This window comes from Ensifer sp. 22521 (genome assembly GCF_052044795.1).
GTDB lineage: Bacteria > Pseudomonadota > Alphaproteobacteria > Rhizobiales > Rhizobiaceae > Ensifer.
On the sequence record NZ_JBQENM010000032.1, the window covers coordinates 1 to 57,164 of the forward strand.

Annotated in this window: 53 protein-coding genes and 1 pseudogene (1 of these 54 running past the window's edge); 10 read left to right on the forward strand and 44 right to left on the reverse strand. The window is 59.3% G+C overall.

The genetic code is table 11. The features are described from left to right. Positions 1-21 precede the first annotated feature (21 nt). Positions 22-855: an IS5 family transposase gene (locus ACTJKE_RS31360; RefSeq protein ID WP_058326576.1), complete on the reverse strand. Its 834-nt coding sequence runs from the start codon at positions 853-855 to the stop codon at positions 22-24. 404 nt (positions 856-1,259) lie between these two features. Here ACTJKE_RS31360 and ACTJKE_RS31365 point away from each other — a divergent pair, with 404 nt between their 5' ends. After that, on the forward strand, positions 1,260-2,021 hold the full coding sequence (locus ACTJKE_RS31365) for a DUF1194 domain-containing protein (protein ID WP_058328438.1): 762 nt from the start codon (positions 1,260-1,262) through the stop codon (positions 2,019-2,021). 140 nt (positions 2,022-2,161) lie between these two features. Here ACTJKE_RS31365 and trxC read toward each other — a convergent pair whose 3' ends face one another. From trxC to ACTJKE_RS31400, 7 genes are all read right to left on the reverse strand, one after another. Continuing rightward, positions 2,162-2,623 (reverse strand): thioredoxin TrxC, encoded by a 462-nt coding sequence (trxC, locus tag ACTJKE_RS31370; protein ID WP_058328439.1) that lies wholly within the window; start codon positions 2,621-2,623, stop codon positions 2,162-2,164. Further along, the gene (locus tag ACTJKE_RS31375) at positions 2,620-3,090 is read right to left on the reverse strand and encodes an EF-hand domain-containing protein (RefSeq protein ID WP_058328440.1); all 471 of its coding nucleotides are present in this window, start codon (positions 3,088-3,090) and stop codon (positions 2,620-2,622) included. The genes trxC and ACTJKE_RS31375 overlap by 4 nt, the downstream gene beginning before the upstream one ends. 148 nt (positions 3,091-3,238) lie before the next feature. Continuing rightward, entirely contained in the window at positions 3,239-3,556 is a 318-nt protein-coding gene (locus ACTJKE_RS31380; RefSeq protein ID WP_245296184.1) for a DUF302 domain-containing protein, read from the reverse strand. A gap of 107 nt (positions 3,557-3,663) precedes the next feature. Next, a complete protein-coding gene (locus tag ACTJKE_RS31385; protein WP_058328441.1) occupies positions 3,664-4,455 on the reverse strand; it encodes a sulfite exporter TauE/SafE family protein in 792 nt (263 codons plus the stop codon). Positions 4,456-4,470: 15 nt separating this feature from the next. After that, positions 4,471-4,923, reverse strand: a complete 453-nt coding sequence (locus tag ACTJKE_RS31390) for a DUF6691 family protein (protein ID WP_058324811.1) — start codon at positions 4,921-4,923, stop codon at positions 4,471-4,473. Continuing rightward, positions 4,920-5,351 (reverse strand): YeeE/YedE family protein, encoded by a 432-nt coding sequence (locus ACTJKE_RS31395; RefSeq protein ID WP_058328442.1) that lies wholly within the window; start codon positions 5,349-5,351, stop codon positions 4,920-4,922. Before ACTJKE_RS31395 ends, ACTJKE_RS31390 begins: the two co-directional genes overlap by 4 nt. A gap of 5 nt (positions 5,352-5,356) precedes the next feature. Beyond that, the gene (locus ACTJKE_RS31400) at positions 5,357-6,283 is read right to left on the reverse strand and encodes an MBL fold metallo-hydrolase (protein ID WP_113514774.1); all 927 of its coding nucleotides are present in this window, start codon (positions 6,281-6,283) and stop codon (positions 5,357-5,359) included. 120 nt (positions 6,284-6,403) lie between these two features. Between ACTJKE_RS31400 and ACTJKE_RS31405 the strand changes: the two genes are divergently transcribed. Together ACTJKE_RS31405 and ACTJKE_RS31410 are read left to right on the forward strand one after the other, a co-directional pair. After that, positions 6,404-7,048, forward strand: coding sequence for a peroxiredoxin (locus ACTJKE_RS31405; protein ID WP_113514775.1), 645 nt, complete (start codon positions 6,404-6,406; stop codon positions 7,046-7,048). After that, on the forward strand, positions 7,045-7,467 hold the full coding sequence (locus tag ACTJKE_RS31410) for a metalloregulator ArsR/SmtB family transcription factor (protein WP_113514776.1): 423 nt from the start codon (positions 7,045-7,047) through the stop codon (positions 7,465-7,467). The genes ACTJKE_RS31405 and ACTJKE_RS31410 overlap by 4 nt, the downstream gene beginning before the upstream one ends. A gap of 563 nt (positions 7,468-8,030) precedes the next feature. Here ACTJKE_RS31410 and ACTJKE_RS31415 read toward each other — a convergent pair. The 15 genes and pseudogenes from ACTJKE_RS31415 to ACTJKE_RS31485 all read right to left on the reverse strand — a co-directional run bounded on the left by ACTJKE_RS31415 (position 8,031) and on the right by ACTJKE_RS31485 (position 22,816). After that, positions 8,031-8,462 (reverse strand): hypothetical protein, encoded by a 432-nt coding sequence (locus ACTJKE_RS31415; RefSeq protein ID WP_058328838.1) that lies wholly within the window; start codon positions 8,460-8,462, stop codon positions 8,031-8,033. Then, a complete protein-coding gene (locus tag ACTJKE_RS31420; protein ID WP_058328843.1) occupies positions 8,449-8,727 on the reverse strand; it encodes a type II toxin-antitoxin system Phd/YefM family antitoxin in 279 nt (92 codons plus the stop codon). The genes ACTJKE_RS31415 and ACTJKE_RS31420 overlap by 14 nt, the downstream gene beginning before the upstream one ends. Before the next feature lie 607 nt (positions 8,728-9,334). Beyond that, positions 9,335-9,463: an ATP-binding cassette domain-containing protein gene (locus tag ACTJKE_RS31425; protein ID WP_245296219.1), complete on the reverse strand. Its 129-nt coding sequence runs from the start codon at positions 9,461-9,463 to the stop codon at positions 9,335-9,337. A 93-nt stretch (positions 9,464-9,556) separates the two neighbouring features. Continuing rightward, positions 9,557-11,409 (reverse strand): annotated as a pseudogene (locus ACTJKE_RS31430) (ABC transporter ATP-binding protein). Positions 11,410-11,769: 360 nt separating this feature from the next. Beyond that, positions 11,770-12,798: a trans-3-hydroxy-L-proline dehydratase gene (locus ACTJKE_RS31435; RefSeq protein ID WP_440638938.1), complete on the reverse strand. Its 1,029-nt coding sequence runs from the start codon at positions 12,796-12,798 to the stop codon at positions 11,770-11,772. 45 nt (positions 12,799-12,843) lie between these two features. Beyond that, entirely contained in the window at positions 12,844-13,566 is a 723-nt protein-coding gene (locus ACTJKE_RS31440) for an amino acid ABC transporter ATP-binding protein (RefSeq protein WP_440638940.1), read from the reverse strand. Then, on the reverse strand, positions 13,563-14,216 hold the full coding sequence (locus ACTJKE_RS31445) for an amino acid ABC transporter permease (protein WP_113188143.1): 654 nt from the start codon (positions 14,214-14,216) through the stop codon (positions 13,563-13,565). Before ACTJKE_RS31445 ends, ACTJKE_RS31440 begins: the two co-directional genes overlap by 4 nt. A gap of 9 nt (positions 14,217-14,225) precedes the next feature. After that, complete coding sequence (locus ACTJKE_RS31450) at positions 14,226-14,888, reverse strand: amino acid ABC transporter permease (RefSeq protein ID WP_327494399.1); 663 nt, start codon at positions 14,886-14,888, stop codon at positions 14,226-14,228. Positions 14,889-15,005: 117 nt separating this feature from the next. Next, positions 15,006-15,827, reverse strand: coding sequence for a transporter substrate-binding domain-containing protein (locus tag ACTJKE_RS31455; RefSeq protein WP_440638944.1), 822 nt, complete (start codon positions 15,825-15,827; stop codon positions 15,006-15,008). Between the two features lie 131 nt (positions 15,828-15,958). Next, the gene (gene lhpI / locus ACTJKE_RS31460; RefSeq protein WP_440638946.1) at positions 15,959-16,876 is read right to left on the reverse strand and encodes a bifunctional Delta(1)-pyrroline-2-carboxylate/Delta(1)-piperideine-2-carboxylate reductase; all 918 of its coding nucleotides are present in this window, start codon (positions 16,874-16,876) and stop codon (positions 15,959-15,961) included. Between the two features lie 2 nt (positions 16,877-16,878). Next, on the reverse strand, positions 16,879-17,886 hold the full coding sequence (gene lhpH / locus ACTJKE_RS31465) for a trans-3-hydroxy-L-proline dehydratase (protein ID WP_440638948.1): 1,008 nt from the start codon (positions 17,884-17,886) through the stop codon (positions 16,879-16,881). Between the two features lie 110 nt (positions 17,887-17,996). Next, positions 17,997-19,151: an N-methyl-L-tryptophan oxidase gene (solA, locus tag ACTJKE_RS31470; protein WP_440638950.1), complete on the reverse strand. Its 1,155-nt coding sequence runs from the start codon at positions 19,149-19,151 to the stop codon at positions 17,997-17,999. A gap of 8 nt (positions 19,152-19,159) precedes the next feature. Then, positions 19,160-19,585: a GNAT family N-acetyltransferase gene (locus tag ACTJKE_RS31475; RefSeq protein WP_440638952.1), complete on the reverse strand. Its 426-nt coding sequence runs from the start codon at positions 19,583-19,585 to the stop codon at positions 19,160-19,162. 11 nt (positions 19,586-19,596) lie between these two features. Further along, positions 19,597-20,640 (reverse strand): Ldh family oxidoreductase, encoded by a 1,044-nt coding sequence (locus tag ACTJKE_RS31480; protein ID WP_440638954.1) that lies wholly within the window; start codon positions 20,638-20,640, stop codon positions 19,597-19,599. Continuing rightward, positions 20,633-22,816, reverse strand: coding sequence for a N,N-dimethylformamidase beta subunit family domain-containing protein (locus ACTJKE_RS31485; protein ID WP_440638956.1), 2,184 nt, complete (start codon positions 22,814-22,816; stop codon positions 20,633-20,635). The genes ACTJKE_RS31480 and ACTJKE_RS31485 overlap by 8 nt, the downstream gene beginning before the upstream one ends. A gap of 138 nt (positions 22,817-22,954) precedes the next feature. Here ACTJKE_RS31485 and ACTJKE_RS31490 point away from each other — a divergent pair, with 138 nt between their 5' ends. After that, complete coding sequence (locus ACTJKE_RS31490) at positions 22,955-23,641, forward strand: GntR family transcriptional regulator (RefSeq protein ID WP_440638958.1); 687 nt, start codon at positions 22,955-22,957, stop codon at positions 23,639-23,641. 51 nt (positions 23,642-23,692) lie between these two features. Here ACTJKE_RS31490 and ACTJKE_RS31495 read toward each other — a convergent pair whose 3' ends face one another. The 11 genes from ACTJKE_RS31495 to ACTJKE_RS31545 all read right to left on the reverse strand — a co-directional run bounded on the left by ACTJKE_RS31495 (position 23,693) and on the right by ACTJKE_RS31545 (position 35,333). Further along, positions 23,693-23,986, reverse strand: a complete 294-nt coding sequence (locus tag ACTJKE_RS31495) for a type II toxin-antitoxin system RelE/ParE family toxin (protein WP_440638959.1) — start codon at positions 23,984-23,986, stop codon at positions 23,693-23,695. Then, positions 23,983-24,291: a type II toxin-antitoxin system RelB/DinJ family antitoxin gene (locus ACTJKE_RS31500; RefSeq protein ID WP_440638961.1), complete on the reverse strand. Its 309-nt coding sequence runs from the start codon at positions 24,289-24,291 to the stop codon at positions 23,983-23,985. Before ACTJKE_RS31500 ends, ACTJKE_RS31495 begins: the two co-directional genes overlap by 4 nt. 806 nt (positions 24,292-25,097) lie before the next feature. After that, positions 25,098-26,537: an aspartate ammonia-lyase gene (locus tag ACTJKE_RS31505; protein ID WP_058328996.1), complete on the reverse strand. Its 1,440-nt coding sequence runs from the start codon at positions 26,535-26,537 to the stop codon at positions 25,098-25,100. Between the two features lie 753 nt (positions 26,538-27,290). Beyond that, a complete protein-coding gene (locus ACTJKE_RS31510; protein ID WP_058328997.1) occupies positions 27,291-28,295 on the reverse strand; it encodes a glycoside hydrolase family 3 N-terminal domain-containing protein in 1,005 nt (334 codons plus the stop codon). 20 nt (positions 28,296-28,315) lie between these two features. After that, positions 28,316-29,098 (reverse strand): DeoR/GlpR family DNA-binding transcription regulator, encoded by a 783-nt coding sequence (locus ACTJKE_RS31515; RefSeq protein WP_058328998.1) that lies wholly within the window; start codon positions 29,096-29,098, stop codon positions 28,316-28,318. Continuing rightward, entirely contained in the window at positions 29,095-29,724 is a 630-nt protein-coding gene (locus ACTJKE_RS31520) for an HAD family hydrolase (protein ID WP_058328999.1), read from the reverse strand. Before ACTJKE_RS31520 ends, ACTJKE_RS31515 begins: the two co-directional genes overlap by 4 nt. Positions 29,725-29,900: 176 nt before the next feature. Then, a complete protein-coding gene (locus ACTJKE_RS31525; protein ID WP_058329000.1) occupies positions 29,901-31,421 on the reverse strand; it encodes an efflux transporter outer membrane subunit in 1,521 nt (506 codons plus the stop codon). A 487-nt stretch (positions 31,422-31,908) separates the two neighbouring features. Beyond that, the gene (locus ACTJKE_RS31530) at positions 31,909-32,268 is read right to left on the reverse strand and encodes a hypothetical protein (RefSeq protein ID WP_440693451.1); all 360 of its coding nucleotides are present in this window, start codon (positions 32,266-32,268) and stop codon (positions 31,909-31,911) included. Positions 32,269-32,287: 19 nt separating this feature from the next. Continuing rightward, positions 32,288-33,211, reverse strand: coding sequence for a DUF3313 domain-containing protein (locus tag ACTJKE_RS31535; RefSeq protein WP_440693453.1), 924 nt, complete (start codon positions 33,209-33,211; stop codon positions 32,288-32,290). Positions 33,212-33,338: 127 nt separating this feature from the next. Beyond that, positions 33,339-34,643: a HAMP domain-containing sensor histidine kinase gene (locus ACTJKE_RS31540; protein WP_058329002.1), complete on the reverse strand. Its 1,305-nt coding sequence runs from the start codon at positions 34,641-34,643 to the stop codon at positions 33,339-33,341. 3 nt (positions 34,644-34,646) lie between these two features. Continuing rightward, positions 34,647-35,333 (reverse strand): response regulator, encoded by a 687-nt coding sequence (locus ACTJKE_RS31545; RefSeq protein WP_058329003.1) that lies wholly within the window; start codon positions 35,331-35,333, stop codon positions 34,647-34,649. A 158-nt stretch (positions 35,334-35,491) separates the two neighbouring features. On the opposite strand from ACTJKE_RS31545, the gene ACTJKE_RS31550 reads away from it, so the two are divergent. From ACTJKE_RS31550 to ACTJKE_RS31560, 3 genes are all read left to right on the forward strand, one after another. Next, positions 35,492-36,592, forward strand: a complete 1,101-nt coding sequence (locus ACTJKE_RS31550; protein ID WP_058329017.1) for an efflux RND transporter periplasmic adaptor subunit — start codon at positions 35,492-35,494, stop codon at positions 36,590-36,592. Beyond that, entirely contained in the window at positions 36,592-39,744 is a 3,153-nt protein-coding gene (locus ACTJKE_RS31555) for an efflux RND transporter permease subunit (protein WP_440638966.1), read from the forward strand. The genes ACTJKE_RS31550 and ACTJKE_RS31555 overlap by 1 nt, the downstream gene beginning before the upstream one ends. A 68-nt stretch (positions 39,745-39,812) precedes the next feature. Then, positions 39,813-40,982 carry a patatin-like phospholipase family protein gene (locus tag ACTJKE_RS31560; RefSeq protein ID WP_058329018.1) on the forward strand — a complete coding sequence of 390 codons (1,170 nt, stop codon included), beginning with the start codon at positions 39,813-39,815 and terminating at the stop codon, positions 40,980-40,982. Positions 40,983-41,188: 206 nt separating this feature from the next. Here the strand turns inward: ACTJKE_RS31560 and ACTJKE_RS31565 are convergent, their stop codons facing one another. The 8 genes from ACTJKE_RS31565 to ACTJKE_RS31600 all read right to left on the reverse strand — a co-directional run bounded on the left by ACTJKE_RS31565 (position 41,189) and on the right by ACTJKE_RS31600 (position 51,816). After that, positions 41,189-42,835, reverse strand: coding sequence for a GMC family oxidoreductase (locus ACTJKE_RS31565; RefSeq protein WP_082663688.1), 1,647 nt, complete (start codon positions 42,833-42,835; stop codon positions 41,189-41,191). A 5-nt stretch (positions 42,836-42,840) separates the two neighbouring features. Continuing rightward, entirely contained in the window at positions 42,841-44,337 is a 1,497-nt protein-coding gene (locus ACTJKE_RS31570; RefSeq protein ID WP_058329005.1) for a GMC oxidoreductase, read from the reverse strand. Between the two features lie 9 nt (positions 44,338-44,346). Continuing rightward, positions 44,347-45,447 (reverse strand): ABC transporter ATP-binding protein, encoded by a 1,101-nt coding sequence (locus ACTJKE_RS31575; RefSeq protein ID WP_058329006.1) that lies wholly within the window; start codon positions 45,445-45,447, stop codon positions 44,347-44,349. Positions 45,448-45,451: 4 nt separating this feature from the next. After that, entirely contained in the window at positions 45,452-46,327 is an 876-nt protein-coding gene (locus tag ACTJKE_RS31580) for a carbohydrate ABC transporter permease (protein ID WP_058329007.1), read from the reverse strand. Beyond that, positions 46,320-47,213, reverse strand: a complete 894-nt coding sequence (locus ACTJKE_RS31585; protein ID WP_058329008.1) for a carbohydrate ABC transporter permease — start codon at positions 47,211-47,213, stop codon at positions 46,320-46,322. The genes ACTJKE_RS31580 and ACTJKE_RS31585 overlap by 8 nt, the downstream gene beginning before the upstream one ends. A gap of 76 nt (positions 47,214-47,289) precedes the next feature. Then, on the reverse strand, positions 47,290-48,537 hold the full coding sequence (locus tag ACTJKE_RS31590; RefSeq protein ID WP_058329009.1) for an ABC transporter substrate-binding protein: 1,248 nt from the start codon (positions 48,535-48,537) through the stop codon (positions 47,290-47,292). A gap of 62 nt (positions 48,538-48,599) precedes the next feature. Continuing rightward, positions 48,600-49,910 carry a histidinol dehydrogenase gene (hisD, locus tag ACTJKE_RS31595; protein ID WP_058329010.1) on the reverse strand — a complete coding sequence of 437 codons (1,311 nt, stop codon included), beginning with the start codon at positions 49,908-49,910 and terminating at the stop codon, positions 48,600-48,602. Between the two features lie 103 nt (positions 49,911-50,013). After that, positions 50,014-51,816 carry a thiamine pyrophosphate-binding protein gene (locus ACTJKE_RS31600; protein ID WP_058329011.1) on the reverse strand — a complete coding sequence of 601 codons (1,803 nt, stop codon included), beginning with the start codon at positions 51,814-51,816 and terminating at the stop codon, positions 50,014-50,016. A 398-nt stretch (positions 51,817-52,214) separates the two neighbouring features. Here ACTJKE_RS31600 and ACTJKE_RS31605 point away from each other — a divergent pair, with 398 nt between their 5' ends. Beyond that, positions 52,215-52,904 carry a hypothetical protein gene (locus ACTJKE_RS31605; RefSeq protein ID WP_156437030.1) on the forward strand — a complete coding sequence of 230 codons (690 nt, stop codon included), beginning with the start codon at positions 52,215-52,217 and terminating at the stop codon, positions 52,902-52,904. Between the two features lie 43 nt (positions 52,905-52,947). On the opposite strand, the gene ACTJKE_RS31610 is transcribed toward ACTJKE_RS31605, so the two are convergent. Then, the gene (locus ACTJKE_RS31610; RefSeq protein WP_058329013.1) at positions 52,948-53,772 is read right to left on the reverse strand and encodes a helix-turn-helix domain-containing protein; all 825 of its coding nucleotides are present in this window, start codon (positions 53,770-53,772) and stop codon (positions 52,948-52,950) included. A 134-nt stretch (positions 53,773-53,906) separates the two neighbouring features. On the opposite strand from ACTJKE_RS31610, the gene ACTJKE_RS31615 reads away from it, so the two are divergent. Beyond that, complete coding sequence (locus ACTJKE_RS31615) at positions 53,907-54,905, forward strand: Gfo/Idh/MocA family protein (RefSeq protein WP_245296240.1); 999 nt, start codon at positions 53,907-53,909, stop codon at positions 54,903-54,905. Between the two features lie 31 nt (positions 54,906-54,936). Further along, positions 54,937-55,818: a sugar phosphate isomerase/epimerase family protein gene (locus ACTJKE_RS31620; RefSeq protein WP_058329015.1), complete on the forward strand. Its 882-nt coding sequence runs from the start codon at positions 54,937-54,939 to the stop codon at positions 55,816-55,818. A gap of 213 nt (positions 55,819-56,031) precedes the next feature. On the opposite strand, the gene ACTJKE_RS31625 is transcribed toward ACTJKE_RS31620, so the two are convergent. Beyond that, positions 56,032-57,164: the 3' portion of an MFS transporter gene (locus ACTJKE_RS31625; protein ID WP_440693455.1), read on the reverse strand. The gene runs 100 nt beyond the window's last position; only the last 1,133 of its 1,233 coding nucleotides appear in the window; its start codon lies beyond the right edge, outside the window; it ends in the stop codon at positions 56,032-56,034.

Sequence of the window (57,164 nt, forward strand, 5' to 3'; positions counted from 1 at the left end):
AGAGGCTGACTCAAAAAGACCTCAGCAATATCTGTATCTTGCGAGCCGCCGCGTGAGGATGCGGATGTGGGCGATTGTGATCCATGCCTCGGCGGAGGCGATCGTTTTCTCCCAATCTTTGGCCAGTCTACGGCAACGACCGAGCCAGGCGAAGGTCCGTTCCACCACCCAGCGACGCGGCAGCACGGTGAAGCCCTTGCCCTTGTCGGAACGCTTGACGATTTCCATCGTCCACTGGCCGAACTTCGCCAATCTCCCCTTCAGCTTGTCGCCCGCATAGCCGCCATCGGCGAAGACATGTCGGAGCCAGGGCCAGCGGTGGCGGATTGATTTCAGGAGGCCGGATGCCCCATCACGGTCCTGAATGTCCGCGCCATGCACCACCAGGCCGACCATCAGCCCCAGCGTGTCGACAATGATGTGGCGCTTGCGCCCCTTGATCTTCTTGCCGGCGTCATAGCCCGAAATCCCGCCGCTTTCCGTGGTTTTCACGCTCTGGCTGTCGATCACGCCAGCAGACGGCGAGGCTTGCCGACCTTCCAACTCGCGCGTCTCCATCACAAGACGATGGTTGATCCCGCTCCATAAACCCGTCGCCCGCCATTCGTAGAAATAGGCCTGAACTGTCGTAAACGGCGGAAAGTCCTTTGGCAGCATTCGCCACTGACAACCCGTCGAAGCAATATAAAGCAGCGCATTCACGACCTCGCGAAGATCGGTACGACGTGGCCTGCCCAAACGCCTTGGCCCAGGTAGATAAGGCGAGATCAATCCCCATTCCCGGTCCGTCAGATCACTTGCATAACGACTCGCGCGTCGGGCATATTGCCGACGGGTGAAATCAGTCCAACCCATTGTGGTCTCCGTTCGTCCTAAGCAAACAAACAGAATCACAAATGACTGATTTCACTCAACTCTTTTTCGGTCAGGCTCTTAGGGATAACATTCCAGTCGATACATTATGCGATCCCAGACGCACAAATCGGAAACAAACACGGCACAGCGGCACACCATCTGCTTTTAGAGAATCAGCCCTTCAGTTCCGAATCTGACTGGCAGTCATGACTAATCACATTGTTTGTCACTCCCCTTGCGAATCCAGCGGCCAGCGATCTCGCAAAATCTGCGTCGCGCCGCGCGACCGACGACGTACACGATATGAAATAGTCTACCGTCTTGCCGCTTTGCGGTCAGAACGCGGGCCGATACAATAGTTCGAGCAAATGGCACCGCGTCTTCCAAGGGGGCGAGTCAAGACGATGCTCAAAGTTCTATCAGTGATCCTGGCGTTCAGCGGATTCTCGCTTCAAACAATGGCTGCCGAACCAGTTGATGTCGAACTCATGCTTGCGGTCGATGTATCAGGCTCGATGGACCTGGAAGAAGCGCATGTGCAGCGGGCCGGGTATGTTGAGGCACTGAGGCACCCGGATTTTGTGGACGCAGTTAAGGGCGGTTACCTTGGACGCATTGCCCTAGGCTATTTCGAATGGGCGGGGTTGGTAAACGAGAAATCGGTCATCGCGTGGCAGGTAATTGATGATGCGGCGGATGCCAAAGCCTTCGCGGCCAAACTCGAGGCCCGGCCAATTGGAACACGGCGGGCGACTTCCGTCTCCAACGCAATCTCCTTTGCTACGTCTCTAATCGACGGGAATGAATTTTCTGGTACGCGACGAATCTTAGATATTTCAGGCGATGGACCGAACAACACCGGACCTCCAGTGATTTCCACACGCGCTGATACTCTGGCCCGCGGCATTATCATCAACGGACTTGCCATCATGATTCGGCCCTCTGTCTCTTTCGGTCCTCTGGACCGGTACTATCGAGACTGCGTCATCGGCGGCCCCGGTTCGTTCGTGCTTGCCGTGCACGAGCCAGAGGACTTTGCCGTCGCTATCCGTCAAAAGCTAGTTATGGAAGTGAGCGGACGTTCGCCCGCTGATCGTTTTCAGCTCGCATCAGGCGAAGCGGCTACAGACTGTACGATTGGGGAAAAACTCTTACTGGCTCCCTAAAGGCACGCGTGTCAGATCCTTTGCGTTGATCAGCGTACTGGTGCAGTTTTTTGCTCCTGAACTGATGACAGAGATCACGTCCGGCACGCGCCGTCAGGCGTAGGCTGCCTTTCGATCTGTAGACCACGTGAACGCTTTTGCTAAGCGAGCGGTTGTCGCTGCTGACCATTTAAGTGGGCGCCGGTCCAGTCAACAATTTGGCGCGTGTTCATGGCGCCGGAAGTCCTGGCGAGTTCCCGCCCGCCTTGGAAAAGCAATAACGTCGGAATGCTTTGAATGCCGAGCTGGGCGGCGACCTTTTGATGCTCCTCGGAGTTGAGCTTCACCACGCGGATGCCCGGCTCCAGTATTTTCGCAGCCTCCGCAAAAGCAGGGGCCATCATCCGGCAGGGACCGCACCAGGGTGCCCAGACATCTACAAGCACGGGGATATCGCTGCGACTGATCTGATCTGTGAGCATTTCTGCGTTTGCGTCCACTGGACGTCCGACGAACAGCCCTTGCTTGCAGACACCGCACTTAGCCGACCCCGCGTCACGGTTTGCCGTTAGCCGGTTCACCGCGGCGCAATGGGGACATACAACATGCCTGCTCGCACTCACATCAAATTCCTGTGCTGAGCGCGAAATTCCCAGGGCGTGACCCTTCCATCCTTGTCGGTATCGGCCGCTTCAAAGCGAGCCTTGCCGGCCGCCATGAACTCCGCCTTGCTGACCTTGCCGTTCTTGTCGTGGTCCATTTGAGCGAACCGGGTCTTCTTTCGTTCCTGCATGACCTTCTGCCGCGCTTCGTTAAAGCCTCGTCCAGGGCCCATACGCACACTCAAATATTCGTCCTCGGTCAACTCACCGTCGTCACCGTCCATCGCGGCGAACACCAATTCCACCTGGGCGGCCGCTTCGTCATCGCTGATCATACCGTCGTCATTGGTATCGATAGCACCGAGACGCTGCATCATTCCAGGACCAAGCCCCTGTCCCAAACCCCATCGCGGCCCGGCGTCGTCGGCGAGCGCTTGCCCTGACCACATCCCAACGGTCATCAGTACAATCATGGAGGCCTTGAACATCGCTGTGCTCCTGCTGAGTGAGCATCAATGATAAGTCGCTGGCCAACATTGGGTCATTGATCGGCATCAAATGCGCGAGCCGACGTCTCTGGCCGACACCTAGTGGCTCTGATTTTCTTTGCGTCATGATTGTGAGCGAGACGACCGGTCAAAGTCCCTCGACGACGCTCTCCAGCATCGACCGCACTCGCTTGGCGGTCTCCAAAAGCGATGGATTGCCGATCGCTTGCATCGAGGCGACAGGATCAATGGCGGCGACCTCGATCTTGCGGTCTCCAGCATCCTGTATAATGACGTTGCACGGCAACATCGTACCGACCTTCTCCTCGATGTTGAGCGCCTCATACGCCATGCGCGGGTTGCAGGCGCCGAGGATCCGGTAAGCACGGAAGTCCACGTCGATCTTCTTCTTCAGCGTCTCCTTGACGTCGATTTCGGTGATGATGCCAAAACCGACAGCCTTCAAGGCGCCTGTCGTTCGCTGTACCGCTTTGTCAAAGCCGCATGCCAACGTTCGGTTTTCGTTGGAGCGTTTCAGCCTGCTTCGAAATGATCTCCTCGGTCGGCGTGGGATCAAGACGCCGTAATCTGGCCCACGCCCCTGTAGATCATGTAGCCAGCGACTACGAAGATCAGTGAAGCGAACAATCTATTGAGCACGCCTTTCCTGGCCGAAAGATGTGCCGCGACGAATGCGCCAAGGGTCCCGCCTGCGACACCGCCGAGGATGAAGACCGCTGCCAGCGCCCGGTCGACATAGCCGGAAAAGGCGTAGTTCAGGGCCGTCGTCAGCCCAAGTGCGGTGACGGCGACGAGGGAGGAGCCGATGGCATTGATGATCGGCATGCCTGTTGCCGCAATGAGCCCGGGGACGATGAGGAACCCCCCGCCAATCCCGAAGAAACCTGATAGAATGCCGGTCATGCCGCCAAAACCCAAGACTTTAGAGGCATTCTCGGGATTGCATTGGGCTCCCGGATTGCCTTCGGCATCCCCTCGTTTGAACATTAGGGCGCCGATGACCAGCATCAGGAGGGCGAACAGTATCAGCAAGTGCTGGCCGCTGACCATCTTGCCGAGCGTTGAACCGAGGAACGCTCCGGCGATTCCGGCGGCACTGTAGACGGCGGCACAACGCCATTTGACGTTGCCGAGGCGCGCGTGAGCGACAAGGTTCGTGAAGGCATTGGCGGCAACCGCGAGCGCGCTGGTACCGATCGCCAGATGCGCGCTCGGTACGCCGACCAGATAGACCATCAGCGGGACGGCGAGTATCGAACCGCCGCCGCCAAACAGGCCGAGAGTGAAGCCAACCAGGACACCGGACAGCCCGCCGAGAAAATATTGTAGAGGATCGAGATACATGGATGTTCCGTCGAGCTAGGCTTTAGTGCTGGCTGAAGAGCTGGTTTTCAACATGCCGCCGAGCGAAACGCGATAGGCCGCCATGCCGAGCAACATCGCCGCAACGAACACCGCGGCCTCCCATCGGCCGGTCGACAATGCGGCGATCGCCGGACCGGGGCAGAGCCCCACCAATCCCCAACCGAGCCCGAAAAGGGCCGCGCCAGTCGCCAGCTTCCAGTCGATCGAGGCATTTTCTGGTACATGGAAGCGGCTGTCGAGCAGTGGTGCCGCGCGGCGACCGCGGATGATGTAGGCGGCGGCGGAGGGGATGAGGGCACCCCCCATTACAAACGCCAGCGATGGATCCCAGTTGCCGGCGACATCGAGGAAGGCCAGCACACGTGCGGGGTTGATCATGTCGGAGATCACCAGCCCCGCCCCAAAGATGAGGCCGCAGAGGATGGATGCCAGGACACGAGCGATCATAATTGACCTCCCAGATGATGGCGGGTCACGAAGACGGTAATGCCTGCTACGGCCATGAAGATTGCTGTTGCAGCGAGCGAACGTCGCGAAAGACGTGCGATCCCGCAAACGCCGTGACCGCTCGTGCATCCGGATCCGAGCCGTGTGCCGTAACCGACGATCAGTCCTGCAGCGATCAGCAACGGGGGCGAGGAGGTGATGGCGATGTGGGGTTCTCGAACAAGGAGGGACGTGAACCAGGCGCCGGCGACGATGCCTGCGAGAAAGCCCAGTCCCAACTTGTTGATCCCGCCACCTGTCAGGCCCGCCGCCGCGGCCGTAAGACCGGAAACTCCGGCGATCCGTCCGTTTAGCAGAAGGTAAAGGCCCGCCGACAGGCCGATTAGAAGGCCGCCGGCTAATGGCCAATGATAGTTGATCTCACTCATCGCTGTCACAACCTGTTCACGGGGATTTTAAGATAGTGCACGCCATTGTCTTCTGCGGGTGGCAACCGGCCGCCGCGCATGTTGATCTGCACTGAAGGTAAGATCAGGTTCGGCATCGAAAGCGTCGCGTCCCGCTCGGTCCGCATCTTGACGAACGCATCTTCGCCAATGCCGTCGTGCACATGAACGTTTCCGGTCCGTTCTGCACTCACGGTGGTCTCCCAAGCAAATTCCTCGCGGCCTGGCGCCTTGTAGTCGTGACACATGAACATGCGGGTTTCGCCCGGCAGGCGCATCAGTCTCTGGATCGACCGATAGAGTTGACGAGCATCGCCGCCCGGAAAGTCGCAGCGTGCCGTGCCATAGTCGGGCATGAACAGCGTGTCGCCAGGGAATATGGCGTCGCCGATGATGTAGGCGAGGCAGGCGGGGGTGTGTCCCGGTACGTGCAAGACCGTTGCCTCGAGATCGCCAATCTTGAACCGGTCACCATCTTGGAAGAGCTGATCGAATTGGCTGCCGTCCCGCTGGAACTCCGAGCCGGCATTGAAGATCTTGCCGAAGACCTCCTGCACCCGGATAATCTCGCGGCCAATCGCGAGCGCGCCCCCGAGCTCGGCCTGCAGTAGCGGAGCTGCCGACAGGTGATCTGCATGGGCATGCGTCTCCAGAAGCCACTGTACCTCAAGACTTTCGGATTTTACGTAATTAATGAGCACCCGTGCTGAGTCATTCATTGTCCGCCCGGAGGCGGGATCGTAATCGAGCACACTGTCGATAATGGCACAGGCGTTCGATCCCGGATCGCGAACGACGTGGCTGACGGTGAACGTTGCGGGGTCGAAGAATGACTTTATTACCGGCCTCTTCATGGGTTCGTCTTGGGCGGCGAGGATAGTTTCGCGCGCGTGAGTGAATGCGGTATCCGTCATGACTGATCTCCTGGTTGATCATTTAGGTATATATTTACATTAAATATGCAAGTGTGTATATCGTGGAATTGCGATGGCTTCTGAGCTATAGGCGGACAGGTACCGGTCAGGAGATTTGGAATGAACGACACCGATTCAGGAACTGAGGCGCGCACTCTCAGGATCAACGATCACGCGCCCGGCTTCTCGGCTCGATCGACGGCGGGAGAGGTGTCGCTTGCCAGTTATCGAGGCCGCTGGGTTTTGTTCTTTTCGCATCCGGCCGATTTCACTCCGGTTTGCACGAGTGAATTCATCGCCTTTGCGCGTGCAAAGGAACATTTTGCCGCATGCGGATGCGACCTCTTGGGTCTATCGGTCGACGGCCTCTATTCGCATCTTGCCTGGTTGCGCGATATCGAGCGGAGCTTCGGCGTCAAGGTGGACTTCCCGCTTATCGAGGATCCGTCGATGGCGATTGCGCAAGCCTATGGCATGCTCGACAGTGCGGCGCCGAGCAGCGCAACCGTCAGGGCCACCTATGTCATCGATCCTGAAGGCGTTATCCGCGCTATCGTCTGGTATCCCACGAATATAGGTCGATCCGTGGACGAACTTTTGCGCCTTGTCGAAGCCTTGCAGGTATCTCAGCGCGAAGGCGCCTCCACGCCAGAGGGTTGGTGTTCCGGCGACCCACTGTTATTGCAGCCGGCAACGACCCTGGAGGAGGCGGAAGCGGCCAATGGGTCGACGGGCGCTTGGTATTATAGGGAGCGGATCGCATGAGCGGGAAAGACATTCCCATCGAAACGCTGCAGAACAAGGCCACCGAGGCCGCCGAATTCATGCGGTTGTTCAGCGCGCCAAGCCGGCTGATGCTGCTTTGCCACATCGCTCAGCAGGAGCGGTCGGTCGGCGACATCCAGAACGACCTTGGGCTGAAGCAGCCGGCACTCTCGCAACAACTTGCGGAGCTGCGCCAGGCGGGCCTGGTCAAGACGCGTCGGGAGTCGCGCACGATCTTCTACTCCGTCGCCGATGAAAGGGTCGAAGCGGTCATGGACCTGCTGTTGAGTCTCTTCTGCGGCGCTGACCGCCATATAAAATCGCGAGACGGCCAACATGCGCCTGCTTTATCGTCGTCCAGCGCCCTCAAGTCAAATATCGGGGAAGCGGCGCACTTCGCACGATTGGATCCGGTTTGATAGACCCTCAACGGCGTCGAAGAGGCCGTCACCCCGCAACTCCAATGACCGCACCTAGCAAGCAGAGTCATGCAAATTCGCACGACACAACGCCGCCAAGCGATCGCCGTCGCAGTCGGAAGCCGGGCTTGCCTCTTTGGACCTCTCAGACGACAGCAGCGAGGCCGAGGATAATACCGCCTGAAATTCGCGGGAACCAGGCTCCCGCCCAAAGGCTGGTTCAGCCTCTCGAAGCTCGAACGCTCCGCCAACGCAGCCAATGGCATGACGAAACAAGAAATCGAGCTCTGTGTGATACAGGCAGAGGCGATTGTCGCCGCCAAAAACCACGCCTAGCCTTTGCCGTCCAGGGCATTCCACTCGATACATTATGCGATCTGCTTGGCCCAGACCGTGAACATACGCGCAACGAGCCTTTGCCAGGTTTGATCTGCCCTTCGGCTTGACGGTTGCTTTACGGGAGTTCGGCGCAAGATGCTGGCGAACCGCATGATTGCCGTCCCGTCTTTTCGGGACCGTCATGCGATGCGCCATTTTGCAGAAATTGCCGGAACAAATCGCTTTTAGGAACTACGCGGGGTCGCCTGATGTCTTTGGCTGCGCGCCAGCCCGACAAAACGACGCTTCACCTCTTCGAACAGGGCCGGAGGCAACGGGCCGTGGTAGCCGCTTTCCGTGTCGAGCGGTCGGACGTCCGGCCCTGGCCAGGCAAAGCGGTTGCTCTCCGTCAAAACAATCCAGGAGCGTTCGTCATCCAACCCCAATCGACGCTTTGTCGCCGGCGGAATCTCGACGGCATCGGCCGGGTCGGAGGGTAGCGTATGCGTGATCGGAAGGACCCGGACCACCGGCGTTCCATCTTCCAAGGTGGCAACGATGGCAAGAACGAGCGCCGGGCGATCCTTGTCCCCCTCTTCTCGTCCTTCCAAATGCTGCCAGTGCCAGAGATAGGAATAGCGGAAGACCCAGCCGACTTTCGGCTCAGCTGGCAGCATTCTTGTCCTTCGTCAATTCGGCGTTGAGATGGTCAAGTCCGGGATCCATCGTGGATTTTTCGACTGCGGCGAGTTCGTCGGCATCCAACGCGCTCGTCAGCTCGACGTGGCGCTCGCGCCGCGTCAATCGAAGATAGTCCTCATAGGCGATCAAAACCGTGCGCGGTCGGCCGTTCTTAGTGATAATTAACGGCTCGCGCACGGCCGCGTCCTGATAGGCTCCAAAATTCTTGGAGACCGCAGCGGCGGTTACGGTGGATGTCATCATGCACCTCCATTTTTCCGTAAAATACGTACTTTACGGAATATTACAAGATGCCAACGTCACCAAGAGCTTGAATCGGGCCGTAAGAAAGAAGCGCGGTCGGCCCGATTGGGTGCGGGTTCGAGTCTGCCGGGCCCACCATATCAGCATGCTGGTCGCCAAACGGCCGTTGCTTGACGCAGCACCTGGATAACGAATGTTCAATGCAGCCAAAAGAAGCTTTCAGTTATAGCGGCTCCCCCAAGCCTCGCTTCACGACGTAGGAGACCGCCTCGTTCAGCGATAACTCTGACGTGTCTAGGACTTGACAGTCCCTGCCCAAAGCTTCCCGTCGCAGGTATTCCGCCCACCTTATCGTGTTGGCGCTTGCGAGTTCAGGTTGCTGCCGGTCAACCGTTAGCCGCCTGATTCGCGTTGCATCATCGCAGTCCACGAGAATCGGCAAATAATCATCCCGCGGCCGAGGCGCCTTCCTCAAGGAATGAAAGGCGAGTTTGGCCTTCGAGGATAACCATTCGTCGCGTGTCCGCAATTTGAGCGAGGCGGATCATCCATTCGATGGTCTTGGCGCGTTGCCAACCTTCGACTGATCCATGGTCGACGACCATTACGGCACTTGGTACTCCAATGCTGTCAAAAACAGCACGTCGACAGCATCTTGAAAGCGCTCCGCGATTGCCTTGGCAATCGTGGTCTTTCCGGAACCGGATGCACCTACCAACACAACAACTGGCATGCTTCCCCCTGCCGCTTAGCGACGTTCTAGAAAGTGATTGCATCCCTCACCGTGAACGGAACCAAGCCAGGGGTGCTGTGCCCAGAATGGCACCTACTCCAGTTCTTCTGGTATGAAGCCACCTGTCTGCCGCTTCCAAAGACGGGCATAGAGCCCGTCTCGCTCCAGAAGCGCATCCGGCGTGCCTTCCTCAATGATCTGACCACGATCCAGGACGATGATCCTGTCCATCCTTGCGATTGTCGACAGGCGGTGGGCGATCGCAATCACAGTCTTACCCTCCATCAGCAGATTGAGCTTTTCCTGGATCGCTGCCTCGGCCTCGCTATCGAGGGCGGACGTTGCCTCGTCGAGAATCAGAATTGGCGCATTCTTCAGCAGCACCCGCGCGATCGAAACACGCTGCCGCTGACCTCCCGAAAGCTTGATGCCACGATCGCCGGCGAACGCCTCATAAGCTTTTCGCCCCTCGCCATCGGTCAGTTCGGCGATGAAGGCATCGGCTTGCGCCGCCCTTGCGGCCTGCTCAATCTCTGTCTGGCTTGCTTCGGGGCGGCCATACCGGATGTTGTCGCCGACCGACCGGTGCAAGAGCGCGACATCCTGGGCGATGACCCCAATGTTTCGCCGCAGACTGGCCTGACTCACGGCGCGAATGTCTTGACCGTCGATCTCGATGCTGCCCTCCTGGATGTCGTAGAAACGTAGCAGCAGACTGACGAGCGTCGTCTTTCCGGCGCCGGAAAGGCCTATCAACCCCACCTTTTCACCCGGGTGGACCGTCAGCGACAAGCCATCGATAACCGGCCGGTTCGACTTATAAGCAAAGCGGACGTTCTCGAAACGAATTTCGCCGTGCTGGACAACAAGCTTCGTCGCACCCTGCCGATCGGTCACGGTCGGCGGCGTGGTCATCACAGGCATCGCATCTTTGATCGTGCCCAGCGCCTTGAAGACCTGCTGCCCCATCTGCAGGAAGGTGAAGGAATTCGCCGAAAGCCTCTGGAGAATATAGACGGTCGCGACGAAATCACCGACAGTCAAAGAGCTGTCGAAAGGCCCCCAAAAGCCGATCCCCAGCATGGCGAGCCAGAGCAGCATATTGAGGCTGATGACGACGAGTTCCGTGGTCCTGTAGATGCGCTGCTCGTGGTGAAGCGTAGCGACGGCCTTCGACATGATCTTGCGGAGTGCACCTGCCTCGCTATCTTCGGCCGCGAACTGTTGACCATCTGGATGTTGCCATAGATGTCGGTCATCGCGCCGGACACCAGACTGTTCTGCTTCGCCGAGCGGCGCGCGCGCTCTGTGAAGTCGGGTACGACCTTCATCGTGAAGAGCACGTTTACGACTACCCAGATGACCACTGGTACCGCCAACTGCCACGAGAGGGTAAACAGGAGCAGGACCGAGCCGACGATCTGAAGCAGGAAGCGAGGCGCTGTCTGAAAGGCGATCAGGATCTGCTGCTGAACGGCATTGGCGACCTGGTTGAGATGCGATGCCACCTGCCCGGCAAACAAGTCGTGGAAGAACGCGAGGTCCTGCCCTTCGATGGCCTTATGTCCCTGCCACTGTATGGCGATTGGCAGACTGATGCCGATCGTATGCGAGTTCAGAATGTTGGTGATGTAGAAAAAGACCGGCATCACCGGAAAGATCAAAAAGGCCAAGAACGCCAAAAGCCAGAAACGGTTCTCAACGAAGTGTTCGACGCCCTCTGTCGCCACGCCGTCAACGATCACCGACAGCCCCCAGATGATCGTCAGATTGATGGCTTCCACCGCCATCGACGTCAACGCCATCGCAACCACGACGCCACGAAACATCCGGATGAAATGCAGAAGCACCGCACCTGGCCCGTTGGTCGGCAGTGGCTGATAGGGGATATCCAGCGGTCGGATCAGCGTTTCGAAAGGGCGGTAGATCGCATCTGAAATCGACATGAGAAGCTCGGTTTGATTGTCAAAGGACGGCACACCATTACTTGCCGCGCATAACAACATCTTCCGGTTGCAATCTCAACCAATCCCTTTGACTGGCATGCCCTCCACGTGTTTCGAGGTGATTGCCTCGGGAAGCCAAGCACCTTCCTCCTTAAGACCGCCCGCCTTGTCCATGACGGGAATCGCAGCTCGACAACCACGGCGCCAGTCGCACCCTTCCAGACGATACATTATGCGATCCTAAACGCACAAAACCGGAACGTATGGAGATCGTAGGCTGAGATCCGTAGGAACCCTGGCCAGCGCGCCTGATTGGCCGCGGCGGGACGATGTCGGTTGGCCGCAATCTGCGCAAGGATATCAGCCATCCATGGGCCAGGTATCGGAGACCCGATAGCCTCCCTGGAACGGATCGGTGGGATCGACCATCAGCTGCTTCGTGCCGACGATCCAGGCGCGGCCCGAAAGGGTCGGGCGAATTGCTGGCATACCGTTGAGCTCAACCGTCTCGTCGATGCTGCAATGGAACTCGCTGTCGAGCAGCGAGATACCGACGAACCTGTCGCCGGCCTTCATCAACCCCTTGGCATGGAGAACGGCCATACGGGCGGAGCAGCCCGTGCCGCAAGGCGAACGGTCGACCTTACCTGGACGAATCGAAACGGCGTTCTTGCCATGCAGGACGCCGTCCTTGACAAACACCGGATCGGTCATCTGACAGAAAGAGATCCCACTCCAGCCGTTTGTCGGATGCTTGAAACCGATCTGCTCGTCGGCAGCCTCCGTGATTTTCACGCCCAACCGTGCAATGTCGCGCGCCTGATCGGGGCGGAGTTTCAAACCGAGCGCCGCGGCGTCGACAATGACGAAGCTGTCGCCGCCATAGGCAGTGTCGACGGTGACCGTTCCGATCCCCTCCACCTCGAGCTTCACGTCAAGCTTGTCGGCAAACGAAGGTACGTTGCGCACGCGGATGCGCTCTGCCTTGCCGTTTCGGCATTCCGCCTCGACATCGATCAGGCCGCCAGGGGCTTCCAGGGTGAGATGCGTGAGCGGCTCCTGCATTGGGATGATACCGGTGTCGAGCAGGACCGTTGAGACGCACATCGAATTTGAACCGGACATGGGCGGCGTGTCAGCGGGCTCCATGATGATCCAGCCCATCTGCGCCTTCGGGTCCTTGGGCGGCACCAGCAGGTTGACGTGGCGGAAGACGCCGCCGCGCGGCTCGTTGAGGACGAAATTGCGCAGGGTTTCATCCTCGGCGATCCAGCGCGCTTGATCCCAGATGGTCTCCCCCGGCGGCGGTGCTACGCCGCCGACGATGACGTCACCGACTTCTCCCTCGGCGTGGCAGCTGACGACATGGACGATTTTGGATGAGCGCAATTTCAAATTCCTCGATTGCTTGAGTGTCCGGTTTGTCAGCGGTTTTCACGTGGACGACTTCAGAAATGCCGCCGTTTCCGGCTTCTCTGGGCTCTCGAAGATCTGTTCCGGCGTCCCTATCTCGTGAATGCGCCCCTCGCGGAAGAACGCAACGCGATCCGACACTTCGCGGGCAAAGCGCATCTCGTGGGTGACGACGATCATCGTCATGCCCTCCTTCGAAAGCATGCGCATCGTGTCAAGCACCTCACCGACAAGCTGCGGATCAAGCGCCGAGGTAACCTCGTCGAACAGCATGTAGTCCGGCGACATCGCAAGTGCCCTTGCGATCGCCATACGCTGCTGCTGGCCGCCGGAAAGCCGGGAGGGAAACACGCCGATCTTTTCCTTCAAGCCGACATGCGAGAGCTGCTCGATCGCGATCGCTTCCGCCTCCTCCCGGGACTTGCCGAGGACCTTTCTCGGAGCAAGCGTCACGTTTTCCAGCACCGTCAGGTGCGGAAAGGCGTTCCACTGCTGAAAGACGATGCCGATGCGACGGCGAAGCTTGTTGAGGTCGGTCGCCTTGGCGTGAACCTCGACGCCATCAACCGTGATCCGGCCCTGCTGAATGCCCTCAAGGCCGTTGATGCACATCAGCATGGTCGACTTGCCGGAACCGGAACCGCCGATCATCGACAGGACTTCTCCCTTTTGGACCGACAGATCGACGCCTTTCAGCACATGCAGCGCGCCGAATTGTTTGTGAACGTTCTCAATGGCAATCATTGCGTGCCCCATTTCTTCTCAAGTTGATTGCCGAGCCTGGCGATTGGAAAGCTCATCACGAAGTAGATCAGCCCGGTAATGCCGAGAATCAGCAGCGGCTCCTGAACCCGCGACGTGACGATCTGTGAACTGCGCAGGAGCTCGACGATGCCGATCCACAGCACGAGCGCCGTGTCTTTCATCACGCCGAGCGTGAGCCCGATCCAGCTTGGAAAGACGACACGGGTGGCGATCGGCAGCGTGATCGACGTCAATTCCTGTCGCCAGCTGAGGCCGAGAGACCGGGCCGCCCGGCGCGTCGTCTGCGGGACAGCGCCGACACCGCTTCTGACGATCTCGGTGCAGAAGGCGGACGCGTAGATCCCCAGGCATATGCACCCGACGGTGAAGGTCGGCCAGTTCAACTTCAGCATGCTGTTGAACGAATTGAACAGCACGAGCTGGATAAGCAGCGGTACCGACCGGAAAACGTCGAGGACGGCGCCGAGCGAATTGCCGATCCACCCGGGCGCGCTGGCCCGGACAAGACCGAAGAGAACGCCAAGAACCGTGCCGATGACGACGGCGACAAGGGTGATTGAAAGCGTGGTCACGGCCCCTGACAACAAGAACAGGAAGTCGCCCCACGAAAATGATCCACCGAAATACATCGTGGCCTCCTAGTATCGGAACAGGCGCCAGGCCACGACGCGCGCCGACAGCGTGAAGGCCTTGGAAATGAGGTAGTAAAGGCATGCGGCGACGAAGAAATACTCGAAGGTCCGGTAGGTCACGACGTTGAGTTCCTGCGTGACGCCAGTGAGGTCGGTGGTCAGGCCGACAATGACGCCAAGCGAGCTCATCAGGACGGACCACACCATCTGGTTGGTCATGGCGTGGAAAACCGCGCGCAGCATCTGCGGGATGACGATATGCCACTGGGTCTGCACTGCCCCCATGCCAAGGGAGCGTGCCGCTCGCGTTTGCGTCTCGGGAACGGCTGCGAAGCCGCCACGGAACGTCTCGGCGAGATAACCGGCATTGTTGAACGTTATGCCCAGCAACAGCGCGGCATAGGATCCGACTTGCAGGCCGAGCGAGCCCAGGCCAAAAAAGAGCATGTAGATCTGGAAGAGCGCCGGTGTGTTTCTGGCGGTCTCGATCCACATGTCAGCCGGCAAGGACAGGTACGTTTTACCGGATCGTTTGGCGAGAGCGAGGAAGATTGCGAGGATTGTTCCGAGCAGCATGGCGAGGCCCGCGATCTCGATCGTCTGCAGAGCGCCCCACAGCATCTCGGGAAGCGAGCGCAGGACCGGCCTCCACTGAAATTGATAGTCCATTTGCGACCTCATTCTCTGCAAGCGCCAGCCGGTTGCAGCCATGCGCACAAAGAGGAATTCACGGAGGCACCCGATCGATCGTGATCGGGCGCCATCGTCAGATGAAACAGATCGTCGTTAGCGATAGGCGCCTGGAACGGTGAGATCGGGCGCTGCGCCGACGTCATCTCCGATCCACTTCTTGTAAAGTTCGGCGTAACGGCCAGAGCGTACCTGGCGGTTCAGGAACAGGTTGACGTAGTTGAGCCAGCCCTGTTCCTGGCGCTTGACGATCAGCGCGCAGTAGTCGGCATCAACAGGCGCAGGACCGACGACCTTCAAGCCCGGATACTTGCCGGATTCGATGATCGCCGCTGCAATCGTGGAGGTCGTGTAGGTCGCGTCGATACGCTTCTGACCGAGCGCCAGAAACGTGTCCGACTGGGTCTGGAACGTCAGCATCTTCGACGCGGGGTCGTTCTTCTTCTCGACTTCCTTGGCGAGCGCGAGCGTCTCATAGGCGCCGGCCGGACCGCCGACCGTGTGCCCCTTGATGTCGTCAGGCGCCTTGATGCCCGAATCCTCGCGCGCCAGGACGATGGTCTCGAACACGAAATAGGGGATCGAGAAGCCAACGGTCTTTGCGCGCTCCAGCGTATCGGAGGCAACGGCGACCGCGACGTCGGCGCGCCCCGACAGGATCGCCGGGATGCGGTCGTTTTCCGGCGTATCGACGATCTCGACCTCAACGCCGAGCGCTTTGCCGAGGTCATTGCAATAGTCGACGTCGAAGCCGATCGGATTGTTGTCAGCGTCGCGCGAACCGTTCGGCGGGAAGTCGAGCTGCACCGCGCAGCGAAGCTTGCCGGCGCTGATGATGTCGTCGAGCTGGTCTGCCCGGGCAGTTGTACCGCAGATCGCTGCAGCGGCGAAAGCCATGAGCGGGATGAGTTTCTTCATTTCCAGTTCCTCTCTTTGTTGTGATTTTCGAATATCGGCTATCGTATACGATTTTTGCGATGGACTCTTTGGCCGCAAAAAAGAGCCGGGCTCGACCGCATCAGGATATCGTATACGATAGTCTATCGGAGTCAACGTGGCTCAGTCGCGCCTGCATCAATCGCGTTGCGGGCCACGCGACACGCCGCGAGGTCCCACGCAGCACAACCGACGCTCTTGAAGAAAACCGGCCCGTCAAGGCTTACCCTCCCCTGCAGCACATCGCCGAGCGAGATCACGCGGGACCAGTCGACGCCGGCCTGAATGAGGTCGCCGGCTTCGTGGCGTGCTCCAGCCGGGTCATCGACAATGGCAGTGCTCGCCAGCACGGTCTCGCGGCCGACCTCGGCGGCCTCAGGCGTGAACGCGCCCACACCGACAACGAGCCGATCCTTGGTCGCCGCCTCCGCGTAGACGGGCACCTTGCTCGTGGTCAGCGTGACGACAACGTCGACGCCGGACCAATTGCGATCCGTGAACGGTTGCACACCGGAGGCAGAGTGCCTGGCGCAAAACCGCGCTTCCTCCTCTCGGGATATTCCCGCGACGACGAGCTCGGCCGCTGGAAAATACGCCGAAAATGCTTGCGCATGGGTCGACGCCTGTTTTCCCGTACCGACGATGGCGATACGTTTGGGCGGCGCTGCCCGAAGCCGGCTGATCGCAAACAGCGTTATCGCCGCCGTCCTTCGACCGGTCACCGTCGGACCGTCGAGGGCAAACAGGGAAACCCCGGTCACCGCGTCATAGGCAACGACTTCGCCGTTGATCGTCGGCAGATCCAGGGAAAAATTCCCGGGGCATACGTTGACCAGCTTGTGGCTAGCGATGTCCTCCGAGCTCGCCGGCATGGAAAGCATCACGCCGCCGTCCGCCAGGGGAATGACCAGCCGCTCCGGGCTTGCGATCTTTCCTGCCGTATACTCCGCCACGGTTCTTTCCAGCTCTCCCACGAGCAAGTCGAAGGAAAGCAAGGATTCCGTGGCCTCTGGGTCGAACCTCTTGATCATGGTCAGGCCACCAGAAAGCCGAACTTCAGCGGGTCGGCTTCGTCGATCACCCAGTTGGCGAACCCGCAGATATGCGCGTTCCCCTCCACTTCCGGGATGATCGCGTCGAAGTCTCCGACCTTCGCTTCAGAAAGCACGCGCCCTCTAAAGATCGTGCCGATGATCGATTCATTGACCAGGGTGTCCGAGGTGCTCATCTCGCCGCGTAGGTAGAGCTGCGCCACACGGCCGGCCGTACCGGATCCGGTCGGCGAACGATCGACAGCGCGATCGGCATAAACACAGCAGTTCGCCTGCGTGGACCCCTCGTGACGCGGATCGCCATAGACCATGACGCCGTAGACATTGTTGAACTCGGGGATTTCGGGATGCACGAACGGCATCTTGGCGTTTACCGCGGCCTTGATCTCGTATCCGAGCTGCATGACGCGCTGCGCACCGTGCTCGCGGATCTCCACACCGTGCTTGCGGCCATCGACGTAGAAATAGGTCGCACCGCCGTAGGCGACATCGCCGGTCACTTCACCGAAGGTCGGCGTTTCAACCGTTACGTCGCGACTGAAGATGAACGACGGCACATTGACGAAACGAACCGCGCCCGTGCGTTCGCCATCCCATTGGACATAGGCTTCAATGAAACCGCAGGGCGCGTCGATGCCGATCTTGGTCTCCGGCGCCTTCCGCTCGATCCAGCCAAGCTCGACTGCGGCGGTTGCCAGGGCAATGACGCCGTGGCCGCAATGAGGGCTGTAGCCGATGTTGTTGAGGAAGATCACACCGAAATCAGCCTCGGGACTGACCGGCTCGGTCAGATAGCCCCCGTAGAGGTCCTTGTGGCCGCGGGGCTCCAGCAGCACGGCGCGGCGATAGTGATCCGCATTCCGCTCGAGCCAGGTGATGCGCTCGACGATGGTCTTTCCCGGTATCTTGGGCAGTCCTTGGGTGACCAGGCGAAAGGTCTCGCCGCAGGTGTGCAGCTCGACTGTGGTCAGGAACCGATCGTACTTCATGTTTCTCCCTCATGCAGACGGCAAATGCCGTTCCATTACTATTTTCAGATATCGTATACGATCTACGATATGAGCCAAGCCGCTTTTTTGCCGATGTACGCGTTGGTTGATTACTGGGTCAGCGCGTTGGCGGCGAACCGGGTCAGGCTGAAGGCAGACAGGTCGATGACCGGACGATCCATGAACAGCCCCGCCACCGCCTCGCCAATCCCTAGGGCATGCTTGAAACCATGGCCCGAACACGCGGATACCAGGAACAAGCCGGGGATTTGCGGATGCCAGTCGAGCAGAAATCCGTGATCCGGCGTCGACGTGTAGAAGCAGGTCTCCGAGCCATACAGTTGCGCGGAGACGCCTCCGAAAAACGGCTGGACGTGACGGCGGTGAAATTCGTCGGCAGACAGGCCACCGGGCCCATCAGCCTCCGTATCGGCCACGAAGAACTTCACCGCCTCTTCCGTTCCTTCGAGCGGGAAGACCGTTGCGCATTCGCCGCCAACGCTCTCGCGAAACCACATCAGGGTTGGAAAATTGCCGCGTCGGTAGGCAGTCGTGTCGGACGCTTTGAAGCTGAAGGTCCTTTGCCGTGTCACGGACAAGAGATTATCGACCTGACCACCGAGAAGGCTGCCCAGCCATCTGCCGGCAGCGACGGCGACCTTTCGCGCGCGAATGCGCACGCCGCCGGTCTCCACCTCCACGCCGCCCTCGACCGGAGAGATCCGGTTGACCGCGGCATTCTCGAAGATCTTGGCGCCCGCTTCTCTCGCAAGCGCGATCTGCAAGCTCAGCACGGGCTCTGGGCGGATGAAGCCGGCGGCCGGTTCAAAATACCCCGCATCGTTCTTGGCCAGGCCGACAAGTTGCGGATAGACCTGCTTCAAATCCGTGGAGGACAAGAGCCGATGCTCGATGCCGTTGGCTTTGGCGATCTCGACGGTATCGCGCAAAAAACCGGCAGCGTCCGACCCGACGATCAATGTACCGGTACGCCCGACAAGATCGACCCCGTCCTGCCGCTCAAGATCGCTCAAGAGCACATTCGACCGGCGGACGAAGTGAAGGTAGGCGGGCCCTTCGGCGACAGCCTCTCTCGTCACTCTGTAGCCGCCATGGCTCGCACCAAAGGTATGTGGGGGGCTATACTGGTCAATGCCGACGACTTTCGCCCCGGATCGGGCGAGGAAGTAGAGCGTCGACGTCCCCATCGCCCCAAGGCCAATCACGACATAGTCGACATCAAGGACAGTCCGGTCGGTGCTCATGGCACGGCTCAGGACGACTGGCGCATGAAGTAGAGGCCAGGCAGATGGCTCGTGAAACCCCATTTTTCGTAGAAGGGTACCATCTCCTCGAGGCAGTAGAGTTCGCGATGCCTGACGCCGGCAAGAACGGGATCTGTCATCACCGTGTCCATCAAGAGCCGGCCAAGCCCGGTGTTCCGCCACGTGTCCTTGACGATGATGTCGAAGATCATCGCCTTGTAGACGCCATCGGTCATCGCGCGGGCAAATGCGACGAGTTCATCGTTCAACGGATCGACGAACGCGAAAACCGGCCCGGCGTGCCGCATCAGCCGTTCGACATCTGCCTTTTGCCGTCCCTTGGTCCACCACTCCTGTTGAAAGAGGTCGACCAGCTGGTCCACCTGCCTCGCCGTCAGCTCTCGCCGCAATTCCAGTCTGTTCTTATCGAGCATCGTCTGCACCTTCACGTTAGAGTATTCTGGTCGCCCGCCATCAGTCGCAGCCGCCGAAGATCATTCGCCTTGACCGGAATGCCCGAGCGCCCGGATGCGGCGCGGTTCGCAAATCGGCGCGCGCCCGGCAGGCGGTCCTGGCCAGCGTCGAATAACTGGCGGCAGAGGAGCGCCATGCGGGATGTGAAATTTGCGGAGCCACCCCAGTTCGGGTCGATGACGATCAGGAGCTGACCCGCCTTCGGTGTCTGCGCGCCCGGAAACCCGGTGAAATCGTTCTCGAACGAAAACTGTCCACCCGTGACGGCGCCGGCGAGGATTTCGACGAACAGAGCGATCGACGAGCCCTTGTAGCCACCGAAGGTGTTCAAGGCGCCACCTGCCAGGATCGCATGGGGATCGGTCGTGGGCCTCCCGTCACGGTCAACGCCCGTGCCGCTTGGCACCGCCTTGCCGGCCAGCGCATGCAGGCGGACTTCACCGTTCGCCATCACGCTCGTCGCCTGGTCAACGACCAGAGGCTCGGAACCTTCAACGGGAACAGCGAAAGCGATGGGATTGGTTCCGTAGACGGCCTGCCTGCCGCCGTGCGGAACGACGTTTGCAAGTCCGTTCACCATCGTCATGGCGAGATAGCCGTCAACGGCGAAGGGCTCGACGTCCGGCCACAACGCGCTGAAATGATGTGAATTGCGAATGGCCGCGCTTGCGATGCCGGTTTCGCGAACGGTACGCCGGATCAGTGGATCGGCAGACGCGAGTGCCCTCTGCGCAAAGCCGTTCCTCGCATCGATCCGAATGAACGACGGTCCAAAACGCTCGACGTCTGGAAGCGCCTGCCCGCTCACCCACCCGGATCCAAGCGAATCCACATAGCCGGGCATTCGGAATATGCCATGGCTGAGCGCGCCATCCCGCTCGCAACCGGCACAGTTTTCGGCGAGAATCTCGGCGGTTTCGTCGGACGTTCGGTTGTTGACAAAGATCGCGCGCAGAAGCGACTTCAGGTCTTCGAAGGTGATGCGGACGTCCTGGCGATCATCGGTCTCAGTCATCGAGGAAACTCCTCAGGCAATTCTCAAGAAGCCGCGAGACATTGTTGTCGTAGTTGTTGTGCGAAAGGCTCCCGCAAAACGTGATCGAGCCGACGGCAAAGAGGCCGCCGGCCGTCTCAGACCGGCCGTAGACGATGTTGGCGCTGATCCCGCCCTGGTCACGCGGGAGCCCATCGAACACTCCGGGAAGCAGAAGCTCTTCGAAGGTCGTGTGGAATGACGGGCCGTGCCCTTCAGAGAAAGCGACAACCGTAGCGAAATCGGGCGTGCCAAGATCTGTCGCCGCCTGGTCGATCTCGAAACCGGCAGCACCTCCACCTGACAATCCGAAGTCTCCGATGCGCTCGTCGGGCGAAATGCCCTTAAACAGAAACGCAAGGTCGTCACGGTATGAGGCGGGGGTTCGGAGATAGTAGGAGCCTTCGAACGCGCCCTCGGCCGTGAAGCCGACGCCGGCGACCTTCTGCGGAGGAATGCCATTGCGGCGCCACAGGCCGCCATACTCCCCGTCGAGCTGGTGATAGTATTCTCCAGGCGCACTCGCCCACACCCGCATGCCGCCTTCGGCCCGTCGCACTTCGATCAGGTGGGGCATGTCGTCGTTTCGACCGATCTTCCAGTAGAAGCCGTTGCCGCCGAGATACATGAGGTTGCCGCCGGCTTCCCGATAGGCGATCAGCGCCTCGATCGTGCGTCGCGTTTGGTACTCGGGATGCGTTCCCGTCAGCACCACGTCATAGGGCGACAACGCGGCTAGGCCATCCCGATCGAGATCCTCGTCAGTGATGACATCGAAGGCGAACCCCTTCTCCTCAAGCCAGTCGGTCAGATGCGAATCTGCCGGGAAATGGCGCAGGCCCGACCCCTTCGCATCAAAGTAGATCAGATTTTGCGGGCGCATCGTCAGAATGGGCCGAAGGCGCGACGAAAGCGTGATGCCGGTTCCATCAGGATGCCGACTGTAGGTCGAGTACCCGTAGGCCCCGACCTCGTCCGGATTGTGCGGATAGGCGTTCCACGCTGTCACGCGTTCCGAAAGTTCGCCGGCAAAGTTGCCGCGGGCGAAGTTGGCGTAGGCCATGTAGGTGAAGGTCGGGGCGAGGAAGACAATCCTTTGCCGTGGTGTTCCCTCCCCCGGGGTCACGTAAAACGGGATTGTATCCGTGCCGACGCCGTTGTCGATTTCCAGCCCATAGACCCCGGAGCGCATGTGAGCGGGCACTTGAATCTGAATCATGGTCTGCCAGCCGCAATCACTGAGATCGTCGGAATGAAAGGCGATGGCCGCATACTCCTCCGGAACCTGTTTCCAATCCATGTTGCGGCCGGACCAGGCCGACGACCGGACGGCGCGGTTCGGCATGTTGATGAGTGACAGCTCTCGCCCCGCAGCTTGTTCGTCCGGCACAAAGGTCTGACGGGCGTCACCGCCGAAGTTCCAGCTGCTAAGAACATCCCAGGCCGCACCCTGCCCGGTTCCTTGCATGCCTTCGGCCAAGAGGCTGATCGATGGATTTTCGATCAAACCGTTGAAGGTATAATGAGGTTGCCCGTGCCACAGAGCGGCGAGGCAGATATGGTCGGCGCCGGCGAGCACCGCACAGGTCACGTCCGCGATCGTTGCATACGCAGCCTCCGCGGCCGCTTTCCTCAGGACCGGCGACACGGCGACCGAAACGCCCTTCTCGTCGAAGACAACTTCGAGGCTGGACCAGCGCCCCGTTGGCAAGTCCACATCCATCAGATGCTCAAGGTCCTGATCCAGGCGCCGAAGGAAGACTCCGCCGTCACGTATGGCCACCGTCACCCCGGCCGTGCCATCGGCATTCTGCAAAGCAAAAAGGGTCTGAAGGGTACTGGACTGCAGGGTCGGCATCACCTTCAGGGCTACTTTGACGCCCTCATGATCGCCCGATAGCGCAACGGCACCAAACCCGCACGATCCGAGAAACGCTGGCTGTGCGGTACAGGCGTACTCTTTCGCGAGACCAAAGTCGGCGGCCTCTGCCTTGATGCCCGGCCCTTTCGGGTTCGGATCACAGCACATCAGGCGAAATGCGCGTGCAGAGACTGGGCGATCTCCTTGAGACGAGATCTTGAACTCCAACGTCCCACCTGGCGCCGCACTGAGCGGTGTCACATACCCAATCAGGTCAGGAATTTTTTGTCCGCTCATCGCTCGCAATCCGGCTTGTCTTTATTATATTGAATATCGTATACGATTACGAGTCAAGACATTGAGTGCGCGATCGTATATATCCTACGTTATTCGATGTGTTTGACGCGTCGGCGACGGCCGATCATGGAGTGAACATTGCCGCTCAAAGCCCTGAACCTGCCATCGCTCGGCAATACGCCACCGACTTCGGACATCATCGCGAAGTATATTCGCGAAGCGATCGTCGCCGGCATGCTCGATGAAGACGAGCCTATCCGGCAGGATGACATCGCCAAGCTCTTCGACGTCAGCAAGATACCGGTTCGCGAAGCGCTAAAGCGCCTCGAAGCCGAGGGGCTTGTCGAGTTTCACCGAAACCGCGGCGCTGTGGTCACCAGCATCACCGAACCCGAGATCGCAGAGATCTTCGAAGTCCGGGCCATGCTGGAAGCCAACGCCCTGAAGCTGTCGATGCCGCGAATGACCGAGCGCACCTTTCGAAGAGCAGAAGAATATTGCGATGAGTTTGCGCGCGAAACCGACGTCGCGCGCTGGGCGGAGTTGAACTGGCAATTCCACTCATGCCTCTACGAGGATGCAGACAAGCCATTCCTGATGAACCTGATCCGGTCTGTGAACGACCGCATTGAACGCTACCTGCGCATTCAATTGACCCTGTCGGGCGGCACGGGGGTCGATGACCGGGAGCATCGCGAGATCCTCGCCGCCTGCCGGAAAAGAGACGTGGAGCTGGCTTCGGAACTGTTGGTTACGCACATCACCAAGGCATGCGCATCGCTTTTGAGCAACTTGCCAAAAGTCCGAGATCGCAAGGCTGGCTGACCGCCTTGAAAAGAATCGAACCGCCGACTGCCAAAAGAAGTGGCTTTGTAATCACTCGTCACCGAACTCAAACGGCCATATCTGAGCACCGTGCAAGATGCGCAGAATGCGAACACGGTCCGGTGTCACCATGTAGGCGGCAATATACGGTGTCCGCGGAACTACCAATTCCCGCGTTCCCTCGACCCGACCGGGACGGCCGCTTTCGGGAAAGTCGAGGAGACGCTGAACTGCACGCGCAATCTCCTCGTCGACGTGCACCGCCGCTCTCGGATTTTCACTTTCAATGTAGCTGAAGATAGCGTCGCGATCGTCAAGCGCATACTGCGCCCAGACAAGCCTCATCGGTCGCCGGCCCCTGCCTTACGCAGAGCCGACGCCCGGCGCTCGCGAAAGCGAGCCTCAGCATCAGCGTCCTCGTAATCAGGTCGCGTGTCCTCAAGTGCCTGCAACACCTTGGCGCGGAACCAGGCATCATGGGCGTCACTACTACCGACCATCTCCAGCGGAAGTGAGCCTTCGTTCGCCGTTCGCGTTAGAAGGATACGAACGGCATCCGAGACCGTCAGCCCCATGTTCTGCAGGACAGCCGTGGCGCGGTCCTTAATGTCGGCATCAATCCGCGTCTGGACCAGTGCATTTGCAACCATTATAAATCTCCTTCATGGGACGAATGTAGTGCAATTGCATGACATAATCCAGTATCGTGCGCATAGTAACTTCGGAGCCTCGGCGTTCCGCGTTCCTGACGATACATTATGCGATCCCAAAAGCACAAAACTAGAACATATGTGTACAGAGGTCGTAACGTCTCGCGACGACATGATCGCTGTCACCGATCTCTGGCTCGCCCGAGGAAATGAGGGACTTCTGCGCTTCAAGGGAAGGCGGCCAGCTGTGTTGTTTGGTCGCAACTAAAATCAACGCAAGCCGCCGTTGGGTCTATCTTGACCCCACGCAACACCGATTCCGATCTGCAGGTCGAAACCGCGCACGTGCCGCCGTCGCCCACCATTAGCGTGCGTCAACTTGCGTCACTTAGATGAAGAGTGAGAAGGGGACAACAAAAGCAGTTTCAATGACACTCAAATCTACAGAGGAACCTGGAGGAAAAAGTGGTGTTTATCCGATATGCCAAAACCGCCAATCTTCATCTCGCCGTTGCTGCGGTCCTGATCGGCCTTCTCTTCCTTTCGTCAGGCCCTATCTGGTCGTTCTTGGAAAAAGCTGGCGAAGCTCGCGAGGGCGCTGCGTTAGTTCAACGCGACTCGTTGGTGGCCCTAGTTTCTGCGTTCTAGGCAGGCGGGCCAGCTCGAATACTCAAAGCGCGTTAAAAGAGCTTGCCCGTCCCGCGACGTGCTTGAACCAGTGCGCTTCCCGGCTCTGCGCAGTGCAAGCCTGCGAAGGCGAGCTCCACGCTTACCATTCCTGACCTGCGTGGGTCGCCCTTCGCACGTTAGCAGTTCGGTGTCCGAAGTCTCGACGGCTTCGTGAGATGGAGAGGATTTAGCAGGTCGTTCTTGACGCTCGCCGGCAGCGCCAGCGTCGTCTCAAGTACCTCGCTTATAGTACGGCCGGTTTCCAGAACCTCCTTCGCGATTTGCGCGGATCGCTCATACCCGAGAAGTGATACAAGTGCAGTCGCCAGTGCAGTGCCAGCTTCAAGGTTCTGCCGGCAACGCTCGATGTTGGCGGTGATGCCGACAATGCATTTGGCGGTGAGCGTCTCGCTCGCATTCGTCAACAGCTTCATCGACTGCAACAGGTTGAAAACAATCACCGGCTCCATCGCGTTCAATTGCAACTGTCCGGCTTCAGCTGCCAACGTTACAACAAGGTCTGCTCCGATGACCTGGAATGCAACCTGGTTCACAACCTCCGGAATGACAGGGTTCACTTTTCCGGGCATGATTGACGAGCCTGGTTGCATCGGAGGGAGATTAATCTCGCCAAAGCCGCCGCGCGGGCCGCTGGAAAGCAGCCGTAGATCGTTCGAGATCTTGGACAGTTTTACCGCTGTCCTTTTCAAGGTTCCGGAAAAGTGCACGAAGGCGCCGGTATCCCAACAGGCCTCGACAAGGTCCGATGCCGGTCGTAGCTCGATCCCGGTAATCCTACAGAGCTCTTGTGTTGCGATCGTCGTGTAGGCGGGATCAGCCGTGATACCTGTTCCAATCGCGGTACCACCAAGATTTATCTCTTCAAGGAGTCGAGCCGCCTCCTCTAGTCGGAGGACATCCTCTCGCAGGGTCACGGCAAAGGCCATGAACTCCTGTCCGAGCGTCATCGGGACAGCGTCCTGGAGTTGGGTTCTTCCAAGTTTGACGATGTCTCCGAATTCTCCAGCCTTTGCTTCGAATGCGGAGGCCAGTCGTTCAATCGCGGTCGATAGCTCCCGGTAGCTGAAGAGCAACGCCAATCTTATTGCCGTTGGATAGACGTCATTTGTCGATTGCGCGAGATTCACATCATTGTTGGGATGAATGACGTCGAAGCGCCCCCGAGGGAGGCCAAGATGCTCGAGTGCCCGATTTGCAATAACCTCGTTAACGTTCATGTTTGTTGAGGTTCCGGCACCACCCTGGAAGACGTCGACCGCAAACTGGTCCAGCAACTGGCCATTTGCCACATCGTCGCAGGCCATCGCTATCGCCCGCTTCTTCTCGGACGTAAGGTCGCCGATTTGGTGATTGGCGAGAGCTGCCGCCTTTTTCGTCAATGCAAGAGCCCGGATGAACAGCGGGTAGTGACTGATCGGGATCCCGGAGATTTGAAAATTCCCGATCGCGCGGGCGGTTTGCGCGCCATAGTAGGCGTCCGCCGGTACTTCGACTTCGCCAAGTGAATCTCGTTCGCTGCGCATCGTGCAAGTGGAGGGGGACTGAGTATCTGGCATGCGAATCCTTCTATGCGCGTTGCGCTTTGCGGGCGCGGCTGAGGTGCCACCGTGACGGAACGTAAGCCGCGTGCCCCGTGGCGTGCGTCGTCACTGCGACGGCGGAGAGCTGTGGTGAACGCGCACCATATCGGATCGCAACAGCCACGGAAATTGACCGGCTTGTCGTCGAGAACGATCTGGATCCCGACCGGGCGGAAGCACTTGCCAATGCTAGTTTCGTGTCGAAGTAAGTGAGTTCGGCGAGCCACGCACCTGCGCGGGCGGTTTCATAGTTCGGGGTGAATTCTTGCACGACAAGCGCGAAAACTGGCGATGGATTCCGGCTTTCGGGAGAAAGGCGGGTGCCGACGCGCGAGATGAGGTGAGTGAGAGGCGAGCGCACCCACTCCAAACCGGGTGGAGCGCCGGTGTGTTTGTCGACTGCTCGCGATCCGGCGTCGTCAGCCAATGAAGGAGCGGCAGAGCGACACCGGATGCTAGGCTTGCCTTTAGGCGTTCCCATCCGACCCCCGGTGTATCGATCAATGAACCGCAGGGTATCCGTTGGGATTAGGACTTTCGATTTCGCTACGTCAAAACAGGTGATGCAAGATGACGCGAATTGCGCGTCGTGTGCATTCTTGCCGCGTCGCGATCACAGCATATGTTTCGGAGCGCTGTATCCCGCTCCTTTCTCGGGCCTTCGTCTTGATCCAACCCGTAGAACCGGAGGTTAGGCGCTTGTGGAGAGCACCCGTATTCCGATGGGAGTTAGGTCAACGCAGCATGCCGTCTCACCCTGCTCGCGGCGTCCGACAAACGTTCGGCCAAGACCTCGCCGGTCCGTGCGGCGGCCGCGATGCCTTCAGACAAATCGCAGAGGTGCGGCCCACCGCCAACGAGCAGTAGATCCGCCCCAGCATTGATCGATGCGACCGCGGTCTGCAAAAGCGACCTACCTCGCATGGTGGCGGGCGCATCGAGATCATCACTAACGACCAGACCTTGGAACCCGAATTGCTGCCGTAACCAACCAACGACGGCAGGCGACGTGCTCGCGGCATTTTCCGCATCGATCGCGGCAACTGGTGCGGGCCCAGTCATAATCGCTCTGGTTCCTGCCTCGATGGCTGCCCTAAACGGCAGCGCATTCTGCAGTATGCGTTCAAGTGTCGTGTGTAACGAAACATCAACGAGGGCCGGGTCACCGGTCAGGTGATCGAATCCTGGAAAGTGCTTGGTAACGGCAGAAACCCCGGCCTTCTGAACGCCCGTGACGAATGCCTTGACAAGCTTCGCTACGGTCGCGGCGTCGGTCCCCATCTGCCGATTGCACAGCCAGGGATTTTGCGCGCCCGCGACATCGGCAATCGGTGCGAGGAACATGGTCACACCAAGCTCGCGTGCGCCACTGGCTGTTCGGAAACAGCAGTCAGCCACGGCTTGATCAGTGAGCGAACTGGCCTCACGCAATGTGGGCAGAGGCGGAACCAGACCCTGCAGCCTTTGGATTCCACCCATTTCCTGGTCCACGGCGACGATGAGGTCTGGGCACTTCGCCAGCAGCCTCTCTATCGCTCCGCGGAAGAGGCTTGCCGTTTCGGTTGAGAGCCTCGTCTCGGACATGGTCCGCGCCACATATTCTTCGCGCGTCTCCCCGATCAGGACCGCGTATCCTCCCTGCTCGAGAAACGGCTCCATGACGTCCGCGAAATCGAGAGTGTCAAATGCAGGCAACAACACCGCCCTGGCGTCCTGATCCGGCGAATAGCTCATAATATCCCTCTTTGAATGTGTCAGACCGTCTCGACATCCACGCCCATCTCGCGAATGCGCGTTAGCATCGAACTGTCTTGGCTTGTGGTGAAGAGCTGGGATACGGCGGCGATCGGCGCGACTTCGTGCGTGGCCACCTGTCCGAGCTTGTCAGATGATGCGAGCACCAAGGTCTTGTTCGACGCCCTGATCATTGCCCTCTTAAAGAAGGCGTCCTCGAAGTCGTCTGCGCGAAGCATCAGGTCATCGTCGATGCCGCAGGTTCCCAGCACACAGAAGTCGACTCTGAGCTCGCGCACCGCCTCGATTGCGCTGGCTCCTGTGGCGCTACGTGTGAACCTACTTAGCCTTCCCCCAAGCAGGATGACTTCCGCGAGCGGATGATCGAGCCCTGCTCCCGCAACGTCCACCGAACTCGTGATGATGCGTACCGACAGCGCCGCCGGAAATTGACGAATGAATTGAACCACGGTGGTGCTTGAATCAACGAGCAGCGTCGCACCGTTTGGTATAGCCGCGGCAGCGGCTCGGCCAATCAGTAGCTTCTCCTCAGTTCCGAGTGTTTCACGACGATGGAAGTCGAGGGCCGGAGTCACGAGGCGCGACGCCCCTCCGTGGAACCGCTGGACCAGCCCTGCATCGACGAGCTCACGCAGGTCGCGCCGGATTGAATCCTCTGAGACCTCGAATTCCTGAGCCAGCGCGACAGCCGTTACGCGGCCGGAGGCATTGACCTTTTCCAGAATGATGGCCTGACGTTCAACTGGTGAAAGGGCTGCCAGTTCCTCCTTTTCGGGGCTCATCCCGCGATCTCCTCGAGCGGGGCAAGAACACCAAGGGCTGTCAATCTGAGTTCTAACTTGGCAGCAGTCTGAAAATGTTCGGTTTGAAATCCGAGTCTCGACGCCGCAGCAATGTTTGCGGGATTGTCGTCGATGAAAATGCAATCCTCCGCACGCGCGTCTGCACGCTTCAAGAACAGATCGAAGATTGCTGAGTCTGGCTTGACGAGCCGCTCCCGTCCGGAAACCACCAGAACATCGAAATCGTTTAAAAACGGAAACATCGATTGCGTGCGTGTAAAAGTCTCAGCCGACCAATTGGAGATTGCGTGAACAGGCACACCGGCCGATTTCAGTCGCGCCAGAATCTGAGGCGTTCCCTCCACCTCCCCACCTAACATCTCGTGCCAGCGGCTCCAGTACGCCTCTATCAACTCGGCGTGTTCCGGACAGCGAGCGCTGAGTTCGGCAATTCCATCGGCGAAGAGCATACCCGCGTCGAACTGCTCGTTCCAAGCGGATGTGCAGACCTCGGCTAGGAATTTAGAAACGGTCGCATCGTCTGGAAGGAGCTTGCGATAGAGATAGGCAGGGTTCCAATCGATCAACACGCCGCCGATGTCGAAAACCACAGTGGTTGGACTCATTTTTGTAACCTCGCTGCATGAATCTTTGCTCACATATGCACGAGTGTGCGTATTAATGCAATATGGAGCAAACAATGATGCACCATCGTGCATTTCTACCCCGCCGTGGCCAAACAGGGCGCGTCAATCGAGAGAGCCCGGCTAGTCAACCGCGGCCATGTGGAGTCCATGCAAGTCTAGCCGCCTACCTTCGGCCTGGAGTGCGCGAGGCGGGGCCGCGCATCGACATCGACGACGGCGGGCTTTGACACGTCGATGCCGCCGTCCCAGCCGCCGCCGAGTGCCTTGTTAAGGGCGATGAAGTAAGCGGCGATGTCCGCGCGGCTGCGGATCATCGCTTCCTCGGCAGCATAAACGGAGCGTTCTGCATCGAGAACATCGAAGAAATCGGCTGCACCCGCCTCATTCAGCGTACGCGAGAGATCAGTGGCCCGGCGGTACGATGCGGTCGCGGAACCGAGTTTCGCATAGCGCGTCCGCGTCTGGGACAGCGAGACAATCGCGTTCTCGACCTCCTCCATAGCTTTCAGTACAGCGGCTTGGTAGGCGACGTAGGATTGGTCACGCTGGGCCCTTGCGACGTCGACGGCCGCCCTGAGCTGCCCGCCCTGGAAGATCGGCACAACGAGGGTCGGGCCAATACTCCAACCGAGCGTCGATTTCTTGCCCAAGTCGCTCGGACTCAACGCCGAGGATGCGATACTTCCCGTCAAGCTGATCGACGGGTAGCGGTTAGCCTCTGCTTGCCCAATCTTCGCGGTGGATTGCGCGAGGTTCCGCTCTGCTGAGCGTACGTCCGGGCGATTCAGGAGAACATCGGCCGGAATCCCCGTCGCAACGGGCTCCTTCGGCAACGGGACCGGACCACCACCATTCAGCCTCGCCTCCAGCGTTGTAGGTGGCTGACCGAGGAGGACGCTGAGGCGATGTACGGCCTGGGCGTAGGAGATTTGATACGTTGGTATGTCGGCCGCGGTAGAGAGAGCCTGAGCGTTCGCCTTGGCATCGTCAACGCCGGTTGCCTCGCCGGCCCGGAATTGCTCTCGTGTCAGCCTTGCGGTCTGCACCTGGGATTCGGAAGACCGCCGGGCGAGCGCAAGGAGTGCTTGGTATTCCCGTGCCTGAACGTAGTAGGACGCGACATCTCCAACGAGCGTGACCAGCGTGTCGCGCAGGTCTTCCTCGGCAGCCTCCGCGCCATGCCGTGCCGCTTCAAGGGCGCGCCGATTTCCCCCAAAGAGGTCGAGTTCCCAACTCGCATCAAAGCCAGCCTGATATTGGCTGTAGACGGTCGGCTCAGAGCCGACAACCGACGCCCCCGAACGCGTGCGCGTTGCCGACGCGGCCCCCTCGACCGCAGGAAGGAGTGCCCCCTGCTGTTGCCGATAGGTTGCACGCGCCTCACGGATTTTAGCCTTGGCAACAGCGACGTCCAGATTGCCTCCGACGGCCTCGGTGATCAGACTGTCGAGTAGCTGATCGTCGAGTTGTCGCCACCACCTCGATAAATCAGGCTGCTTGGCTGGTTTCTGTGGCTTGCCACTTCCCCACTGAACTGGAACGGCAAGCTGAGGTCGCTCGTAGTCAGGGCCAACCACGCAGCCCGCAATCAGCAAGAGCCCCAAGAAACCGAGCACGGTCTTCAGCGCTTTGTTCCTGAAGGAGAGCAAAATTCGCCTTGCGGGGCGGTTTCTCATGTCGTCGTTTCTCAGTTGGCCATGAACGGGTTTGGGTGCAGGCGTCCTGCCGGAGCGCGGGTCACGACCCCCTCCGCCTCCACGGCGAGGGAGTACCGTGAAAGCTTGTGGGGTCCGACGGCTTCGCCTCATCGCCTCTCACCGCTCCGTTTTCAGGGGAAGGAGCAATGCCCTCGAGGGCCATCCTGAGGCTGGTACCTACCGTTGTCGGCTGAGTAGCGATGGCCATACGCGCACCGGTCGAGATCGTATCGTTGGACATAGTCCGGCGGTGGCGGCGGCACTAAAAGTGGTGGAGGAGCGGGAGGCCCGGGAATAGGGAGCAACACAGGCGGCGGGAGCAGAACGGGAGGCGGGACCTGGGCCACCGCACCCGACTGGCTTGCCAGCGTAACTGACAGCGACATCAAGATCGTTGTGCACTTCATCGAGATCACCATAGATTTTCTCGGAATTCATGGGACGCAATGCTTTTGGTCCCATGCCGCTAGCGGCTAAACCTCAGATCAGGCTTGTTGCCGTCCCAACCCTGCAGGCCGCCGGAGACCTTGCTAAACCGCAGACACCGCTTCCCCATCCTGCCGTCGATGCAGAGGGTCTCGCCGCTGACAACCCAGGTGATAGAAAGCGTAAAGGGCAGAGGTCCGCGGATGCTTCCTGTACCATCAGTCTTGAGGGTGACTTTAAGTGCCTTGCCATCCGGTGTAAGCGCCGACCACGGCTGGCCATCGGCTAACACGGCCGCGACTTCTTGGGACTGCAGGAACGTCGGGGCGCTTGCAGCAAAAGTGACGTCAGCGGCAAGAATTGCGGCGCACATGGCTGCGAGCCTGAGATTCGTCTTCATGCGATATCCTTTCAGGGTTCTATTGGTTGGTTTGAGATGGAGCTGCCAGCATGCCGTTGGGAACAGCGACCGCAGCGGACGCGCCGATCGCATGTGCTGCCTGGACGGGTTCGGCACCCTTGTCGGTCCAGGCTGGCGGTAGACCGAGTTGGCCGGCAACAGCCCCTTTCAGACCGGAGGCGGATCCGAATGCCTTGCAGGCCTCGTATTTGGGATCACCGCCGAGGGACGCCTTCATCTTCTGCAATGACAGCCCGGTCGTTGATCCATGAAACGGGTCACGGCCAGCGACGAGCATGCGGGCGAAATCGTTGCCGAACGCGGACGCGAGGGAATAGGCATCCCCAATCATAGATATCCGCGCCCTTGTCGTAAGCATGTTCGCACCGCGCGCCCAGACCATGGCGGCCGCCTGCGACCCGTCCTGGCCAACCGCTTCGGCCTCTACCGAAAGACCGCCGAGCCCAATCGGAAGCCTCGGAACTGGAACGGCGAACACCGCACCGACACCGAGGGACGCAACCGTCGAGGTCGCCGCAGCCGCCCGGTTCGTCTTGACGATATCTGTGACCGTCGCGCGGACGATCAGGTCTGCCGGCTGGTTCGCCGCCACGACCTTGAACCGTTCGCTGAGACCGGTGCAGAGGGCTCGGTCGATATTGTTGGTGACAAGCGCGAGGTCTTCGGGTCCGATGGCTCCGGCGCTGCGTACTTGCGCCGCCGTCGGCACGATCCGCACCGTCTGCGCAGCAAGTAGCGGCGATGCATCGACGCGGAGATTCGCCTTCGTCAGAGCGCCGCCTGACTTTGTCATCCCCGCGTAGGATCCAAGCGTCGCTCCTGCTTGCAATGGCACGTTTGCACAGGAGGAAACTGACGACAGAAGTATCACGCAGAGCACTGCGCGCGGAGGTATTTCGGGTATCTGGAGGCCGAACGTCATTTGCCAAATCTCTGAGTCGTGATCGTGGCTCAGGTTTTAGCGCTGCCAGCGTTAATGGCCGTAAAGGCAGTGTAAAGTTGGGTAAAATCTAAAAGGCACCATCTGCGGCTCGCCGGGTCCCCCCAGCTCAATTGGTATGGATCGGGCTTTGATCGCCCGACGGACCTTGAGGGGTCGGCCTGCGGGGGAGTTCGAGGGTGATGGCCAGACCACCTGTCTCCGGCAGCGAGGCGTAGACTCGCCCGCCGTGCCGCTCCACTGCCTGCCGTGCGATCGCGAGGCCAAGACCATATCCCCCTCTCGGCCCGGCATCGTTCCCGCGGGAGAATGGCTGAAAAATGCGCTCGAGTTCGTCTCGTATGACGCCCGGCCCCTGATCCACCACGCGGATCTTGAGAATGTCGGCGGTCGTCGCGCATGAAACCGATATCCGCGACTGGTCAGCGGTGTACTTGACGGCATTGCGGACGATGTTTTCCATCGCTCTGTATATCAGTTCGCCTTCGACCTCGGCAGGGAAGACGCCATCAACGCTCTTGGTGATCGAAATGTTTCGCGCCTGTGCCTCGAATGCTGCGTCGCTCAGGATTTCGTTGAGGAGGTCAATGACATCCAAGGTCTGCGTTTTCAGAGGGGCGGTAGATTTGGCTGTCAGGCGCGCTAGCGTCAGGACCTCGCCGACGAGCGCATCGAGCCGCTCGACCTCCCGGTCCATTCGATCCAGCATCACATTGAGCTTTGCCGGGCTTTGTCGAAGAACACCAACGACGGCCTGCAATCGGGACAACGGCGAGCGCAACTCATGGGACACATCGTGAAAGAGCCTCTGCTGTGCATCCTGAAGCTCCTGCAGCCGGGCTGCAGTGGAGTCGAAATCATGCGCAAGCGCGGTGACCTCGTCCCTGCGCCCAGCCATCTCGTTCCCGATACGGACCTCGAAACGGCCATGCGCGAGGGCGCTCAGGCCATCGCGCAGGTGAACGACAGGGCGAATAAGATATCTGGCGAGCGCAGCGGCTGAAATCGTGCTGGAGATGAATATCGCGATCCACGGCATTGACAGTGCAAGATAGTCAAAGACGACGTTTGCGTGAGCGGCAACAGAAATGTGGTAGCAACGTCCGTCCTTCAGGACGGATCTCGTGTCTGCCGTGGTCTCGTCCGAACATGCACCGGTGTCCATGCTCTTCAAGAGCGTGAGGCCGACCGGCACGGTGTCCTCGCTTGTGCGGACGAAGCGCTCGGCGGCATCCTCGCCATCTCTTGTCAGCACGCTCGCCGTAAGGTTCAGGATGACGGTTCGCTCCTGGTGTTCCTGTTCCCCCGCGGGAGGCGGGATCTGAAAGAGGTAGACCGTTAGGATGATGACCGCGACAGTTGTCGCGAGCGTTAGCCAAATGGTCGCGAAAAACTTCCAAAAAAGCCGGGGCATGGATCAGTCCAGAAGCAGTTGATAGCCTTGACCACGGACCGACTGTATCCAGGGCTGTCCGTCGTCTCTAAGTCCAAGCTTCTGGCGAACGCTGCTGATATGCACGTCGATCCGACGATCGAACGGGGTCAGCGGCTTTCCAAAGGCCCGCCTCGAGATGTCCTGCTTCGACACAAGCTGGCCAGCGTTGCGGGCGAGAACCTCGAGCAGGCTGAACTCCGTTCCGGTGAGATCCAAAGGCTTCCCGCGCCACTCGGCGGTTCTGCTGCTTGGATGCATCGCGAGATGTCCCGCTCTGAGCGTGTCGGTAGATGCGTTGACCGAAGGCTGGCTTGCTCGGCGCAGGATTGCCCGCAACCTCGCCGCGAGTTCTCCCGGCGAACAGGGCTTAGGCACATAGTCGTCCGCTCCGAGGTTCAGCCCGGATATCCGATCGACGTCGTCGCCCCTGGCAGTGAGCATGAGGACGGGAACCTGACTCAGCTTTCTTATCCTCTGCAGCACCTCGATCCCGTTCATCCGCGGCATCATGATATCCAGAACGATTATGTCCACCGCGTTGCCAGCAGCAGCCGCAATAGCTGCGCGGCCGTCCGTGTCCGTTGCAACATCATACCCCTCTTCCGTCAGGTACTCCTGCAGAAGTGTCGTCAGCTCGATGTCGTCGTCGATGAGGAGAACCTTGTTCATTTACCTTTGCCCGTCATTCAGCCCGGTCACTCATATCGCACAAATGCAGGTCTGAGGCCGAATTTTACTTAGCTTAACACTAACTTGACCGCACTTTACGTTCGTCCCGCTACTCGTGGCGCGGTGGCATCGGTTGCAGAGTTGAAATGGCTCTCCGGATGCGGCAAACCACGAGGAAAGCATCGTTGAGAAAGCCGATTGTCTCTGTCTCCGCCATTTTTGGCTTGGCGCTCCTGTTGCCGTTCAGCAGCAGTGCAGGGGCGGATCAGCCCGCCGCCCCCACCCTCACCGTTTCTTTGGTGATTCCCAAACAGCGAGAATGGCCAGAGACAATTCCTGCAAGCGGCTGGCTGAAGCCTTGGCAAGAAGCAATCATAGCCTCCGAGACGGGCGGCCTTCGCATAACCGAAGTTCTGGTCGACGTCGGCTCCGTTGTGACAAAGGGGCAGACCCTTGTCCGCCTTTCACAGGACACCGTCCGGGCAGATATTCGCAAGCAGGAGGCCGCAGTCGAAACCGCCAAGGCGACTTTGGCGAAAGCCAGGGCGAATGCGGATCGCGCCAGGCAGTTACGCCCTTCCGGGGCGCTTTCTGACGAAAAGATCGCCGAGCGGCTGACCGACGAGCAAACTGCAATTGCAGGCCTTGAATCAGAAAAGGCGGCCCTCGAAAGCCAGAAGATCAAGCTCGATCAGACGACCATCACGGCCGTCGACGACGGACTTGTCACTTCGCGCACCGCCGATCTCGGTGCGGTCGTGTCGACCGGCACGGAGCTATTCCGACTGGTCCGCCAACAGCGGGTGGAGTGGCAGGCCGAAGTGTCGGCGGACTACCTTGCAAGCATCACAGAGGGACAGTCCGTTGAGATCCGCGGGCCTGGTGGACGGCGCATTCAAGGCAAGGTGAGGCTCGTTGGCCCCTTGGTCAGCACCGGCACCGGTCGCGTGATCGTCTACGTCGCTTTTCCCGCCGACCTCGAGTCGCGCGTTGGACTCTATGTGACTGGTAGCATCGAGCTCCAGCTCACACCGGCCCTCACGGTACCCGAGACGGCAATCGTTTTCCGTGACGGGATAACTTACGTGTTTGCAGCGGACAAGGACAACCGCGTGCGAAGGGTGCGTGTCGAAACGGGGCGGCGCAGGAACGACGAAGTCGAAATCGTTTCCGGCATGGAGCAGTCAGCGAAAGTCGTGGCGGCAGGCGGGGCGTTTCTCTCGGATAACGCCCTTGTGACCATCGCAGGAGAACGCTGATGAACTTCTCCTCATGGTCCATTCACAACCCTGTTCCGGCGATATTGTTGTTCGCGATGCTTACCGTCGGCGGACTGCTGGGATTCAAGGATCTACCGGTCCAGAACTTCCCCGACATGGACCTTCCGACGATCAGTATCGTCGCCTCGCTAGACGGTGCAGCGCCGACGCAACTCGAGACGGAAGTTGCCCGCGTAATCGAGGATAATCTCTCTTCCCTGAGCCGCCTCGACCACATCACGACGACGGTCACCGACGGCACAGTCTCGATTCGGGTTTCCTTCAAATTGGAGAAGAACAGTGAAGAGGCGCTGAACGAGGTTCGCAATGCCGTGGACAGTGCCAAGGCTGACCTGCCCGCCCAGATGGAGACGCCGAGCGTGACCAAGGTCACCGTGCAGAGCGCGGCCTTGGTGACATACGCGATCCGCTCTGCAGATCTTAACGAGACGGAGCTATCCTGGTTTGTCGACAACGACATGACGAAGGCGCTCCTGTCCGTGCCGGGGGTAGGACAGGTCAGCCGTGTTGGCGGGATCGACCGCGAGGTTCATGTCGATCTCGCTCCTACGACCATGGCATCGCTCGGGGTCACCGCGGCCACCGTATCAGCGCAGTTGAAGTCGGTCCAAACGGACACCTCGGGAGGTCTCGGAGAGATCGGCGGCACCCGTCAGACGCTGCGGACACTGGGTGCCGTGCCTTCTGTCGACGACCTGAAAGAACTTCGAATTCCCCTCGCCAACGGGCAACAAGTTCGCCTGGACGAGGTCGCATCTGTCGCAGACAGCTTTGCGGACCGATCATCCGCAGCCTACCTCGACGGCCAACCCGTGATTGCGGTCGAGATCAAACGCTCGAACGGGTTCTCCGATACAGGGGTTGCCGCTGACGTCGAAGCGGCGATGCGGAAGTTTGCAGCAACGCACTCCAACGTACGGATTGACGAGGCCTATAGCACAGTCGGCCCCATCCTCGACAACTACAGCGGCTCGATGCACATGCTGTTCGAGGGGGCAATCCTTGCGGTCGTCGTCGTCTGGCTCTTCCTTCGCGATTGGCGCGCCACGATCTTGTCGGCCGTGGCGCTCCCGTTGTCTGTCATTCCAACGTTTCTCGCGATGTATCTGGCCGGCTTCAGCCTCAACATCGTGACGTTGCTGGCTCTGTCGCTCGTGGTCGGTATTCTCGTTGACGACGCTATCGTTGAGGTCGAAAACATCGCCCGTCACCTCAAGATGGGCAAGAGCCCACTCGATGCCGCGCTCGAGGCCGCCAACGAGATCGGGCTAGCTGTGATCGCGACCACCTTTACGCTCGTCGCCGTCTTTCTGCCAACCGCCTTCATGAGCGGCATTCCAGGACTTCTTTTTCGACAATTCGGGGTTACCGCGGCAGTGGCCGTGCTCGCATCGCTCGTCGTCGCCCGGCTACTGACACCGATGATGGCCGCGTATTTCATGAAGGCCCATCCGACTGAAGAGAAGGATGGCCGCATCATGCGCGTCTACATGGCCATCGCGAAGGCGGCGCTAAGACACAGGAAGATCTCGATGTGCTTGACGGCAGCCGTCGTTGCGCTGTCACTTTCTGCCATTCCATTCCTGAAGTCGGGCTTCCTGCCCGCCGCCGATGAAGCTCGGACACAAGTCACGCTCACTCTGCAGCCCGGCGCAACCATCGAGCAGACAGAAGCCACAACCCGCAAGGCGGCTGACATCGTCGGCAAGATCGATGAAGTGACGCATGTCTTTGCGTCGGTCGGCTCGGCGGCCTCCGGGGGCGGTCCTGATGCTACAACGACGAGCAGTGTCGGCACCGCCACGCTTGTTGTCACGTTGACGCCGATCGAGGAGCGGAGCCGGAAGCAGTCGGAAGTCGAAAAGGATATCCGCCAATCTCTCTCGGTCCTCCCCGGCATCCGTGTCGAAACCGGTGGCGGAGCATCCGGAACCAAGCTCGACATCACGCTAGCCAGTGACGATTCCACCGTACTTGATGGTGTAGGCACGGTGGTGGAGGAACAGCTACGGACGCTGAACGGCATCGGGGCGGTGACGTCGTCTGCGTCGAGGCAGGCTCCAGAAGTTCAGATTGTGCCCGATTTCGCACGGGCAGCGGCCCTGGGAGTGACATCGAGCTCCATCGCCGAGGCCGTGCGCGTGGCCACAAGCGGCGACTATTCTTCAGCCTTGCCAAAGCTCAATCTGCCGCAGCGGCAGGTCCCCATAGTCGTCCGGTTCGCCCCCGCGGCACGCACCACTCTCGACGACATCAAGAATATCAGGGTGGTCGGAACGAGTGGTAGCGTCGATCTCGGATCGATCGCTGACATCCGTATCGGCGGCAGCCCTTCGCAGATCGACCGCATTGATCGAATGCGCAACGTCACTCTTTCGGTCGAGCTGAACGGCCGCATCCTGGGAGATGTCAATCGCGAGGCGATGGGGCTTCCCGCCCTCCAGAACCTGCCAGCGGGTGTGGCCCTGGTGCAGCAGGGCGAACTCCAACGCAGTTCAGAGATGATGCAGAGTTTCGCCCTGGCAATGGCGATCGGTGTGTTCTGCATCTACGCGGTACTCGTTCTGCTCTTCCATGACTTCCTGCAGCCGTTCACCATCTTGATGGCCCTTCCGCTCTCGATCGGTGGCGCACTGCTTCCATTGGTGGCAACCGGAACGAGCTTCTCCATGTCGGTCGTCATCGGCTTGCTCATGCTGATGGGCGTGGTGACTAAGAACTCGATCCTCCTCGTCGAGTACGCAATCATGTCGCGCCGTCAGGGCATGTCCAGGTTCGATGCTCTCATAGACGCCTGCCACAAGCGCGCGCGTCCCATCGTCATGACCACCATCGCCATGGCGTCGGGCATGCTTCCTGTCGCACTCAGTTTGACGGGTGGCGATTCAAGTTTCCGGCAACCGATGGCAATTGTGGTGATTGGTGGTGTGATAGCATCGACGCTGCTTAGCCTCATTGTCATTCCGATAATCTTCACGCTCATCGACGACGGAGTCGAGGTAGTCAAACGCCTTGTACGATTGACAAAGCCTGTAAACGATCTCCCTGCGCCGGAAGCCGACCCACCCAACGTTCGCGAGCCTATCGCCTTCGAGCGCGGCGCAACGAACCGAGGTTATGCCCAAAGATGATTACGGCTCGGCAAGAAATTCTCCGTGGTCGAGGTGACTTCGGCTTAGTGCCCGCTTTTGCGGTGGTCATGGCCGCCACACGTTTGGCGGCCGATATGGTCAGACTGCTGATGGTCGTGGCTCCGGCCGCCCTCCTCCTCACTGGTTGCATGCAGACGCTGGACCGAGCCGTTGACGCTAAGGAGGCAGCAAAGGCCTCCATCACCGGCTACGGCGAGATCCGCAGCTACCTCGACGCCCAGTTCAGTGAGTTTCCCAACAATGGCGAGCAGTGGGCACCTGCGGTTAAGCCGGGTGGCCTCGACGTCCTCATGATCTCTGGCGGCGGCTCGGGCGGAGCCTTCAGTGTGGGCGTTCTTTCTGCGTGGAGCGCTGCGCAGACCCGCCCTAAGTTCGACATCGTCACCGGGGTGAGCACAGGAGCCCTCATCGCACCGCTGGCGTTCCTCGGGTCCGCCTATGACGGCACACTGGTGCATTTGTACACGAGTGGCGTTGCGAAGGGTCTCGCTGCAAGCAAGAGCCTAGCTGGAGTGTTGGGTCCCAGCCTGTTGAGTTCCGATCCGCTCACGCGGATGGTCGCGCGGATCATTACCCCCACGATCCTGGCACAGGTTGCGGTCGAACACCGGAAAGGTCGCCGCCTTTTCGTGCTAACGACCAACCTTGACACACAGCGGGCCGTCATCTGGAACATGGGTGCCATCGCCGACAGTGGTCGCCCAGAGGCGTTGAAGTTGTTTCAGGACGTTCTGGTGGCGTCGGCGAGTATCCCCGGCATTTACCCTGCGGTGATGATCGAGGCCGAGTCGACTGGGCGCAAATTCAAGGAGATGCATTCGGATGGCGGTTCCGCTTCGCAGGTCCTAATGCTTCCGCAGGTTCTCTTGGCGAGCGACAAGAGCCTCGTGCCATCCAGACGGCAGAGCGTCAACTTCTACGTAATTGTCAACAATGCGCTGATGCCGGAATTTGCCACCACACCAGACAAAACGCTGTCCGTTATCGCAAGGGCGTACTCGATCTTCGTGAAGTCGCAGACACAGGGCGCGCTGATGGCCCTCTACAATTATTCCAAGTTGACCGGGGCGCGTTTCCATCTCGCGTCCATCGACGTCCAACTCCCCTATTCGATGTCCGACCCGTTCAATACCGAATACATGCGGGCAGTCTACAATCTAGGGTACGCCGAGCTTGCCGCTGGAACTCTGTGGAAAGACAATCCTGCTCTGCGGTGAAATAAGTGGCGACGGGGTGCTCGCAGAGATCTCCGCCGCGTGATGGAGACGGCGCGTCCAGTCGGTCGCGGCCCGTCCCGGGCATAACTCGGAAGTTCTTCGCCCAACGTGTCTCGGCGAAGCGGACAGACTGCCCCACGGACAGCCGACTTGTCGCACAGAGCCCCTGTCCCCGGCCAGAGACCGACGAGGCCCGCCGAGAACCTCTAGGCTCGCAAGAAGTCTGCCGCCCGCTCACCGATCATGATGCAAACGGAGTTCGGGTTCCCGGAGATAAGTGTTGGCATGATTGAAGCGTCTGCAACGCGGAGACCTTCAATGCCACGTACACGGAGGTGGGGGTCGACGACGGCCATTTCGTCCTTGCCCATCCGGCACGTTCCTGACGGATGCAGTGCTGCGTGCGCATCTTGCTGGCAGAAAGTCCTGATCTCTTCGCGCGTCTTCATTCTCGACTGTGGAGTATGCCTCGCTGCCACGTATTTCGCGATAGCTGGCTGCGACATGATATCAATCGCGGCCATCGTCCCGTCAGTAATCGCCTCCAGATCGTATTGATCCGAGAAGTACCGTGGAGCGACGCGCGGATTTGCAAGCGGGTCCGAGCTGGCGAGAGTTACTTCGCCTCTGGATCTCGGCCTTATCTGCCCGAGGTTTACAGTGCAGCCGTTGCCGCCCGGCACTGCGTCAACGCCCTCTTCGATACCTGCTCCGACCACCATGAAGTACTGAATGTCGGGAACCGTTTCGTTCCTGTTTCCCCACCAGAACGCGCCTCCCTCGATGAGGTTCGAGGAGGCCGGGCCGTTTCGAAACAGCGCATAGTTCAATCCGGCCGCCGCCTTCCAATGCAGCTTCTTGTACTTGTCGTAGCTGTGCGGGCCGTTGAGTTGGTATACGAGTGATATTTCGATGTGATCCTGCAGGTTCTGCCCAACGCCGGGCAGGTCGGCGTGAACGTCTATGCCTTGGCGCAGAATCTGTTCGGCTGGCCCGATGCCCGACAGCATAAGCAGTTTCGGCGTCGCAATCGCGCCGGCTGAGAGAACCACCTCGTGCTTCGCCTTGTGCGTGACCTTGTGTTTACCGCGCATGCATTCGACGCCCACCGCCCGTCCCTTCTCGATGATTACTCGAGTGACGGTCGAGCCTGTTTCAACACGCAAGTTGCGGCGGTTGCGGGCTGGCTTGAGGTAGGCGATTGCCGCCGAGCTGCGGCGGCCATCCTGAGCGGTAATTTGGTACAGGCCGCAGCCAGTCGGGTCGCCGGAATTGAAGTCCGAATTGTACGGCAGGCCAGCCTGTTGGCAGGCTTGCAGCCATGCGCGCGTCAAAGGATGGATGTAGTCCACATCGGATACGCCAAGCGGACCGCCCACGCCGTGCGCTTCGTTGCAGAACCGATTGTTGTTTTCCGCGCGCTTGAAATAGGGCAGCACTTCGGAATAGGCCCAGCCATCCGCCCCCATTTGGGCCCATTGGTCATAGTCCGAGGGTACGCCCCTGATGTAAATCATTGCGTTGACGGAACTTCCGCCGCCGAGGACCCTTGCCTGTACCATGGTCGGATGGGCAGTGCGGCCTTGCTCGGGCATCGGTTCCCATGGGATGCGCTTCAGAAGCGAGCCCTGGGCTGTTTTGTAGTACGCACCAGGAATATGGATGTAGGGATTGAGGTCTCTGGGGCCTTCCTCGAGCAGCAAGACGTTCACGCTCGGATCCTCAGATAAGCGAGCGGCAATGACACATCCCGTCGATCCCCCGCCGACCACGATGTAGTCGTACGAATAGAGTTCGTCTGGCTCGGGAGGCAATATTCCCAACCGCGCTGATACCCAATCAGAAAACGACATCAGGGTCACCTCGCGATGGAAAAGCCGGCCTTGATGGCCAGGGCTGCTACTGTAAGCGCGGGATTTACTGCAGCCGACGTCGGCAGAACGGAGGCATCGGTGACGTACAGGTTCTCAACGTCGTGGCTGCGGCAATCCAAATTGACGACTGAAGTTTTCGGATCGTTGCCTAAGCGTGCAGTGCCGCATTGATGAGACGTCGTTTTCCGACCAAACGTATGTGTCAGCACGATTGGAAAGCCCGCCTTTCGCATGGCAGCGCGGGTCTCCTTGATCAGTGCCTCGTGGGCCCGCATATTCGAGCGAACCCAATTCATGACAATTCGGCCGTCGCGGACCATCACCCGGCTCTCCGGATTCGGCAGATCCTCGCTCGTCAGGAACCAGCCGTAGGCGTAGCGCGCAAGGACCCTGGTAAACCAGGCAGGAGCCGGAACCGGGAAATTGGCCTTCAGGATGTTACCGGTGATGTGCCCAAGCAGTTGAACGTTGCCGAGCGGAAAACCGAGATCATTGTCTGCGTTATAGAAGTCATTGAAGGTGATCGTCTTCTGATAGACGCTAGTGTTGGGCGCAAACGGATCAATCGTCAGCATCGCGCTCGTGTTGTGGTTCATAAAGTTGCGGCCAAGTTGGTCGGAACTGTTGCCGAGACCCGTAGGATGGGCGCCGTTCGCCGATCGAAGCAATAGAGCCGCGGATTGCACCGCCCCAGCAGCCACCGCGAAGGTGCCTGCCGAAATCCGTTGCTCCACCCCATCTTTTGTGAAAACCGCAGCTTCGACCCTGCTTCCGCTCCCGTCTGTTTCCAGTCGGGATACGTTCGCCCCTGTGATCAGGGTGACGTTGGGATACGACAACGCTTGCGAAAGCGGCCCGACTTCCGCGTCGATCTTGCCATCTCCCGTATTCGGAAACGCGTCCCATCCGGTTTTCGCTCGCCGTAGCCATGCCTCGATGTCGATCGCAAGCGGCAGGGGCGAAGGATGAACACCCGCCTTTTCAAGTCGCCTGCGCACGGAAGCTATTGCCGGCTCGTCGGGAACAGGCGGAAAGCCGTAAGGCTTAGCGTGAGGCGGCTCCGTCGGATCGTCGTTGGTGCTTCCGCGCACCCGGAAAACAGCTTCCGCCGCATCATACCACGGTGACAATTCGTCGTAAGAGATTGGCCAGCCCGGTGATACCCCGTCCATATGGCTTCGTGGAAGAAAATCCTCCCCGCGGTAGCGAAACATCACCGCGCCGAAGAACTTCGAGTTTCCGCCCACGTAGTAATAATTGCCAGGCAGGAAGCTCTGTCCGTCTGTCCCGTACCATTCCTCGGTGTTGCGGTAAAAGCCCTTTTGGAAGATCTCTATGTCGTCCCTGGCTTGCGGGGCATCACGCAAGAAGTCACCTTTCTCGAGGATAACGATGCGCCTGCCAGACGGTGCCAAGCTGTAAGCAAGCGATGCGCCGCCGATGCCCGACCCAATGATGACGATGTCAGCGGTCTGTGTCATTACATTCACTCAATCGATGCGAGTTTCGGTGTCTGCGTCAAAGAGAACAATCTTGGACGTGTCGATCGATAAGGTGGCTTCTCGGCCAGCGTCGGCTTGCTTAGGCGGCAACCGGGCCGTGACTTCGACCCCGCCAAGATGGAAGACGACAAGTGTGTCCGGACCCGTCGGTTCGACAACGTCGACGTTGACGGAGAGCATTGCGCCCGCCCCGCCGTTAGCAATTGAGAAGTTCTCTGGTCTGATGCCTATGAGGACCTTCTTTCCGGCGTACTTGCGCGCCGCTTCGGCCGACAGCGGAATGCCCGAAATCCTTCCAGACGGCTTGCCGGCGATGTCCACTACCGCTGTCACATTCTGACCTTGCATTTCCAGAACGCCCGGGACGATGTTCATGGCTGGCGAGCCAACAAAGCGCGCCACGTAGACGTTGGCCGGGCGGTCATAGACGGACTGTGGCTCATCCAGATGCTGAACCACACCGTCCTTCATGACGGCGACGCGCGTGGCCAACGTCATGGCTTCGATCTGATCATGCGTCACGTAGACGATGGTCGTGCCAAGACGCTGATGCAGGCGCTTGATCTCCGTCCGCATGTCGACGCGAAGCTTCGCGTCAAGATTGGACAGCGGTTCATCAAACAGAAACAGCTTCGGCTGCCGCACGATGGCCCGCCCCATCGCGACGCGCTGCCGCTGCCCGCCCGAAAGTTGTGACGGCTTCCTGTCGAGAAGATGTGTGATCTGCAGCAGCTCAGCGGCCGTCTTCACGGCCCTATCCCGTTCCGCTTGCGACAGCCCCCGGATCTTCATGCCGAATTCGATGTTCTGGCGCACTGTCATCGTGGGATAGAGCGCGTAGGACTGGAACACCATGGCGATGTCCCGGTCTTTCGGAGACAGGTTATTCACGACCTTCCCAGCAATGCGAATGTCGCCGCCGCTGATCGTTTCAAGTCCGGCAATCATGTTGAGAAGCGTCGACTTTCCGCAGCCGGAAGGGCCGAGCAACACCAGGAAGTCACCGGTGCCTATCGATATCGAGACTTCCTTGAGAACCTCGAGGCTCCCGTAGGCCTTGCGAACGCGATCGATTTCAAGAGTAGACATGGTATCAGCCTTTCACAGCGCCAGCGGTCAACCCGCGGACGAAGTAGCGTCCAGCGACGATGTAGACAAAGAGGGTGGGGATCGCGGCGATCATGGCAGCTGCCATGTCGACGTTGTATTGCTTGCGCCCGGTCGTCACGTTGACGATGTTATTGAGCGCAACCGTTATCGGACTGCTTGCCCCTGATGTGAACGAGACACCAAAGAGGAAGTCGTTCCAGATCTGGGTGAACTGCCAGATGCAAGACACCACGATGATGGGGATCGACGTCGGAAGGATGACGCTCCAGAAAATCCGGAAGAAGCCCGCGCCGTCCACCATCGCTGCTTTGGTCAATTCGTCCGGAAGCGATACGAAGTAGTTCCGGAAGAACAGGGTCGTGAAGCAGATGCCATAGGCGACGTGTACGCAGATCAGGCCCGGTATGCTTCCGGCGAGCCCAAGTAGGCCGAGGGTGCGTGCCATCGGGATCAGGACCGCTTGGTAAGGCAGAAAGCAGCCGAACAGGAGCAGGCCGAACACGAAGTTTGCACCGGGAAACTTCCACTTCGTCAGGATGTAGCCATTGATGGCGCCGATGCCCGTTGAAAGGACTACCGAGGGGATCACCATCAGCAGCGAGTTCACGAAGTAGGGCTTAAGCCCGGTGCACTCCGTTCCGATGCAGGCCTGCGACCAGGCGGCGCGCCAGGCGTCAAGGGTCACGGTCTTCGGAAGGCCGATAAAGGAGCCTGCGTAGATCTCGTCGAGCGACTTGAGAGACGTCACCACCATAACCCACAAGGGCATCAAGTAGAGCAACGCTACAGTGAGAAGGCAGGCGTAGACCACCAACCGTCCCAGGCGCGCCTTTCCGGATTGTGAAAGTGCTTCAGCCATTGTTGCGCTCCCGAAGTTCGGAATAGAGGTACGGCACGATGATGGCCGCGACCGTCATGAGCATCATCACGGCGCTAGCAGCCCCCACTCCCATCTGGTTGCGACGGAAGGTGGCAGCGAACATGAAGGTTGAAGGCAGTTCGGTAGCAGCACCCGGCCCGGCATTCGTCAGCGCCAACACCAGGTCGAAGCTCTTGATGGCGATGTAGCTCAACAGCACGATGACGCTGAGCATTGCCGGACGCAGCATCGGAATGATGATCTGGCGATAGATGAGCGGAAGGCTCGCGCCTTCGATCTGCGCTGCCTTGATGACCGAGTTATCGACCCCGCGCAGTCCTGCCAGGAAGATGGCCATCGCAAAACCCGAGGACTGCCAGACGCCGGCGATTACGACTGTGTAGATCGCCATTTGGGGATCGGTGATCCAGTCGAAGCGAAACGTCTCCCAGCCGAGGTCATTGACGACCTTCTGTATTCCGAGCCCCGGGTTCAGGATCCACTTCCAGGCCGTGCCGGTCACAATGAACGATAGCGCCATTGGATAGAGATAGATCGCCCGCAAGGCCCCTTCAGCGCGGATGTTCTGATCGAGCAGGATGGCCAGGAGAAGGCCAAGAGCCGTCGATAGCGCCAGAAACAGCGCGGAGAAGATGAACAGATTGGCTACCGCGGTGTGCCACCGCGGCGTCGCCCAAAGACGCACATACTGCTCCAGGCCCACAAAGTCGTAGACGGGCACGAACTTCGAGGAAGTGACGGAAATCAGCCCAGTCCAAAGAATGAACAGGTAGACTGTTATGACGACGATCAGCAGGCTGGGAGCAACGACAAGGCGCGGAAGCCAGCTGGCCAATCGTGAGGACATGCGCTTGTAGGCGCTCATGGATCTGCTCCGATGGCGAATTTCAATGGTCGGGCCGGGTTGTCACGCCCCGGCCCGCTCTCAAGGTGAGTTCGGGTTAGCGGGCGTTGTCGATGCCTTCGACCAGCATCTTGACCGCGTCTTCGGAGCTCATGTTGCCAACGAAGAACTGCGCGGCAACGTCGCTGAAGACCGCGGCGAACTCCGGCTTCGCGGCAAAGCCATGGGTCATGGCGCCTTGCATGCTGCCCTTCTCGATCGCCGCCGTCCGCTCGCTGTAGCCGAGCTTTGCGCAATCATCGAACTCGTCGACCGACACATCGATACGTGCAGGAATGGAGCCCTTGATAAGGTTGAAGCCCTTCTGGACCTTTGGGTCCATGATTGTTTCGGCAAGTGCGGCCTGGGCCTTTTGCAGGTTTTCGTCCTTCACCGTGAACATGCCGAAGCTGTCGATGATGTACTGGAAAGCGGTGACTTGGCCGGGCGTCGCGAAGCAGTAGAAGTCCTGGTCCGGCTTCAGGCCCTTTGCAAGGAACTCGCCTTTCGCCCAGTCGCCCATGAACTGCATGGCGGCTTCGCCATTGATGACCATGCCCGTGGCAACGGCCCAGTCTCGGCCAACGAAGTTGTTGTCGACGAGACCACGCACTTCGCGCAACGTGTCGAACACCTTTGCCATCTCGGGGCTGGCGAGCGTCTCCGGGTTCAGATCGATGGCTGCTTTCTGATAAAACTCCGGACCGTTGATGTCCGACAGAAGGGCGTCAAAGATGATGCCGATCTGCCAGGGCTCGTCACCCATTGCGATCGGGACAACGCCCTTTTCCTTGAGCTTCTTGCCCGCGTCGATGAGTTCTGCCCAATCCTTTGGAACCGATACTCCGGCCTGGTCAAAGAGCTTCTTGTTGGCCCAGACCCAGTTCTGCCGGTGCATGTTGATCGGCGCGGCGATGAAGGCGTCGCCCGAAGTCACGAAAGGCAGGAGCTGCGGAGCGAGCGCTTCGCGCCAGCCACCTGCTGCGGCGAGATCGTTCAGGTCGCGGACGACACCCTGCTCTGCCCACTGCACGCCTTCCCAACCGAGAAACTGCATCGCCCCCGGAGGATTTCCCGCCGTAAGCCGAGCACGCAGAGCTTGCTGCGCGTTCGCGCCGCTTGCGCCGCCGACGGCGGAATCCTTCCATTGGAAGCCCTTGGTTTCAAGGTCCTTGCGGATCACGTTCAAAGCGTCAACTTCACTTTGCGAGACCCAGTGATGAAGAACTTCGATCGACCCCTCTGCGCGTGCTCCCGCCGGAACAAGCATCGTCGCAGCGATGAGGGCGGAGAAAAACTTTGACATTAGACATTCCTCTCTGGTTGGGTTTAAATCGCCGGCCTTTCACAGGCTCTTGGGCGAACTCATTAGTTGGGGTCAGCAGGCATCGCGTAGCCGACATTCTTTCCGCCGTAGCGACGAACACGGATGTTTGCCTGTTCGGCATGTCCGGCGAAGCCTTCCATGAGGCAGAGCCTCGAGCCGTATGCACCGATCATGGCGGACGCCTCGTCGGTGAGAATCTTCTGATAGGTGCAGGTCTTGAGGAACTTCCCGACCCAGAGGCCGCCTGTGTAGCGGGCGGCCCTGTTGGTCGGCAGGGTGTGGTTGGTACCGATCACCTTGTCCCCGAAAGCGACGTTCGTGCGTGCGCCGAGGAAGAATGCGCCGTAGTTCTTCATGTTGTTCAGGAAGTAGTCGGGGTCACTCGTCATGACCTGAACATGCTCGGAAGCGACCCGATCGCCTTCCTCGACCATCTCTTCGAGAGTGTCGCAGAAAATGATCTCGCCGTAGTCTTCCCAGGCCTTGGCAGCGACCGCCGCGGTCGGCAAAATCTTGAGGAGACGGTCGATCTCGGACAGCGTTTCACGGGCAAGCTTTTCCGAGTTGGTTATGAGTACGGCTGGAGAGTTGGCTCCATGCTCGGCCTGGCCGAGAAGGTCTGTCGCCACTATCTCGCCGTCGACACTGTCGTCGGCAATAACAAGCGTCTCCGTCGGACCGGCGAACAGGTCGATGCCAACCTTGCCGAAGAGCAGTCGCTTGGCTTCGGCGACGTAGGCATTGCCAGGCCCCGCGAGCATATCAACGGGAGCAATGGTCTCGGTCCCATAGGCCATTGCCGCGATGGCCTGGACACCACCCAAGCAATAGATCTCGTCGGCACCCGCGAGCGCCTGGGCTGCGACAATCTTCTCGGCGAGCTTCCCCTGGAACGGAGGAGCGCAGGTAATCACCCGCTCACATCCGGCGACGCGGGCGGTGAGAACGGTCATGTGTGCTGATGCCAGCAGCGGGTACTTGCCGCCTGGAACGTAGCAACCGACGTTCTGGATAGGTACGTTCTTGTGACCGAGGATTACGCCTGGGAGCGATTCAATTTCGATATCCAGCAGCGCGGCCTTCTGCGCCTCCGCGAACTTGCGGACCTGTTCCTGCGCGAAGTCGAGATCCTCGCGCTCCTGCCTTGTGAGCGAATTGATGCAGTTGGCAATTTCACCCTCTGTCAGGCGGTAGGACTCGCGATCGAGCTTGTCGAACTGCACGGAGAGTTCGCGCACCGCCTTGTCGCCACCAGCCTCCACCTTTGCAAGCAGGGCCTCTACGGTCTTGGTGACTGCGCTATCGGTGCTACCGGTGACCGAAGCTTGCGCGGTTTTAATGTGTCGTATCATGACAATAGCTCTTCGTTTGCGGAAGCACCATGCTCCGCGATCCGAGGGGATGTGGATGGAATGGGCGGGGTGCGCGCTAGGGCACGCACCCCTTTGCAGTTACTTACAGATGCTGCTCACGTGCACGCATCTCTGCGTACGCAGCCTGTTCCTTTTCGTAGTAGGCAGGCGACGGGAAGTCCCACCAACCGGTGGCGAACGGTCCGGCTGCGTCGCGAGACACGATTACCTCCACGAGCGCCGGGCCGCCGCACTCGAGAGCTGCCTTGAGGCTGCTTTCGAGATCCTCGTCCCTTTCGACCTTCCAGGCCGCCAGTCCGAATGCGCGGGCAGAAGCCGCGATATCGGCCGAGTACGGCGCGCCGTTTCCAGCGTGGTGATTGAATTCCGAGGCGATGTGGCGGCCCATGAACTTCCGCTGCCCGCCGCGGATCGACATGTATCCTTGGTTGTTGAGCACAAGGAAGACCGCGTTGATGCCGTTCATGACAGCAGTGCCCATTTCCGGCAGTGACATCATGAAATCCCCGTCGCCGACGATGGCTACGACCTGGCGATCCGGGCAGGCGAGCTTTGCGCCGAGCGCCGCGGGCACGGCCCAGCCCATCGGCGAGTACGAGCCCGACGTGAGGTGCGTGCGGGGTTCGTAAACCGGGAAGCTCTGCTTGACGGAGCCCTGCGTATTACCGGAGCCGACCACGACGATACCATCCCTGTCGAGCACCTTCCGCAGCGCCATAAGCGGCCGCTGGGAGGTGAAGGGGGTTTCGCGGCTGTTTTCCCGCGGCTCAACTTGGGCGCGCCAATCCGCCTTTGCCTTCTGGACGTCGGCCAAGAACGTTTCACGGCGCGAAATCATCTTCTTGCTATCGGTGTCGGAAATCAGCGCGAGGATAGCCTCAAGAGCGACCCTCGCGTCCGCGACGATGCCAACCTCGGTTTCATAGTTCTTGCCAATCTCGCGCGGATCCAAGTCGATGTGGATCAGGTTCGCTGAAGGGATCGAGAAGGACACACCCTTCGCATAGGACGAAGCAGACCAGTCGGTAAACCGGCAACCAACCGATACCACGACATCTGCAGAGGCGGTCACCTTGTTGCCGCACGTCGTTCCCGTCTGGCCGACCGCACCGACAAACAACTGATGGTCCTCGGAAATGGCGCCCTTCCCGTTCCAGGTAATGGAGACGGCCGCCCCGAGCTTTTCGGCGAGACGCGTCAACTCCTTGGACGCACCCGAAGTGATCGCACCGCCGCCGGCCACGATGACCGGACGCTCGGCGGAAAGCAGGACCTTTACAGCAGCCTCGATCGCCTTCGGATCGGGATAGGCAACGCCGATCGGCAAGCGCTTCTGAAGGGGATGAATGGCGACGTCGGCCGCTTCGACCTGGACGTTCATCGGGACTTCGACGTGAACCGGTCCGGGACGGCCAGTAAGCATCTCGCTGAAAGCGCGGTGCATGATGCTCGGGAGCACCTCTACGGAATTGGCCTGCCAAGCGCGCTTGGTTACCTGTTCGGTGATGCGCGGGAAGGCGTTGTCTTGCTGACGTTCGAGTTCCTGCATGGTGCCGTGGCCATGCATATAGGTCTGCGGCGAGCCGGAGACGTAAAACAGCGACGTCGAGTCACAATAGGCGGTTGCCAGGCCAATGATGGTATTGGCGGCACCCGGTCCAACCGAGGTTGAGCAGGCCATTGGCTTGCCCGATGCGCGATAGTAGCCGTCAGCCATGTGCACCGCGCTCTGTTCATGCATCACCTGGATGAACGGGATCTCAGAGCCTTCCTGCAAAAAGGCATCGAACAGCGACCAAATGCCATGCCCAGGCACACCGGCGACATATTCAACACCATATTCCTTCAGCGCTTTCGCGACTACCTGGCCACCTGTGAGCTTCATTTGATCGACCCTCTGATTGTTATGCTTCTCAACGGGAGGGCTTTTGGAAGTAAGCACCCGCCCCAACGATGGCACTATTCTCGACCAGACGGCTGAAGCTTCAAGTTCGCAGGAGTTGAATCACCGACGCAGGGTGACGCACTCGTGGTTTCCAAGTGCATCAAATACCCAACGGGGGGAAAGCCAACCTCATACGATAATCGCCGAATTGCATGGCCGCCGGCCCAGCGAGAGAGCATTGTCAACCGATCGCACGCTTGGCGGAGGAACCAAGCACTTCGCAATATGACGCGGAGTTCGCTTCAAGACGCGTACAGATTCATAAAGGCGCGCAATTATGTAACGAAATGCGATGTGGCTTCCTGTAAAAAATCTAAATGCTTGGAAGGACATCCGACGTGCAGAACGCGACCAGAAACCTTGCCTTCGCAGATGAGTTCATCGTCGCGAAGCTCGTTGAGAATGCGGTTGACTACGACGTGCACGATGCGGTGGTCGTCAACCTGAGCCCGACGGTCATGGTCACAGGCGATGAACACCCTACGATCGTGCCGGCCTGGAAATCGACATGGCTGAAAGGCGGAAAGATCAAGTCCGCCGAACGCGCCGCCCTCATCAAGGTCGTGAAGCCTACAAATCTTGGCGGTTGCATGTTCCGGGGTTGGGACTGGCTTGGAAATCGCATCCGCAGCTTTCCCCGCGATACCCCGCTGTACATCTCTGCGCAGGATGAGATCGGAAAGGTCTCGCTGGACCCCCGCGTGTTCACTAACGAACGCGCGACCTCGAAGGAGCCCCAGGAGTTCACCCTGAAGTTAAATCTGTGGTGGTCGCCGGGCGATACGGACTGCTTCATTCACAACGAGCATCCGTTCCTTGAGACCCATACGCAGATCCATGGCATTGGCCGGATGCAGAAATTCAAGCATCGCGATCAGGCGACCATCTATGAGGACGTCCTGATGCCGATTGGATACTCGCACGATCCCTTCTGCCGGGTGACCGGCCACAACGAATGGACGTATCCCTGGCATCGCTACTACGCCGACACCGACAGCGTGTGGCTCGCGATCGAGCTTCACCCATAGATCATCATTCATCGAGACTGAACGAACTGGCGCGCTGAGAGCGTCAGTTCATCTGGATCATATCAGAGCCATCCCCCAGATATTGAAGCGCTTCTCGCGGAATTGCGGGATCATTGCGATCCATAACCGTGAGGTTCTTCAGGTGTTCGCGGCGCAGCAGACCGGGACCGCGGTAATGAAGAGCAACCTTGGTAGAATACGGCTGGCGGAAAACATTTGCTGCAATCCCGCTCGAAATCCCAAACATGAACTTCTTCGCGTTGCGTTTAACCTGAGCGTAGACGCCAAACGTCAATTCGTTTGACTGAATTCCCTCGAAATCGGCCGTGAATAAACGATCGGCCACCGGAAAGCAGAAGCCATAGTATTTGAAGACGTATTCTGTTTTTCTTGGATCGTCGAAACTTGGAAATCTCTCTACATAGTAGTGCTGCAGGAATTCTTTGTTCTGATAGATACAGAACGCGGATCGCAGCACAAAGCCCTTGTAAATGGAGGAATACTGGTAGCGATCGTAGATACCGACAATATCGTTGTGGTCCGCTTTGCTCTCAACGATCATGTTGGAAACAAATCGCGAGAACTCAGGCAATTGCCGCGCAGTCTGCATCGCATGGAAAAAATTCCCGTCAACGAGCGTGCGGAACTCATCCGGATCTGCGAACAAAATCGGGACGCTGAGACCGAAATAGTTAGCGATAATCCTTAGATTTGCGGCAGAAGGAATGTGAGCTCCGGACAGATACTTGTTAAATTGCTGCCGGTTGACGTTAATCTTCCGGCATACTGCAGCCACAGACCCATGCCGCTCGCACAGCGTGCGGAGGTTTGCTGCCAGCGCCGCTGCGTCTCTCCCCAAGTGTTCCATCCAGACTCATCCTCAAAGAGTGAAGCAACATGAAGCGAAGTATACTTCATCTTGAGAAGGACTTCAACAACTTGCGAAGTTGTGAACAAGCACTCTTCCGGCCAATCTCTGCACAGCAACGGAAGGAAACGCCGGTGACCTCTTCGAGAAAACCAGGATGGTCGGTGATGGGGACTGGCACCATAGCCACGGAGCACATGGTGGCCGCGATCCGATCGATCGGCCATGAAGCTCGTTGGGTCGTCAGCCGAAACAAGGAATATGCCAAATTCTTCTCCGAAGACCTGAGGATCCCTCAAACGTCAACAGAAGCTAGCCGGGCGCTCAACGACCCGCTCGTGGATTTCGCCTACGTGAGCGCCGCCAGAGATCGTCGGAAGCACTACATATCGGCGGCCGCGGAAGCGCGGAAACACATCCTTTGCGACGCTCCCATTTCCCACAGCAGCCGAATCGCAAGCGGATTGGTTGCGCGGTGCAGGGCGGCAGGAGTGACGCTGGCGGTAAATCAGCCTTCTCGGGCCTCAATCGTCCATCAGACGATGAGGCGCCTCATGATGGAGGGGCATATCGGGACACTTCAATCGCTCTTGATCGTCCGTGGCGCTCCTTATCACTCCCCACCAAACCGAAGAAGTGAGGAAATGTCACGGCAAGGGGAGCTGCTGCTCGACGTCTCTGTCGAAGACGTCGACCTGGCGCGCTTCCTGACTGGACAGGAGCCCGTCGAAGTCTCAGCGCTGTCCGCGGCGCCGAACGGCGAAAGCCGGCAGCAAATCTCATACGCGATGCGCATGTCTGAGGGAGCGATGTTCCAGGCGTTCGAAAGCTACACGACCGCAGAAATCGAGAGCGTCGTCATGTTGGCCGGCGATCAAGGGGCCTTGATCGCGCAGGGCACATTGAACGGCAGGGCGGGCACGCTGACGCGGCGCGCAAACGCGCGCAACGAACTGGTGCCCGTTAGGGAAAGGGAACTACATGCAACCACGATCGAGGGGTTTCTCGCCTCCACGCGAACCTCTTCCGACTGGCTTTGTCGAGGCGATGACAACGTCATTGCCCTGAAGGCGGCGGAGGCGATCCAAGCCTCGAACAAGCGCCAGCGGACCGTACCCGTCCAATCCAAATAGCCCGTTCAATTCAACAACAGGAACCAGAGTCATGGCCAGCCGAGACAAGCTCATATTTCACTCCATGGCTTCGAAGTTCAACACGCTCTCGATCGATATCGATATCGCTCAAATAGTTGGCTTCGACGGCCTCGAAACGTCGGGATCGAAAATCGCGGCATTTCTGAAATCCGGCTTCACACAGGACGATCTCAAGGCAAGTCTGAAAGCCCTTGAAGTTCCTGGCATTGGCTTTCTCATCGACCTTGAGCGCCAGGAAGTCGGTCGGGAAGAGATGCTGCGGGAGGCGGAAGACCTCTGCAGGCTTGCGGTTGCGATCGGAGCAAAGGGCATCGAAGCAATTACTGGGCCACTCGATCTAAGGGCCTTCGAACCTGGCTCTGCTCAACGCTACCCCACACTCTATCGTGGCCTGATCGATGTGCCGAGGGATACCCAGATCACGCTGACTGCGAAGAACTTAGGCGCCGTCGCTGACATTGCGGCAGAGCACGGGCTCATTGTCTATCTGGAATCTCTCTCCTGGACGCCGCTCAATACAATGGACGCCCAACTTCGGATCATCGAGGCTTGCCGACGGGACAACGTCCGCTTGGTCATCGATTTCTGGCACTCGTACACCTCCGGAGACACGCCAGAGCGCATTGCGCGTCTGGATAAGGATCTCATTTATGGCGTGCATGTCTGCGACTCCCTCCCCTACACTGGAGGGCTCCCAAACGAAGCTGTGCTACGCGACGTGCCTACGGGAAATGGAGTTCTCGACCTCCAAAGTTGGGTCGATGCCGTGAAGGCAACGGGCTATCGCGGCTGGTGGAGCTGCGAACTGTTCTGCAATCGGCAGCATCAAGACAACAGCTACAATGTGGCGCGGGACCTAAAGACGCTGATGGAGCGAATGATCCTGGATTGACCCCCAACACACCTATCCGGAGCCTAATTTCGAGCGCCGTCGCCCCGCGCACCCGGCAAAAAACGATAGGGTGGAGAGTGCCACGCGTCATGCAAAGGTTGCCCAGAGTGTGCCAGGATCGCTCTTTTAGCCCCATATTGGTGCGCTGCTGAGCCGGATGCTCGAGGAGGCTGGTGCCAAACTCCATCGGCGGCATGCCATTGAAACGCCCCATCAGGCGTAGTGCTTCGTGCCCTTCATCTCTGGCTGAAACTCCGCAGTCAAGCGCTTGAGGTACACCGTGCCTACGGAGATGACACCAAAAGAAAGAGCCACAAGCGCAAGACTGATGGTGAGGCTGGAAATCTGAGCAATAAATCCAAGCAAGGCAGGCCCAATGAGCAGACCACTGTATCCAAGAGTGGTCACAATCGACATCGCCCGTCCGGTAGCCTGCGAGCCAATTTTCCCCGCGGATGCAAACACGGCCGGTATCATGTTGGCGACACCAAATCCGCAAATGGCCAGCGCCACTATGCCAACCACTACATTGTGAGCGATGAGCATAGCAAGAATCGACAATCCGCAGACAACCCCACCAATTCTGAGGATGCTCACGTGCCCCACCCGCTGCGTGACGAAATCCCCGAGCAACCGGCCAAGTGCCATTGACGCCGAGAACACCGCAAAAGCATACGCGCCGACGCTTTCGGAGGCACCCAAGGTTCCCACCATGTATACCGCGGACCAGTCGATAATGCCTCCCTCCGCAAGAAAGGCCAAAAAGCCGATGGCACCAAACGTCAGTACCAGTACCCTTTGTTGTCTGCTGAGCGACGGCTTTCCCGCGGGGCCTGTGTTTGTGGCCGCCGGCATCACTTTCCCGCTCGCCTCGTGGCCGATGAGACGAGAGATGAGCGCAGTCATGACGACAAGGAGCCCAGCCCCTCCCAAACACTCGTGGATCTGGCCACCGAAGGATACGACTACGCCAACCAAGGAGGCACCGACGATGTTGCCAATGCTGAACATCGCATGAAACGACGACATCAGGTGGCGACCCGATCCGCGCTCGATTTCTGAAGCCTCGATGTTCATGGAAACATCGAGCGTCCCGAAACCCGCGCCTGCAACCACGATAAGAGCACCCACGTAGAGCAGCCCATCGACCAAGGGGACCGTCAGGATCGAGACGCCAAATACTACGCTGCCGCCGAGACTAAGCAGATGGCTACTGCCGAACCGGTCACTGACCCGCCCGATGTCCACCATCATTGCGATCGCGCCCAGAGCAAAGCACAGCAAAAGAGCGCCGAGTTCCCCCTTGTCAATGTTCAGTTTGGCGGAAAGCAGCGGCAGGCTCGCGG

Coding starts and splice junctions, on each gene's coding strand:
- ACTJKE_RS31360 (WP_058326576.1), bottom strand. CDS start 855: ATGGGTTGGACTGATTTCACCCGTCGGCAATATGCCCGACGCGCGAGT.
- ACTJKE_RS31365 (WP_058328438.1), top strand. CDS start 1,260: ATGCTCAAAGTTCTATCAGTGATCCTGGCGTTCAGCGGATTCTCGCTT.
- ACTJKE_RS31375 (WP_058328440.1), bottom strand. CDS start 3,090: ATGTTCAAGGCCTCCATGATTGTACTGATGACCGTTGGGATGTGGTCA.
- ACTJKE_RS31385 (WP_058328441.1), bottom strand. CDS start 4,455: ATGTATCTCGATCCTCTACAATATTTTCTCGGCGGGCTGTCCGGTGTC.
- ACTJKE_RS31390 (WP_058324811.1), bottom strand. CDS start 4,923: ATGATCGCTCGTGTCCTGGCATCCATCCTCTGCGGCCTCATCTTTGGG.
- ACTJKE_RS31395 (WP_058328442.1), bottom strand. CDS start 5,351: ATGAGTGAGATCAACTATCATTGGCCATTAGCCGGCGGCCTTCTAATC.
- ACTJKE_RS31400 (WP_113514774.1), bottom strand. CDS start 6,283: ATGACGGATACCGCATTCACTCACGCGCGCGAAACTATCCTCGCCGCC.
- ACTJKE_RS31405 (WP_113514775.1), top strand. CDS start 6,404: ATGAACGACACCGATTCAGGAACTGAGGCGCGCACTCTCAGGATCAAC.
- ACTJKE_RS31410 (WP_113514776.1), top strand. CDS start 7,045: ATGAGCGGGAAAGACATTCCCATCGAAACGCTGCAGAACAAGGCCACC.
- ACTJKE_RS31415 (WP_058328838.1), bottom strand. CDS start 8,462: ATGCTGCCAGCTGAGCCGAAAGTCGGCTGGGTCTTCCGCTATTCCTAT.
- ACTJKE_RS31420 (WP_058328843.1), bottom strand. CDS start 8,727: ATGACATCCACCGTAACCGCCGCTGCGGTCTCCAAGAATTTTGGAGCC.
- ACTJKE_RS31425 (WP_245296219.1), bottom strand. CDS start 9,463: ATGCCAGTTGTTGTGTTGGTAGGTGCATCCGGTTCCGGAAAGACCACG.
- ACTJKE_RS31440 (WP_440638940.1), bottom strand. CDS start 13,566: ATGATTGCCATTGAGAACGTTCACAAACAATTCGGCGCGCTGCATGTG.
- ACTJKE_RS31445 (WP_113188143.1), bottom strand. CDS start 14,216: ATGTATTTCGGTGGATCATTTTCGTGGGGCGACTTCCTGTTCTTGTTG.
- ACTJKE_RS31450 (WP_327494399.1), bottom strand. CDS start 14,888: ATGGACTATCAATTTCAGTGGAGGCCGGTCCTGCGCTCGCTTCCCGAG.
- ACTJKE_RS31455 (WP_440638944.1), bottom strand. CDS start 15,827: ATGAAGAAACTCATCCCGCTCATGGCTTTCGCCGCTGCAGCGATCTGC.
- lhpI (WP_440638946.1), bottom strand. CDS start 16,876: ATGATCAAGAGGTTCGACCCAGAGGCCACGGAATCCTTGCTTTCCTTC.
- lhpH (WP_440638948.1), bottom strand. CDS start 17,886: ATGAAGTACGATCGGTTCCTGACCACAGTCGAGCTGCACACCTGCGGC.
- solA (WP_440638950.1), bottom strand. CDS start 19,151: ATGAGCACCGACCGGACTGTCCTTGATGTCGACTATGTCGTGATTGGC.
- ACTJKE_RS31475 (WP_440638952.1), bottom strand. CDS start 19,585: ATGCTCGATAAGAACAGACTGGAATTGCGGCGAGAGCTGACGGCGAGG.
- ACTJKE_RS31480 (WP_440638954.1), bottom strand. CDS start 20,640: ATGACTGAGACCGATGATCGCCAGGACGTCCGCATCACCTTCGAAGAC.
- ACTJKE_RS31485 (WP_440638956.1), bottom strand. CDS start 22,816: ATGAGCGGACAAAAAATTCCTGACCTGATTGGGTATGTGACACCGCTC.
- ACTJKE_RS31495 (WP_440638959.1), bottom strand. CDS start 23,986: ATGAGGCTTGTCTGGGCGCAGTATGCGCTTGACGATCGCGACGCTATC.
- ACTJKE_RS31500 (WP_440638961.1), bottom strand. CDS start 24,291: ATGGTTGCAAATGCACTGGTCCAGACGCGGATTGATGCCGACATTAAG.
- ACTJKE_RS31505 (WP_058328996.1), bottom strand. CDS start 26,537: ATGCCAGATACTCAGTCCCCCTCCACTTGCACGATGCGCAGCGAACGA.
- ACTJKE_RS31510 (WP_058328997.1), bottom strand. CDS start 28,295: ATGAGCTATTCGCCGGATCAGGACGCCAGGGCGGTGTTGTTGCCTGCA.
- ACTJKE_RS31515 (WP_058328998.1), bottom strand. CDS start 29,098: ATGAGCCCCGAAAAGGAGGAACTGGCAGCCCTTTCACCAGTTGAACGT.
- ACTJKE_RS31520 (WP_058328999.1), bottom strand. CDS start 29,724: ATGAGTCCAACCACTGTGGTTTTCGACATCGGCGGCGTGTTGATCGAT.
- ACTJKE_RS31525 (WP_058329000.1), bottom strand. CDS start 31,421: ATGAGAAACCGCCCCGCAAGGCGAATTTTGCTCTCCTTCAGGAACAAA.
- ACTJKE_RS31530 (WP_440693451.1), bottom strand. CDS start 32,268: ATGAAGACGAATCTCAGGCTCGCAGCCATGTGCGCCGCAATTCTTGCC.
- ACTJKE_RS31535 (WP_440693453.1), bottom strand. CDS start 33,211: ATGACGTTCGGCCTCCAGATACCCGAAATACCTCCGCGCGCAGTGCTC.
- ACTJKE_RS31540 (WP_058329002.1), bottom strand. CDS start 34,643: ATGCCCCGGCTTTTTTGGAAGTTTTTCGCGACCATTTGGCTAACGCTC.
- ACTJKE_RS31545 (WP_058329003.1), bottom strand. CDS start 35,333: ATGAACAAGGTTCTCCTCATCGACGACGACATCGAGCTGACGACACTT.
- ACTJKE_RS31550 (WP_058329017.1), top strand. CDS start 35,492: ATGCGGCAAACCACGAGGAAAGCATCGTTGAGAAAGCCGATTGTCTCT.
- ACTJKE_RS31555 (WP_440638966.1), top strand. CDS start 36,592: ATGAACTTCTCCTCATGGTCCATTCACAACCCTGTTCCGGCGATATTG.
- ACTJKE_RS31560 (WP_058329018.1), top strand. CDS start 39,813: ATGGCCGCCACACGTTTGGCGGCCGATATGGTCAGACTGCTGATGGTC.
- ACTJKE_RS31565 (WP_082663688.1), bottom strand. CDS start 42,835: ATGTCGTTTTCTGATTGGGTATCAGCGCGGTTGGGAATATTGCCTCCC.
- ACTJKE_RS31570 (WP_058329005.1), bottom strand. CDS start 44,337: ATGACACAGACCGCTGACATCGTCATCATTGGGTCGGGCATCGGCGGC.
- ACTJKE_RS31575 (WP_058329006.1), bottom strand. CDS start 45,447: ATGTCTACTCTTGAAATCGATCGCGTTCGCAAGGCCTACGGGAGCCTC.
- ACTJKE_RS31580 (WP_058329007.1), bottom strand. CDS start 46,327: ATGGCTGAAGCACTTTCACAATCCGGAAAGGCGCGCCTGGGACGGTTG.
- ACTJKE_RS31585 (WP_058329008.1), bottom strand. CDS start 47,213: ATGAGCGCCTACAAGCGCATGTCCTCACGATTGGCCAGCTGGCTTCCG.
- ACTJKE_RS31590 (WP_058329009.1), bottom strand. CDS start 48,537: ATGTCAAAGTTTTTCTCCGCCCTCATCGCTGCGACGATGCTTGTTCCG.
- hisD (WP_058329010.1), bottom strand. CDS start 49,910: ATGATACGACACATTAAAACCGCGCAAGCTTCGGTCACCGGTAGCACC.
- ACTJKE_RS31600 (WP_058329011.1), bottom strand. CDS start 51,816: ATGAAGCTCACAGGTGGCCAGGTAGTCGCGAAAGCGCTGAAGGAATAT.
- ACTJKE_RS31610 (WP_058329013.1), bottom strand. CDS start 53,772: ATGGAACACTTGGGGAGAGACGCAGCGGCGCTGGCAGCAAACCTCCGC.
- ACTJKE_RS31620 (WP_058329015.1), top strand. CDS start 54,937: ATGGCCAGCCGAGACAAGCTCATATTTCACTCCATGGCTTCGAAGTTC.